Here is a 44,746-nt window from a genome sequence, read left to right on the forward strand (position 1 = left end):
GAATAGGGGAATAGGGGAATGGCGGGCCTCCGCTGCCGGCGAGGGCAATACGCTCGGTCTGCCGCACACTACTTCAGTGTGCTCGGCCTTGAAGGAACATGCCTCCGGGGAGGCGATGCGGTGCGCGCTTGTACGCGCAGGGCTGCACCAAAATGGGGCGGTGGATGCATGATTTGAAAAGAAGCGTTGTCGCCGCGCGCAAGATGGCGAACGAAAAAAAAAGATTTGGGCAAGACAATCCGGGGAACAGATGACTGAATGGCTCAAACGATGGTTTGGCCGGGCGCAGGCCACACCGCTGGCGGGGTGGCTGCTGGCGGCCGTGGTGGTGGTACTGGCGGCGATCAGTTGCACGCCGGCGGCAGAGGCGCTGTTCTCTCCGCTGGATCGTTTGTATTGGCATCTCGTCGCGACGCATGTCGACCGTGGCGAGCATCGCCAGGTGGCGGTGATCGCCATCGACCGCAAGACTGTCAGTGAGCTGGGTGCTGGCACGAGCTACGCACGGACATCTCACGCGCAGGTGTTGAATCGCCTCGGCGACGCGTCGAGCGTCGTGCTTGACCTGACGATGATGAGCCCGGGCACGGGTGATGCAGCGTTGGCTGAGGCGATGGCACGTCAGGGACGGGTCGTGATTCCCGCGCAGTTTACCGCCGGTGCGGGACACGCCGGGACGGTGCTGCCTACGCCGTTGCTCGCACACGCGGCCGCAGCCGTCGGACAGCGCAGCGTGGTGGTGGGCAGCGATCACCTGGTGCAGGGTATTGTGCCGTATGTCCGCTGCTGCGGCGACGGCGCCGAACTGCCGCACGTCGCCCTGCAGGCGATTCGCCTGGCCGGCGTGCCGCTGCCGCTCGGCGACGTGCGGCGCTTCGTGCAGGATCACGTTACGTCGATGGGGCATGTCGAACCCGGCACGCTCGCGCTGTTCCTGCCCACGCATTTCGATCTGGATCGCTATTCCTACGTCGACGTGCTGAAGGGGCGGATTCCGGCGTCGACCTGGCGTGGCCGGCTCGTGTTCGTCGGTGACGCGATGTCGGATCTGTCGGGCACCTTCAACCTGTCGTCGTCGCGCGCCGATCAGTTGAACCGGGTAGAAGTGGAGGCGATGATGACCGAGGCGCTGCTCGGCGGCCACGTGCTGCTGCGCGAACCTGTGGTGGTCCAATGGGTATCGAGCGCCATTCTGGCGCTGGGGATGCTGCTGATCTGCGTGCTGGTGCGGGGCTGGCTGATGTACGCCTGCTCATTCGCGTGGCTCGCAGCGTTCATTGCCGTCGAATCACTGCTGCTGTTGCGCTGGGCGTACTGGTTGCCGCTTGGACCGCCGCTCGCGGTATGTGGTGTCATCTTCGCTGTCTGCGGCTGGCGCCGGGCGGGCAGCCTGCGCGACTTCCTGCTCAAGGAATACGGTGTGCTGCGCAGCCTTGTCAGCGAACGGCTGATCGGCGCGCTGTCGACTGCGAAGCCGTCGGGCGCGGCGGACATCGCGCCGGCGGCGGACGAAGTCGCTCAGGCGATGCAGCAGATCCGCGAATGGCAGACGGCCTATGTCGGCATGATCGAGACGCTGCCGTATCCGATCTTCGTCGAGCAGCAGGGCAAGCTGTTGCTTTGCAATGAGAGCGGTCGGGCCATGCTCGACGCGATCGACGGGGCTGGCGACGCTCCGGCCGGGGTGGAGCAGGTGCTCGAGATGGCGCGCAGTGAAATTCTGGGGGCAAAGGCGAGCGGCCAGATCCATTCTGTCGAGCTGACGTGGAACGCGCGCGCGCACCTGATGATGGTGACGCCAATCGGAGACGGCGACAAACCGGGCGCATCTGCCAGCATGATCTGTCTCGTCGACATCCACAATATCAAGGCCGCGGTGGAAAGTGACCGCCTGACGCTGCGCCATATGGCGCACGACCTGCGCAATCCGCTTTCGACCGTGCTGTCTCTGCTCAATGAACGCAGCCATGCTGACGCGGGCGCCGATACCGAGTTCCTGTCCAACCTTCACAAGCTCGTCGACTACAGCCTGCGCATCGCGCAGAACTTCACGCAGCTGTCGCGGGCGGAACATCTCGACCCGAGCACCTACGTGCCGGTTGCGCTGAACGATCTGGCGACCGAAGCGGTCGATCAGGTCTGGCACAGCAGCGGTGAGAAGCGGATCCTGGTCGAGGGGCCGCATTACGCAGGCGACGACGTATTCGTGCTAGCCAATCGCGACATGCTGCTGCGCGCGCTCGTCAATCTGCTCGACAACGCGATCAAGTACTCGGATGAAGGCAGGAGGATCGATGTGTGGATTGAAGCCGATGCGCAGTGGGTGACGGTCAGCGTGAAGGATCAGGGTATCGGCATCCCCGAGGACGCGCTCGCGCACCTGTTCGAACCGTTCTTCCAGGTCGACGGCTCGTGTCATGATGCCAGCCGCGGCGTGGGGCTCGGCTTGCCGTTCGTCAAGGCGGTGGTTGGGCGTCATGGTGGCGCGGTGGCGGTGTCGTCGGTGCTGGGGCAGGGCAGCAGCTTCACGATTCGCATGCCGAGAACCACTCCCGTCATGCTCGAGGACGAATAGCGCGCAGCCGGCCCGATGTGCCGTCCGTCAAACGACAAAGCCCTCGCGCGGAGCGAGGGCTTTGTTGGCAATCTGTCGTGGGATTGCTGGGATTGCCAGTTGATTAGCCGGCCGGGAATCCGCCTGGGCGAATTCCGCGCCGGTCCTGACTACGGGGTTCAGTTACTTCTTGTGCACCTCCCACGCCTGCTCCCACGCCGTGCCCTTGCCGGGTTCGTACGCCCATGCGGCCATCGAGCACCAGTTGGTGTACGGGAACGGCTTGCAGCGATACAGCTTGCCATTGTTGGCGACGACATCACCCGCGTTGTACTTGGTGCCTTCCTTGTACTGCGCGTGTTCATTGCCGGCTTCCCCCCCTGTGCTGCCGCCGGCACCGTTGCCACCGCTGGCACCACCGCTGCCGCCGCTGGCACCGTTGCCACCGCTGCCGGCACTGTTTCCATCGTCACCGCGGAGTGTCCAGGCGTCGTTCCATGCGAAACCCTTGCCAGGTTCATACGCGCTCGGTGCGCCCGAGCACCAGCCGCTGTTCGGGAACGGCTTGCACTGGTACAGCTTGCCGAGGTTCGACACGGTGTCGCCCGGTTGGTACTGGGTGCCGGCCTTGTACGCCGGGTACTTGCCGCCACCCGTACCGCCACCCGTGCTGCCACCGCCCGCGCCGCCTTCACCGCCGCTGACTTGCTTTGCCTTTACGAGCACGGTGTGCGTGGCGGTCGACGAAAGCTTGCCGTCGCTAACCTTCACCGTGAACGTGAACGACTGATCCTTGCTTAGTTCCGGCGCGGTGAAGCTCAGCTTCGCGCCGGTCGCATTGGCAGTGATGCCCGACGGCACGGTCCAGGAGAACGTCAGCTTGGTGCCGTCCGGATCGGCCGATTTCTCGGCTGACAGCATCACGGCCTGGCCCGCCTCGGTGACCGTCGGGCCGGTCAGTTGCGCGACGGGAGGACGGTTCTCACCCGGCGGCGGTTCGACTGTGTCCTTCGCCTTGGCCGTCACGATCACCTCATCTGTGCCGGTCAGGCCGCCCGGATCCTTGACGGTCACGCGGAACTTGTATGCAGTATCCTGCTTGACCTCGGGCACATCGACGGTCGCCTTGGCGCTCGTCACGTTGCCGATCTTCAGCGGATCGCCCTGGATCTGTTCCCACTTGAACGTCAGATTGCCGCCTTCGGGGTCGCGCGACTTCGAAGCATCGAGCGAGACCGTCCGTGGTCCCGTTACCGTCATGCCGGTGCCGGCGTTTGCGATCGGCGGACGATTCGCGACGCTGCCGCCATTGTCGTCGTGGCCGAGCCCCTTGTGCATCGCGTTCAGGATGTCGCCGTTGTCCGCGTCGATTTCCCAGGAAAACAGGCCGCCCAGCTGGTGCGCTCGCACATACTCACCCTTTGCATTGACCGAGCGTGCATCGTCGAAGGTGACGAGGTCGCCGGTGCTCTTGTTGAACACGTAGGGCGCTTCGGCCGTCTGGTCATAGTGGTACTCGTAGCCGTTGATGCCGGTGTTGTTGGGCCCAACCATTGTCGAGGCGATCTTCTTGTAATCAAGGATGCCCTTTTCCCACTGGCCAGCGTGCGGGCCCTTTGCCTTGCCAGTGAACGGGTCGTTGTCCGTATAGCCCGATACGCCGGTCCAGCCGCGGCCATACATCGCCGCACCGATGACGAGCTTCTTCGGGTCGACACCCTGCGCGAGCAGTGCTTTGACCGAGTTGGCGGTCGTGTACGCGATGTCGGGGCGCGACTTCGGCGCGAACAGCGCGGTTTGATGGCCCAGATCCTCCATGCTCCACGCACCGTAGTAGTCGTAGGTCATGTCGAAGAGGTAGTTCATGTACTGCGTCGCGTTCTTGTAGTCGACCATGGCGACCTTGTCCGCAGGTGAGCCGATGGCAGACGTCAACTGATAGGTCTTGCCGGTGTCTTTCGACACGCGGTCGAGCATCTGGCGCAGTTCTTTCATCAGCGTCACGTACAGCTGGCCGTCCGTCGCCTTGTTGCCGAGTGACGGATTTGCGCCGTTGCCGCCCGGGAATTCCCAGTCGATATCCACGCCGTCGAAGAACTTCCAGGTACGCATCAACTGTTCGACGGAATCGACGAACACTTTGCGCTTGGCGGTGTCGTGCATGCCGTAGAACGGGTCGGACAGCGTCCAGCCCCCGATCGACGGCAGGATCTTCAGGTCAGGATTGCGCTTCTTCGCGGCCATCATCTGACCGAGCACGCCCTTGAGCGGTGACTTCGCCGTCTGACCGGGCAGCGTCTTGGCGATTTCGGCCCACGGATCGTGGATCGCGACGCTATAGTCGGGCAGCCCCTGGCAAGCCTTCAGCAACGACTGATACGGCAGACCGGACGGCCTGAGTGATTCATTGATGTTCGCGCCGCAGATCGGCACGAAGCCGTACAGAATGTGCGTCAGATTCTCGACGGGGACCTTGTCGACGGTGAAATCGCGCGCATAGATTGACCACGTCGTGTAGTACGACCCAACCACGGACCCCGACTTGTTCGCGAACGGCTTGTTGGTCTTGTCCGCGTTGTTCGGCAAGTCGTCGGCCAGCTCGGGTACGGTGTCGAACACCATCACGTCGAGCGGCGCGCTGTCGGTCGACGCACCGGTTGCATCGAACACGCGAACCTGCATCTTCTTGATGCCTGGCGTCTTCACGTTGGCCAGCACCTGGCCGCTCTGCGTGCCGCCCGGGGTGAGCTTGGTCTCGGATGACTGATCGACCACGCCGTCGACCACGGCGACCGCCTTCACTGCCGTCCCGTTGCTCCAGATATCGAAGGGCAGTGGTACTTCCACCTTCTTGTTCAGCTTGACGATGTCCTTGTAGGGGGCTGCGCCGCCTGCCTTCTGCAGATCGATTTCGACGAAGCCATGCGGCTGCGAGGTGATTTCGTAGGCTTTCAGACTAGGCGTGCCCGGTGCCGCGAAAGCGGCGTTGACCAAACACAGCGAGCTGGCTGCCGCAATCGCTGCATAGGCAACGGTGTGGGTCCGGCCTTGCGAATTGCGCCCGGTCTTTGCATCAGGATTGAGTTGATTGAATTTCAATTTGGTAGCCATCCTTGCGTTGAAAATGAGTGTCTGAAGAGACAGGTGCATTCTTTTCGGTTCATCGCCGGGCAGCAATCAATCTCAATGCAATCTAAATAAATCGGGGCATGGATTGGCGAAACCGCGCTACCTGGCGCTCGCACGGAGCGCTCTCGCGCCGATCCTTGAGAGATCGTTGAGGAAGATTCAGGAAGTCGAGTCGTTTGGGCACACTGCACTTCGCGTTTCGATCGAACCCTGAGGAATACGCGAATCCGGCGCTCAGCGGCATATCGTCGGACATGAACCAAGCCATTTGATTAACTCTTATTGAATCGGATCCAGATGAAAATACGGTCAGCGCAAAAGACGCTCCTCAAACTGTCGCCGCTGGTGGCATGTGCATCGATGTTCTTCGCGCAGCAGGCATTCGCGCACGGCTATATGTCCATGCCCGAATCGCGCAACATGCTGTGCAGCAGCAAGCACGATCCGGGCAAGGCGCCGGAAAACTTCTCCTGCGGCTCGATCCAGTGGGAGCCGCAGAGTATTGAAGGCAAACAGGGCTTCCCTAACGGCGGCCCGCAGGATGGGCAGATCGCGAGCGCAGGCATTTCGCAGTTCAGCCCGCTCGACGAGCAGACGGCCGACCGCTGGAAGATCAAGAATCTGAAGCCAGGCACCCACGACTTCAAGTGGACGTTTACCGCCGCTCACAAGACGAAGGACTTCAAGTACTACATCACCAAGCAGGGCTGGAATGCGAACAAGCCGCTCACACGCGACCAGTTCGATCTGATGCCGTTCTGCACGGTGGACGGCGGCATGAAGGTCGCGAATGAAGTCGGTTCGCACCGCTGCACGATTCCTTCGGATCGCAGCGGTTATCACGTGATCCTGTCAACGTGGCATGTCGGCGACACCGCGGGCATGTTCTACAACGTCGCCGATGTCAACGTCACGAAGGACGGCAGCGGCCCCACGGACCCGGGCAAGCCGGATTGGTCGGAAGTTGGCAGCATCCTGCCGACGACAGACCTGAGCGTCGGCGACAAGGTGAGTAACCGCGTCTTCAAGTCGACGGGCGAAGTGGCGGACATGAAGACGACGATCACCATCACGACGAAGGCGAACGGTACGAAGGATCAGTGGCCGATGCTGCTCGCGAAGGAAATCAACCGCCTGCGGGGCGCGAACTTGATGGCGGGCGTCCAGCATGATGGCCGGATCGAGCCGGGCCTCGGCAAGAATGACGTGTTCGCAAAGAAGGGCAGCAACATCACGCGAACGGAAACGTCGATCGAAGAGAAGCCGACGCCCGGCCTCGACGAGGATTTTACGATGTCCAACAACACGGAGTTCAAGATCCAGGGCGGCAAGGCGACCGCGAACTTCTTCCTGAAGCTCAACCACTCGAAGGAAACGGACGTGACCGTCAAGGTCTACGACAGCACCAACAAGATGGTTGGTGCGAAGTCGGCCGTGATGAAAATGCAAGGCGACGTCGCGGTCGACATCAGCGATGCGCGTGCGGGCAATCACATGGCCGTTGCGACGTCGAAGATCAAGGACGGCGGCACGCTCATGCAGCAGAACAGCGAGTTCAAGCTGACGGGCGATGCTGGCACAGGCGAGGGCGCGCTGTGCTATTCGGCCTGGAAGAAAGGCACGGCCTACACCGGCGGCGCGAAGGTCCAGCACAAGGGGCAGATGTATGAAGCACGCTGGTGGACCACGGACGAGCCGGGCATGCCACAGAGCACCGGAGCGGACTACACCGGCAAGGTATGGAAGAGCCTCGGCGCATGTAGCAAGTAAGGCTTGAACGAGAAGCTGACGCCGGCCGCACGTCCTCGGGCGTGCGGCCTTTTTCAGGGGAGTTGCATCGTGCTTTAAAACCTTTGTTGAGACTCTTTTGATGAAGATTGCCGCACGTGTCTCCCCCTTGGAAAATGACGTCATCGATCGACGTTTTCTCTTCGCTAAATATGCAGCTTCGAAGCGCCGGATTCATCTGTCGTCGATCGCACGGCACGCCGGAACCCAAGGACGTGGCAAGACGAACCGGAACCTTAATTGAGGGCATACAACGTGAATACGTACTATCTGAAACTGAAGCGCAGAGGCCAACGGGGCTTCACGCTGCTCGAACTGCTTGTGGTGCTGCTGATCATCGCGCTGCTGGCGGGCTACGTCGGCCCGAAGCTGTTTTCCCAGGTCGACAAAGCGAAAGTCCGCTCGACCGAAGCGCAGATGAAGACGCTCGCCGACGCGGTCACGCAATTCAGGCTCGACACGGGCCGCTATCCGAGTGCCGACGAAGGGCTTGACGCCCTCGCCGCCCAGCCGCAGAGCGCGGGCGGCTGGAACGGCCCGTATCTCGCGAAGGCGGTGCCGAAGGACGGCTGGGGACGCGCCTACCAATGGAATTTGCCCGGTCGCGACAGCGAAGCCGAAATCGTTTCGCTTGGGCGCGACGGTCGTGTGGGCGGGAGCGGCATCGATGCAGACCTCATATACGGTATGTAAGGCGGTGCGCGGGCTGGCGGTGGCGGCATTGGTCGCCGCGTGTGCATCCGGAGCGGCCGCCAAGGATTGCTGGACGAAGGCGGGCGAGCGGCACGGCATCGACCCTTTGCTGCTCGCCGCGATCGCTAAGGTGGAGTCCTCGATGAACCCCCGCGCACTCAACCGCAATCGCAACGGTACTTACGACATCGGCCTGATGCAGATCAACAGCTCGCACCTGCCACGTCTTCTCAGGGCGGGCGTCACGCACGAGCGCTTGATCGATGAGCCCTGCACGTCGATTGACACGGGCGCCGCGATTCTCGCGGACTTCATCGAACGGCACGGCTATACGTGGAACGCGGTGGGCGCGTACAACGCCGGTTCGGCGCCGGCGCGTCAGCCGGCGCGCAAGGTCTACGCGACCAAGGTCTGGCGCGAATACCAACGGTTGACGAGCAACCGCGAGGCCAGCACGGCGATGCTGGCCGGATGGCGGAGATAGCGATGGAAGAATTTCGAGTCCATTTGCTCGCGAACGGCAAGGTCGCCGAGCAGACGGTGGAGGGTGTGGACGAAACCGAAGTGCGCGCTCGGCTCACCGCGGCTGGCGGGGTGGTGCTTGGCATCCGGCGCAATGCGCGATTCGGGCGCGGCGCCCGTGCGCCGAAATTTGCGCTCGCATTGTTCCTGCAGGAACTGTCGACGTTGCTCGACGCTGGCCTCGTGCTGATCGAGGCGCTCGAAGCGCTGCGCGACAAGACGGATGCGAGCAAGAGCGCAAAGCATGTGATCGACCGGATCCTGGCCGTCATGTACGAAGGGCAACCGCTGTCGAAGGCGCTTGCGCGGCAGCCCGGTGTTTTTCCGCAGTTGCTCGTCGCGACCGTCGAGTCGTCGGAAGGCAGCGGCCAACTGCCCGTGGTGCTCAAGCGCTACCAGCAGTATGAGGTGCGTATCGAGCAGATCCGAAAACGGGTGACGGGTGCGCTGATTTATCCGGCGGTTGTGATCAGCGTCGGGCTGGGCATTTTGCTGTTCATGGCGTTCTTCGTGATTCCGCGCTTTTCCGCGGTGTTCGAGTCACTGAGCACACTGCCCGCGACGGCGCAGGCGATGCTCTGGTGGGCGAAGCTGCTGGATGAGAACGGGATGCTCGTCGGCGCGATGGTCGTGATGTCGATCGTCGGCGCGGTGATGGCGGTGCGCCTGCCCTCGACAAGACGGGCGGCGCAGCGGCTGATGTGGCGGATACCCAAGGTGCGCGATATCGGTGCGATCTTCGCGCTGACGCGGTTCTACCGGACCGTCGGCCTGCTGATCGCTGGCGGAACGCCGGTGATCGTCGCACTGGAACTGGCGGGCAAGATCCTGCCCGAGCATTTCCGCCCGCGGCTTGCCGCCGCGCTGACGGAGCTGCGCGCGGGGCGCCAGGTGGCGGCCGTGTTGTCGAATCATGCGCTGACGACGTCGGTGGCCGAGCGGCTGCTGCGCGTCGGCGAGCAGAGCGGCGATCTTGGCGGCATGTGCGAACACATCGCCCAGTTTCACGACAGCGCGCTCGATCGATCGATAGAAATGCTCAGCAAGGTGTTCGAGCCGGTGCTGATGCTTGCGGTGGGCGCGACGGTCGGCGCGGTGGTCCTGCTGCTTTACATGCCGATCTTCGAATTGGCCGGCAGTATCCGATAGCAGGCGGGCCTGCCGGCCTCATGCGATCCCGCTGCTCAACAGGAGAATACTGAATGAAACCGGAAAACATCCTTCAACGCTGGCAGGCGGAATCCGAAGCATCGGGTGTCGGGCACGTGGAGTATCTGAGCGGTCTGGTGACGGCAGAGCCATCGTCTCTCGGCGAAGTGGCTGCATGCCTCGGCATCAGCGCCGTCGATCCCGAAACGCTGCGTACCGCGCCGACGCGCTTCGACCTGCTGCCGTTGCACGACGCGCTCACCTTGCGCGTGCTGCCGGTGGAAATCGACGGTGAGCCGTCCATCGTCGTCGCCGATCCGTTCGCGCGCCACGTGCGGGACGAATTGCTCGCGCGTTTCGGCGCGCAGCCGGTCTGCGTCGCGATGAGCGTGCCGGGCGAAGTCGAACGCCTGCTCGCCGACGTCGAATCGAACGAGCGGCTAATGGATGGCATGACGATCGATGCGCAGGGCGACTCGCTCGCGCAGGCGATCGAGTCGATCTCGCTCGCGAGCATTGCCAAGGACGAGAGCCCGATCATCCGCCTCGTCAATACGACGCTCTACGACGCGCTGCAATGCCGCGCTAGCGACATTCACCTGGAGGCGGTGCCCGACGGCCTGTCGATCCGCTACCGGATCGACGGCGTGCTGCAGTCAATCCGCCACATTCCAGGGCTCGAGGCAGCGGCGCAGACGATGTCGCGGCTCAAGGTGCTGTCCACGCTCGATATCGCAGAAAAACGGGTGCCACAGGACGGCCGCTTCAAGGTTGTCTTGCAGGGCCGCGAGATCGACTTTCGCGTCTCGATCATTCCCGGAACCTATGGTGAGAACGCGGTGATGCGGGTGCTTGACAAGTCGCAGCGCGGGGACGATGTCAGCCTCGACGTGCTGGGCTTCGATGCGCACACGGCCCGCCGTGTGCGTACGCTCGCGCATCTCCCCTACGGGCTGATGCTCGTGACCGGGCCGACAGGCAGCGGCAAGTCGACAACGTTGTACGCGGTGCTATCCGAGGTCAACACGGGTGACGACAAGATCATCACGATCGAGGATCCCGTCGAATACGAGCTGAAGGGCGTGCTGCAGATTCCCGTCAACGAGCGAAAGGGACTCACGTTCGCGCGCGGGCTGCGCTCGATCCTTCGTCATGATCCGGACACCGTGATGGTCGGCGAGATCCGCGACGAGGAAACCGCATCGATCGCGGTGCAGTCGGCGCTCACCGGCCACCGCGTGCTGTCGACCGTTCACGCGAACGACGGGTTCAGCGTGATCGACCGCTTCATCTACATGGGTGTCGAGCCTTCGACGTTCCTCGAGGCGCTCAACGGCGTCGTCTCGCAGCGGCTCGTGCGGCGGATCTGCACGCGATGCGGTGGTGCGCAAGCGGGTGGCGCCGATCTCACCGATGCGCCGCTCGCGGAACTCAAGCAGGCCGTAGGGCCGGGCCCCGGCTGCGAAGCCTGCCGCGGTACTGGCTATCACGGCCGGATCGGCCTGGCGGAGGTGCTGACGCTCGATGCGCAGATCAAGGCCGCGCTCCTGGAGCGATCGATCGAAAAACGGGCGCGCGCGCTCGAGAATAGCGTCGACTATCAGTCGATCCGTGATGCAGGGCTAGCCGCGATTCGCGCGCGGCAGACTACGTTTCAGGAGGTGCAGCGTGCGATCGCCCTGGAATAACGCTGTCGTGGTGCTGGACGCCGGCACACTGCGTGTCTGGGCGGGGCCCGGCTGGCAACTGCGGCGAGACGGCGTGCCCCGCGTCGTGGTCGAGCACGGCGGCCGCCCGGCCGATGCGCTCGCCGCCGTGCTCGGCGATCTGCCGAGGGCGCGTCTGCCGATGCAGAACCGCCTGCAAATCATCGTCGGGTATCCGTGGACGCACTGCGTGGTGGTGCCCTGGCAGGACGGCGTGCTGTCCGCCTCGGCGTGGGACGCGTACGCGCGCTCGCTGTTCGCCGCGCGCGCGCAGCGCGGCGCGCTGCGCATCCGCATCGAGGACGCGCCCTACGGTCGCGCGCGTCTTGCGGTGGCGGCCTGCGAGGCAACGCTGGAGGCACTAGCGGACGTGAGCCGCGCTGCGGGCTGGCGGACCGTCAGCTGCCGCGATGCGTTGTCGGCGTCGCTGTGCATGCACGGTCGGCGGCTCGTCGGTGACGACTATCGGTTCGCGCTGCTGCAGCCGCGCGTTGGCACCTGCCTGTTCCGTCGCGCCGGAGAGTGGGCCGATGCGATCACGCTGCCGCGGCTCGGCGGCGGGCATATCGAGGAGTGGCTCACTGCCGCGGCACTGATGGGCGGGCAGCGCGCTACGGACGTGGTGTATGCGAGCACGTTCGGTGTGTCCATGCCGCTGCCGGACATGGCCGGGGTCACGTTGCTCGACGGCATGCCGGCGGAGTTGGCGGGGGCGGCGACGTCGGCGGAGGGCGGAGCATGAAAGGCCTGGGCGATGTGGATTTTGTGCGTGCGCGCGGCGGCTTGACATCCTGGGTGGCCATCGCGCTGTGCTGCGCGGCGTTGACGGGCGTCTTTGTCTCGAACGAATGGTCGAACGTCGACCAGATTCGCGACGAGGTCGAAAGCGCGGAGAGCCGCATCGAGCAGCGCCAGCGCACCGTCGAGCGGGAGCGGCTCCGGCAGAAGCAGATGACGCCGGAACAGCGGCGCATCGAGCGCATCCTGGCCGAGCAGCAGGGGAGCGCTACCGGTTCGGGGCTGCCGGTCATCGACTGGATCGAGCACGCCTGGACGCCGCAGATCGCCCTGCAGACACTGACGGTCGAGAAGGCCGGGCGCGAAGCGCGTATCGAGGGTGGCGCGGCGGATCTTTCGCATATCTACATCTTCGTCGAGCGCCTGAACGACCGTCATCCGGACCGCAAGATCGGCCTGCTGCAGCACCGCACCAAAGCGGAAGACGGCAAGAACATCTACCACTTCAGCCTGAGTCTGGAGCATCCATGAAAAATCTGAAAGCCATCGATATGGCAGGGCTCTGCGCACGGCTGCGCTGGGGCGCAGGCGTCGCGGCGCGGCGGCTTGGCACGCCGGGGATGCTGGCGGCCGCGCTGGGCGTCGGCATGCTTGGCATGCACGCCGGCTATCTGCAGCCTGAAAGGGCGCATCTAGAGGCGGAGCGCTCGGCGCGCGCGAAAGAGCTGGCCGCGCTGCCAAAGCTGCAGGCGCAGGCGCGCGGCACCGGCATGACGCTGCAGGAAGTGCAGCAATTGAGAAACAGCGAGCAGGCCTACTCCATATTCCAGATTCTCGCGCAGCATGGGCTGGAGCGAGAACAGGCGACGTATCGCCGCGAAATCGAAGCCAAGGGCAAGCTGCGGCGGCTCACGATCGGTATCGCGGCGAGCGGGAGCTACACGGGCTTGCGCGAGGCCATGCGGGCGATCGCGGATCAGCCGATGGTGCGCATCGAGAGCGTGTCGATCGAGCGCGACAAGATCGAGAACCCGCTCATCAGCATTGATATGCGGGTGAGCCTGCTGGGGCCGGACACATGAAGCGCGCACCGTTTTCTCCATGTCTCGCCGCGGCGCTCGCGTTCGCGGTGGCGTGCGCCGCCGGCCAGGGCGTCGCGCAGGAAGGCCAGGCAACCCCCGGCGAGATCGCCCAGCCGATCGTCGACGTGTTTCCGGCGCAGAGCTGGGCGTCGCTCGGCGCGGAGCCCGCGCCCGCCGCCGCGCCCGCGCCTGTCGAAGCGCCGGAGCCTGAAGCGCCGGCGCTCGATGCCCCGATTGAGCCCGAGCGGACTGTGCAGGCGCCCTTCGAGGTGACCGGAGAATGGCGCGAGAACAGCCGGCGCGTCGTCGTGCTGGAAGGGATGCAACAGGTCTTCCTGCTTTGCGAAGCGAGCTGCGACGTCCGCGACGCCGTGCTGCCAGGCCGCGAGATTGCAAACGGCTATCGCCTCAAGTCGCTGGGGCCGAAAGGCGCGGTGATCGTGGCCGAAGACAAGACGGAATTCGAGCTGCTCGCCCCGGGCCAGAATCCATGACCTCAATATCGACCGTGTGACGGACAACATCATGAAAAGTACCACCCGTATTTTGATTTTGCTCGCGGCGCTCGCCATGGCCGGATGCGCGAGTTTGCCTTTCAACGCCGCACCGGCCGCCGGCGCGGCGACGCCCGCCGATCGGCTGAGCGCGCTGCAGCAACAGAAGCAGACCGCGCCGGACGACATCCAGCTGACGACGAAAGTCGAGCTCAGCCGGCAGGACTACGTCCGCGCGGAACTCAAGGAGGCCGATCGGCAAGGCGCGCTGGGTAACTATACGGCCGCGATCGACCGCCTGAACAACGTGCTTGCCGAGGACGCGGGCAATTTCAAGGCGCGCCAGGAGCTTGCCCAGATCGAGCGCCGCCGGCAGGCGGCGATCGACCTGGAGCGCGCGCAGCGCCTCGGCAAGGAGCGGCCGCAGGAATCTCTCGACATCGTGCAGCGGATTCTGGCCGAGCAGCCAAATCACGCTCAGGCGAAACGCGTGCGCGACGAACTTCTGCGCTCGACGCAGGCGAGCCGGTCGGCGCGCCCCCAGTTGTCGGACGCGCTGCGCAAGCCAGTGTCGCTGAATTTCCGCGCGCAGCCGCTGGCGAATGTCTTCGAAGTGATTTCGCGCGTGTCTGGCGTGAACTTCGTGTTCGATCGCGACGTGCAGACCGATCAGCCCGCTACGCTGCTGGCGGAGCGCACGACGGCCGAGGACGCGATCAACCTGCTGCTGCGCACGAACCAGCTCGAGAAGAAGGTGCTCGACCAGCACACGCTGCTGATCTATCCGTCTCAGCCGGAGAAGGCGCGCAACTACCAGGAGTTTGCGATCCGCACCTTCTTCCTGTCCCATGCCGACGCGAAATCGGTGATGGGCGCGTTGCGCCAGATGATCAAGCCTAAGGATGTGTACGTCGATGAGCGGGTGAACGCGGTCGTCATTCGCGACACGCCCGAGACGATTCAGGTCGCGGAGCGCGTGGTGATGGGACTCGACATCCCCCAGTCCGAGGTGACGCTCGACGTGCAGGTGCTGGAAGTCAATATGAACGACAGCCTTGATCTCGGCGTCCAGTACCCCGGCAAGGTCCAGTTCAACGCGCTCAGTGGCGTCGACGGCGGGCTGCTGACGCTCGGCGACCTGATACGCATCAATCGGGATCGGATCGGCGTGTCGAGCGAATCGGGTGCGCTTGCGATGGCGATCGACATGCTGCAGAAGCAGGGCAAGACCACGACGCTCGCCAACCCGAAGATCCGCGTGCGAAACATGGAGAAGGCCAACATCAAGATTGGCGAGCGGGTGCCGATCGTCACAACGACGAACGCGAACGGCGTCGTGACCGAGTCGGTGAGCTACCAGGACGTCGGCCTGATGCTGAAAGTGGAGCCGCGCATCAGTCTCGACGACGAGGTGAGTGTCAAGGTCAACATGGAAGTCAGCAGCATCCTGTCGAAGGAAACGACGAAGACGGGACTCGTCGCCTACTCGCTTGGCACGCGCAATGCGGAAACGCTGATGACGGCCAAGAACGGTGAAACGCAGATTCTCGCCGGTCTCGTCAAGCGCAACGAGAGCGAGAACGTAGCGGGCCTGCCTGGGGTGTCGAAGCTGCCGGGGATTGGACGGCTGTTCGGCTCGAACGGCCGGAGCAACGAGCGCACGGAGATCGTGCTGCTGATTACGCCGCATATCGAGCGCAACCTCGACCTGCCGACGTCGGCCGTAACGACGTTCCTGTCAGGCACCGAGTCGCGCGTGACCACCGAGGCGCTGACACTCGACTCCATTTCCGTGGCACCGGCTCGGGAGACCCCCGCTCGGGAGACCCCCGCCAGCGGCCCGGATCTCGATGCGCCCATCGAGCCGCGGACGAGCGCCGGAGGCGGTGTGGTTGCCCAGCCTGGCACCGCTGCCGGCGCGGCGGAGCCGGCAGCGCAACCGGCGGCGAACCCGGCAGCCCGCGCTGCCGATGCGCCGGCGGGCAAGCCAGACGGGCGAGGGTTCGGGATGGTGCGCACGCGCGCCGGGAGCGCGATGCTACCGGGGTTCGAGCGCACAACCGCGGGTGGCCCGCCCGCAGACGCGGCAGCGAAGGCATACGACGTGCCGACCAGGAACATGGGGGCAGTGCCGGCCAAGCCGCAGCAAGGCGGCGTGATGGCGGCCGTGCGCGCGTGGATCGGCTCCGTTGTGTCGCTGGTCGCGGGAATGTCGGGCGACCGCAATGCTGCGCCGGCCCTGTATGCCGATTCGCTGCATGTGACGGCGCGCACGAGGGGGCTCGCATGACGGCTGCCACACGTGCCCGGTCGCACGGTTTCACGTTGATCGAGCTGCTTGTCGCGCTGTCGCTGCTGGCGCTCCTCGCGAGCGTCGCGATGCCGCTGACGGACCTTGTCAAGCGGCGCTCGGACGAAGCCGAACTGCGGCGTTCACTGATCGTGCTGCGTTCGGCGCTGGACGCCTACAAGCGGGCGGCCGACGCGGGGCATATCGAGCGCAGCATCGATGCAAGCGGCTATCCGCCGGATCTGCGCGCGCTGGTGGATGGCGTCGAGGACCGCAAATCGCCGAATGGCGCGCGGCTCTATTTTCTGCGCAAGATTCCTGTGGACCCGATGTGCGAGTGCAGTGGCAAGGCGCCCGAGGACATGTGGGAAACCCGCAGCTACGCGAGCGATCCTAAGTCTTTTTCGTCCGGAGCAGATGTCTTTGACATCCGCTCGACCAATCGAAAGGAGGGCCTCAATGGCATACAGTACAACCACTGGTAGGCGGCGAGCGGCCGGCTTCACGTTGGTCGAGTTGCTGGTGGTGATGGCAATCATCGCGGCGCTCACCGCGTTCGTCGCGCCCGGCTATCTGAAACAGACCGACCGGGCGAAGGAAACCGTGTTGCGCCACAACCTGAACACATTGCGGCAATCGATCGACGATTACCGGGCGGACCACGGCCGCAATCCCGATTCGCTTGACACGCTCGTTGAAAACCGCTACTTGCGCGAGGTGCCGCTCGATCCCTTGACCGGCAAGCGCGGCTCGTGGATTTCGCAAGCGGGTGAGATCGGCGGCATCGCCAACGTGAAGAGCGGCGCGAAGGGGCGCGCGCTCGATGGAAGCGTCTATGAGAACTGGTAACGTGCGCGGGAGGCTGCGCCAGCAGCGCGGCATCGCCTATCTCGGCGTGTTGTTGTTGCTGGCCGTGGTGGGGCTCGGGATGACCCAGGCGGCGCGTGTGTGGACGACGGTCCAGCAGCGGGACCGCGAGGCCCAGTTGCTGTTTGTCGGCGATCAGTTTCGTGCTGCGATCGAGGGCTACTACAATGCGGCGGGAGGCAGTCGCTATCCTGCGTCGCTCGAAGATTTGCTGGAGGATCGCCGCACCGTGCAGACGCAGCGGCATTTGCGGCGCGTGTTCGCTGATCCGATGACCGGCTCGGCGAATTGGGGCATCGTAAAATCCCCGGACGGCGGAGTAATGGGTGTGTTCAGCGAGGCTCAGGGTCGTCCGCTGAAGCGCCAGGGCTTTTCCGACGCGTACGACGGATTCACTGATAGCGGTGCCTACAGCGACTGGGCTTTTGTTTACTTGCCGGTCACCCGGCCCGACGGCACCGGCGGGCCCGGGGCGGGAGCCGGTCCGTCGGCGTCGGCGCATTGAAATAGGAAGAAATATGATTGTCGGAATACTCGAGGATATCGTGACCCAGGCGGGCATGGTGGAGGGCTGGCTGAGCAAGGCCGGCTACGACACCGAAGTGCGGCACGACGGGGACAGTTTCATGGAACTGGTGCGTTCCCAGCGTGTGGACGTGCTTCTGCTCGACTGGGACGTGCCGGGAAAATCAGGCATCGAGGTCATGCGGTGGGCGCGGGAGACGTTCGCCGACACGCTGCCCATTGTCATGATGACGCAGCACGACGGCGAAGACGATATCGTGTTCGGCCTCAACCAGGGCGCCGACGACTACCTGATCAAACCGCTGCGCGAGCGTGAACTGATTGCGCGCGTGAGCGCGCAGGCGCGCAAGTACTACCCGGAGACGCAGCGCGCGAAAACGGTTGAGATCGGCAAGTTCGCGCTCGATATCGGATCGCAGGTGGCGACGGTGGACGGTAAGCAGGTGGCGCTGTCGCAGCGCGAATTTGACCTGGCGTTGATGCTGTTCGAGAACGTCGGCCGGATCGTGTCGAAGGACGTGATGATCAAGCGGATCTGGGGCGGGGTAGACCGCAAGTACGACGCGACCCTCGCGACCTACGTGAGCAAGCTGCGCTCGAGCCTCGTGCTGAGGCCGAAGAATGGTCTTGTGGTGTCGACGGTCTATAACTACGGGTATCGGTTGGAGCGGGCCTGAACAGCCCAGGTTATCGACCGGTTCACGCCGGATCCGGAGGGGCAGGTGCCCTGCCATTTCGGGGTCGCTTTACCACCCCCATCATGCCCTGAGGGAGACCATCTCTATGACTCAATCGCAAGACCCACGCCTAGGCGCCTGCGTCTACCTGCTGCACCTGCTTCTGCAACGTGCCGAGCAGCAGAAGCCCGGCAGCCTTGATGAACTGCTCCGCGGCGTACAGGCTGATCGCGCCGGGCTGTCGCCTAATTTTGCTGGCCAGGACGAGACGCTGCGAGTCTTTGACGAAGCCCTGCGGATGCTTGGCCTTGCCAACGACCAGATGAAGGTCGTTGGTCACGCGGCAGCTAACGGCTCGTTGGCATGTGATGAATAGGGCCACCTGCGGGCGGCTTTTTTTGCCTCCGCGTCCTTGCCGATAACTGTTGTTGAACTAAACCGCTGACGCGGTAGGTGCAGTCGGCCGGGTTACGTTGCGGTCGTTCAAGGGCAGGTAAGAAGCGGCTTGCAGGTCCCGCTATTCAGCACGGGAGTGCAGGTCAAGCCGCAGCAGGATTGCCGACACGTTGCGAGTGGGTTTCCTTTAGTTCTGGTTAATTGCTATATAATTACATCAATTGAAATTCTCTGGGCGCGGTGCTGTGTATTGAACGCAGCTCGATTTCCGAAGTTCGAGAAATCTCCTCCAGCTGGCATCCAGGCGCCATCACTTATGGACATCCATCCACTCTCGTCCCATGCGGGACGGTCCCGCGAGTCCGCGCTTGGCAGCCATGGCGCTGCGCCAGCCGGGCCGAGTGCCACTGGCCCACAAGGATCGAGAGACTGCGCTGGACTAGTTGGCACGAGCTCCGAGTTCGACACTGCGGCGCGCAGCGGCCAGGATCGCGTCGACAAACACCGCCTTCAGGTTGTTGTGATCCATGGCGTCAATTCCGGCGGCCGTGGTGCCGCCCGGCGACGTCACTCTCTGGCGCAGCATAGTGACTGCCTCGCTGCTGCCCCGCGCCAGCGCCGAGGCGCCGAAAAACGTCTGGCGCGCGAGTGCGGCGCCTTGCCAGGCGGGCAGCCCCATTTTTTCCGCGGCCTGTTCCATGGCCTCGATAAAGTAGAAGACATAGGCGGGACCACTGCCGGACAGTGCGGTGATGGCATCCAGTTGGTCTTCATGCTCCACCCATGTCACCTGTCCGACAGCACTGGCAATGGTATCTGCGATCTTCCGGTCGGCTGACGACAGCGTCTTCGCCGATGCCATCCCGGTCATGCCTTGGCCAATGAGCGCGGGGGTGTTGGGCATCGCGCGTACCAGGCGCGGGCAGCCACCAAGCCAGTTTGCCAGCGCCGCCAGCCTGATGCCTGCTGCCACGCTGATCACAAGCGAATCGACAAGGCATCCATGTAAGGATTCACAGACTTCGCGCATGACCTGTGGCTTGACGGCAAGGACCACGACGTCGGTGTCGTTCAGCGTCCGATCCGCGGCGGGCAGCGTATGCAGACCGTACTCCCTGGTCAGGCGCTCCCGCAGGTCGTCTGCAGGATCAACCACAGTGATGTTCCTAGCGTCAGCGCCGTTGGCGAGAACCCCGGCAATGATGGCACTGGCCATATTGCCGCCACCGACGAAAACTACCTTGAGCTTGTTTAGCATTTCATCTCCAACCTCATTTGAATCACGTTTGCATCACCCGAGCGAATGGCAATCGCCTCCACGCGCGCCATGCCCTGCCGTACGCGTGAGCACCTAACATGACAGGATCGACAGTGGAACCAAAATCAATTCGCACCCGCAAGCAAGCAGGCACGGGCAGCGAAGACCCGCTCGCAAGCAAAGATAAACAGCAGGACAAACAGCCGGATCCCACCGATTCGGCGCTGTTTGTCGGCTCGACCGCTAAGACCTTCCGCGTACTGCATGCATTTGACGGACCGATTCGGCACATGACCTTGGCCGACATCGCGAAAGCCGCGCAGCTCGACCGCAGCGCGACGCAACGCATCGTCTACACACTGGAAACGCTGGGCTACCTGCGCCGCATCGCCGAGACCAAGACCTATGGCCTCACGCCGAAGCTCCTGCAGTTTTCCTTCAATTACGTGCGTGCCAACGAGTTGATCGATAAGGCGCTGCCTTACCTGCAGGATATCAACCGCACTGTCGGCGAGACGACCAACCTGCAGGAGCTGGATGGTCACGAGATCGTGTTCGTCGCACGCTTCCTGAGCCGGCATCTTGTCAATATGGACATTGCGGTGGGCAGCCGCCTGCCCGCGTTCTGCACCTCCTCCGGCACGGCGATCCTGTCGCGCCTGCCAGAGGACGAGTGCGACGCAATCCTGACGGCGGTCGAGCGCGTTGCCATTACGCCGTACACGGAGGTTCACCTCGGCAAACTGCGCCGACGCATCCAGCAGGCCGCAGAAAAAGGTTATGCGATCATTGCCAACGAGACGGTGATGGGCGATATCTCCGTGGCAGCCCCCATCCTGGATCACCGTGGCCGTCCCGTTGCCGCTATCAATATCTCGGTACCCACTTCCCGCTGGACACCCGATAAGGTGGAGTCCGAACTCGCCAAGCACGTGCAGGTAGCTGCGACCTCTGTCTCCAAATCCAAGTTCACCGAATACGGGCGGTAAGCCGCTGCCCGCGGCGGGGGCGCTCCCGGGCCACCGGCCGGGCATGCGCCGCCTTCGCGCTGCGTCAAGCGTATTCGTAGTCCTTCAGCAAGCGCTCGAACTGCTCGCGCAAGCGGGCGCTGGTCTGCGCCGCGGCCGGCAACAACGGCTCCAGCAGCTCGGGGGCGTCGACCCCGATCGCTTGCAGCACGGACTTCATCGGCCCCGGATTGGTTTCCGCAAAGACCAGATCGATAAACGGCATCAACTGGCGGTGCATCAGCAGGGCTTCCTGCAGATTCCCGCCACGCACGAGCTCCATGATGCGGCGCCAGGTCTTGGGCAGCATGGTAGCGGTGCTGAGCACGCCGCCGCGAGCACCAGCGGAGATGTGCAGCGGGAACAGGGTGTCTTCGCCGCTCAGGAGGGAGAAGCTCGCGTCGATGCCGGCCGCGGTCTTGAGGAAATGATAAAGATCCGGGTTGCACGCCTTCATGCCGATGATGCGCTCGTGCCTCGACAGTTCATGGATGACCGTGGGATCGATCGCGATTCGGGTGCGATACGGAATCTCATAGAGCAGGACTGGCAGCGGCGACTCGTCGGCAAACCGCATGAAGTAGTCGCGGATGCCTTGCTGCGTGGGATTCGTATAGTAAGGCGTCACCACCATCACGGCATCCACGCCAACGGCGGCGAAATCGCGCGCGGCATCCAGCCCGTCGCGCAGGCCCGGCGTTAGCACGCCGGCCACGACCGGCATCCTTCCGGCAACGTGCGTGGTGGTCACCTCCGCCATGTGCACGCGCTCGCGCTGCGACAATGAACCGAATTCGCCCGTGCCACCCAGCGGCACCACGCCGTCCGCGCCCTGGCGGATCAGGTAGTCGAGCAAGGCGCGGGTGGCGCCCTCGTGGACGGCGCCGTCGTGCTGGACCGGCGTGGGAATGGCGGCAAAAATGCCTTGCACTTGCTTGGAGTCAATCATCGTCTTGTAGGAGAGAGGCCGCACTGGCGACTGGTTATTCAATAAAAATAGATAGCTAGGAAGAATTGGCCCGCTTCAGTGGTCCGCGCTGCGCCTGCGCAGCCGGTCCGCGGCCATGATCACCACGGCAATAAAGACGAACAGCAGGCTAGACACCGCAGCGATCGTGGGCGAGACGCTCAGTATCACTTCGTCCCAGAATTGCTTGGGCAAGGTCGAATCCAGGCCGCCGGTCACGAACAGCGCGATGGTCAGTTCGTCGAACGACGTCACGAAGGCAAACAGGAACGACGACAGCAGACCCGCCCCGAGGATCGGGAACGTGACGTAACGCATCGTCTGCCAGGGGCGTGCGCCGAGGCTCTGCGCGGCCTGGTCCAGGCGCGTGTCGTAGTTCTTCAGAACGGCCATCATGGTCATCACCACATAGGGGATTGCCACGACGGTATGCCCGAGGATCAGACCGGCTGCGGAGCCAACGAGGTTGAGCCTGGAGAAGAAGTAAAAGATGCCAACCGCCGTGATCATCCGGGGCACGATGATGGGCAGCAGGATGAACGCCAGCAATGCAGCCTTCCACCGGATGTTCGAGCGCACCAGCAGGAATGCCGTGGGCGTGCCGATCAGCATGGCGAGAAATCCCGTGCCCGCCCCGACAATCAGGGAGCGCACCGTGGCTTGCATCCAGGTGGGAGATTCCCATACCTCGTTGTACCACTGCAGCGAGAATCCACGCGGCGGCCAGTCAAGGCCGCTGCCGCCAGTAAACGAGATCGGGATCATCAGCAGCGCAGGCAAGGTCAGGAAGGCAAGAATCAGGATCACCACCATCCACAGCATCTTGCTGCCGCCTTCTTCGGCACCCGCCGCCGCACGCAAACGGCGCGGCAGCAAACGGCCCAGGCTGTCGGACAATGTGGCCAGCACGCCCAGCAACTGGTAACCGGCGCGCCGCAGCGGGCCGCGGGTAGCGGAACTCCGGCCAGCCGGCGCGGAGCCGCTGCCGGCCAGGGTCGACAGGCCAACCAGCTTGTCATAGACCACGAACACAATCAGGGCGGCAACCAGCAACAGCATCGAGATGGCACCAGCAAAGCCCCAGTTCATGGTTTGCTGGACCTGGTCGATGATGAGTTGCGTGATCATGGTTTCGCGGCGGCCGCCCAGCAGGGCCGGGGTGATGAAGAAGCCAAGCGACGTCACGAAGACCATAATGCCCGCCGCCGCCACGCCCGGCATGGACAGGGGGAAATAGACCAGCCAGAACGCCGTGCCGGGCCGTGCGCCCAGGGTCAGCGCTGCGCGCGGCAGGCGCCGGTCGATGTTCTCCATCACGGAGATCATCGTCAGGATGGCCAGCGGCATCATGGCGTGCACCATGCCGACCATCACGGCACCGAAGTTGTAGAGCAGATCAGCGGGCGCGTCGGTCACGCCGGCGGCTTTCAGCAACTGGTTGAGTACACCGTTGCGGCCCAGCAGCACGATCCAGGAGAACATGCGGACCAGGAAGCTGGTCCAGAACGGCAACAGGATCCAGAAAAGCAGCGAGCTCTTCGCCCGTGCGCCCGCTGCCGATGTCAGGTAGGCCACCGGATAAGCGCCGACGATCGCCAGCAAGGTGGTCCAGCCGGCAATTTTCAGGGTGATCCACAGTACGTCGAGATAGACGGACGAATGGAACAGGCGTGCGTACAGTTCGAGCGAAAGACGGCCATCCACCGACACGCTCATCCAGATCAGCTGCCCGACCGGGAACACCAGCATGATCAGCAGGAACAGGACGGTAGGCGCGCCGAGGAGGAAATCGCGGTGCCAGGCCGGCCGGCGCTTGGCAGCCGGCGTCGCGGCCGCGCTCATGACTTGAGTGACCATGGCTTACTCCGGAATCGCAACGGCATCTTCGGCCTGCCAGCTCACCGTGAGCGTGTCGCCGGGATGGTGGCGGCCAAGGCCGCCGCGGGTCAGTTCGGCCACTACCAGTGGCTGCTCGCCCGGCAGGACGAGGTAGGACTTGGTCACGCCGCCCGTTACCACGATATCCGTCAGCCGCGCCGACAGCGTATTGGGCGCGCCCTGCGTACCGGAAACATGGAGGTTCTGCGGACGGATCATCACCTTGGCCCGGTCTCCGGGCCGGAAAGTGGCGCCGTTGGCCAGTACCTGGCCGCGCGCGGGCAGCCCAATGAAGCTGACATCCAGCAAGCTGCCGTTTACTGCATCCACCGTGGCCGGGAGCAGGTTGGACTCGCCGAGGAAATCGGCCACGAAGGTGGTGTGGGGACGGAAGTAAAGATCCGCCGGGCTGCCGAGCTGCTCGATCTTGCCGCCATTCATCAGGCAGATACGATCGGACATCGTCATGGCCTCCTCCTGGTCGTGCGTCACGTACACGATGGTGGTGCCGAGTTCGCGGTGGATACGCTTGATTTCAAGCTGCATCTGGTCCCGCAGCTTCTTGTCGAGCGCGCCCAGCGGCTCGTCCATCAGGATGATTGAAGGACGGTAGACCATGCAGCGCGCCAGCGCGATCCGCTGTTGCTGGCCACCCGAGAGTTCCTTGGGCAGGCGATGCGCCACGTGCGGCAGGTGCACGAGATCGAGCACGCGGCTGACCTCCCGCTCCGCCTGCCGTGCCGGCATTTTGCGCATCTTCAGCGGAAAGCCGATGTTCTCGGCAATCGTCATGTGCGGGAACAGCGCATAGTTCTGGAACACCATGCCGATGTCCCGCTCATAGGGCGCCCCGAAGGTAACGTCAGCACCGTTGATGCGAATGCTGCCGGCATCCGGTTGCGACAAACCGGCGATCAGGCTCAGCAGCGTCGTCTTGCCCGACCCTGAGGGCCCGAGCAGCGTCAGGAACTCGCCTTCCGGCACCGAGAGATCGGTGGGCGCGAGCGCGATGAAATCGCCATAACGCTTGGATAGCTGCTTGGTCTGCAGTTTCTGCAGCTTAGTCTGTGTCTGTGTCTGTGTCTGTGTCTGTGTCTGTGTCATTTGTGGCATCACGCCCACCTTTTCTTGATATTGCCGAGGTCAAAGCGCGCGCTTCACTTCAGGATCCAGGCATTGAACTTCTCGAGCACAGCCCCCTGGTTCTTGACCCAGTAGCTGGCATCGATTTTTACGCCACGCTTGATGTTGTCGGGATACGTGGGCAGCGTCACGGCATGCTTGGCATCGATGTACTTGAAGGCGTCCGGATGCGTGACGCCGGCTGCCAGGTATTGCGTGAGCTGCGCCTGGCGCTTGGGGTCAGAGGCAAACTTGATGAACTCGCGGCAGGCCGCTGCGTTGGGCGAACCTTTCAGGATGGTCCAGCTGTCGACGCCCCAGAGGTGCTGGTCCCAGCAGATCCCTACCGGCGCGCCGGCATCCATGGCGGCCTGGGCGCGGGAGATCCATGTGGCGACCAAGTCCACTTCGCCGGATTTGAGCATCTGCTCGACCTGCGCACCGCCACTCCACCAGACCGCGACATTTGACTTCACCTTGTCGAGGCTATGCAGCGCGCGATCCACGTCGCAGGGATATACCGACCCGTTCGCGACACCGTCCGCCATCAGTGCCTCCTCGATTGTGTCGAACGGATGCTTGCGCAGCGCGCGGCGGCCGGGGAAGTCCTGCACGTTCCACATGTCTTTCCATTGCGTGGGCGCCTTGCGTCCCTTGAACGCCTCGGTACGGTAGGCCAGTACGGTCGTGTACACGTTGGTACCAACACCGAACGGCGACATGTATTGCGCGGGGATGCCAGCCACGACAGGATCGGCGCCCAGCCCATGTTTTTCGAGGTAGTCCTTGCCGTCGGTGGTCAGCACCTCGATTGCGGGCTGGCTGATCGAAGCCATGTCCCAGCTGTAATTCTTGGCATCCACCATGGTGCGGATCTGCGCGGTGGGCTCTGCGTTGGAGGGCACACCGACAACCTGGATGCCGGTAGCCTTGGTGAACGGCTTGTAGAACACCTCGCCATACGCCTTGGCAAAGACACCGCCCGAGTCGCGCACTACGATGCGCTGCGAGGCCGCCTTGGCTGATGTCCAGATGGCCGGCATGGCAAGTGCGGCAGTGCTGGCGGTCAGCAATTTGAAGGCGTCGCGACGCGAAGGATTGCTTGGCTTGTCGGCGTTGCTCATGGCTGTACTCCTACTGGGATGGGGGTCGTGAGAGAAAAGGGGGGAACGGTGCCGTGAAGATCAGGGAATCAGCTTGCCCGGGTTGAACAGGCCGAGCGGATCGAACGCACGCTTGACCGTACGCATCATGTCGAGCTCGACGTCGCTTTTGTAGTGGCGCATTTCCGCCAGCAGGGTCCGGCCCACGCCATGCTCCGCGCTGAAGGTGCCGTTCAATTCGGCGGCGACGTCGTGCCCGGCGCGGCGCACCGCGGCGGCGGTGCTCGCCTGGTCAGGCAGGGCCTGCCAGGTGTCAAATGCAAAGAACGGGATGAAATGAATATTGCCGTCGCCAAGATGGCCCACTACCACCACGCGCGCATCGAAGTTCGCTTCAATCGCGCGGGTAGCTTGCTCGATAAACGCAGGCACCTTCGACACGGGCACGGCGGTATCCAACGTCAGGCCAATACCAGCCTTCTTGTTGCCCTCCGACACGCTATGCCGCAGCTTCCACATGGCTTCGCGCTGGGTGGAGTTGGCGGCGATCGCCGCGTCGGTGATCAGTCCCAGTTCCAGGCCCTTCTCCAGCGTGGCCTCGAGCGCGTCTTGCAACCGTGCGTCGTCGCAAGTATCACTTAGCTCGACGAGCAAATGCCACGGGTGCGCTTGCGCCAGCGGGGCATGCTGGCCCGGGACGTGCTCCAGCACGATGTCGAGCTGGCTCGCATTCATCAGTTCGAAGGCAGATAGCTGTGCGCCACATGCGGCCTGGAACAGGCCCAGCAGCTTCAGAGCTGCATCAACGTCGACAGGCGCGACCCAGGACATGGCATGCGCACCAGGCAGCGGGTGCAGCTTCAGCGTGGCCGCGGTGATGATGCCCAGGGTGCCTTCCGCGCCGATGAACATCTGCTTGAGATCAAGCCCCGTGTTGTCCTTGCGCAGCGTGCGCAGGCCGCGCCAGATGCGTCCGTCCGGCAGTACGACTTCCAGCCCGAGCACATTCTCGCGGGTATTGCCGTAACGAAGGACGCCGGTGCCGCCGGCATTGGTGGCAATGTTGCCACCGATCTGGCAGGAACCTTCCGCCCCCAGGCTGATAGGGAAGAACCGGCCCGCCTCGATCGCAGCGGCCTGGATTTCCGCGAGCACGCAACCGGCCTCCACCTCCATGGAGTTATCGGCCGGATCGATGCGCACAATGCGACGCATGCGCGAGAGATTGATGATGACGCAGTTGCCCTGCTCGTACGGTACCGCGCCGCCGCTCAGGCTGGTATTGCCACCCTGGGGCAGGACCGCCACGCCAGCGGCAACACAGGCCTTCACCAGTTCGGAAACCTGCTCCGTATCACGTGGTAGCGCAACGCAAAGCGCCTTGCCCGTATAGCGGCCGCGCCAGTCGCTGACATAACCGGCTAGATCGCCGCTCTCAGTGAGCAGCCCCGTCGCACCAACGATCTTGCCCAAGGTATCCAGCAACAGCTTCATCATGAGTTTTTCCGTTGACTGTCAGCCCGCGACAGCGCGGGTCGGTAGGCAGAGAATAGTTCCTTGATGTGTGTATCGCAATCTAAGTAATCGATATGCAATTAATGTAGGGTATTTACTTAAACGCAAACAGACGTGCACCATCGGCGACAAAGCTCGCGCCGTCTTGGTGCATGAGTATCGAAGCCGGTGCGGCGTTTCCATGAGGATTTCGCGGCGTCCAAAGCCTTGACGACTTCCCGCGGGGCGCTGAGTAGCCTGCACAATTGACCCGGAGGCGGAGTGGAGTGCGGGCGCGCGCGAGCGTTATTAAGGGATGACGGGGATTTGCGATTACGCTCTGCCGCCGATTATGCCCAGCTCGTCGACCAACGATCGCAGGCGCGCTGGAATGCCGGCGATGAGGCTGCGCATAATCAGAGCGCTGTAGGAAGGCGAGCACGCTGTCGGAAGGCTTGAAACGGAACGTAGCTGCCTCGGCCGGCGCCAGTTTCTCAAGAGCCCGTCCCTTGGCGGCCAGATCGGCATCGATGTAGACGTGAGTTATTTCGATGCTCTCGTTCCCGAGACTTCCATTGAAGTCCGCGGGTCTTTGAAAAAAGGGGCCTCGGCCCCTTTTTCATTCCAACGGCCGCAACGGCACTATGTTTCCAGGGCCGAGGCGATGGCATTCGTCCATACGCCAATAGCAAAAGCGCCAGGGTCCACATGCCCGAGCGCGCGTTCTCCGATGTAGGACGAGCGGCCTTTCAGCGGCATCATGTTGCGCGTCGCTTCCGCGCCGCCCAAGGCTGCCTTCACTACCTGAGCCGCGGCATGCAATGCGCTCTGACCTTCCTCCTGCGAGCGCAACGCGAGGGCCGCAGGCAGCAGGGCATCGAGCATCGTCCTGTCACCGGCTCCAGCGCCACCGAGCTTGACCATGCCGTCGCAGCCTGCCTGCAGCGCTTCGGCCCAGGCGGAAATCGAGGTGAGGCTTGTGCTGGTCGAAAGGGCAACGCCGGCACGCAGGACAAAGACCGCGTACAACGGGCCGGAAGTTCCCCCCAGGACCCGACGCAGGATGCCCGATATCTGCTGCAGGGCAATGGCTGGCCGATCCAGGGCGAGGGTATCGAGTGCGTCGTCGATCGCGCGTGCGCCTCGGGCGAGACTGATGCCGATGTCGCCATCGCCGACGACAGAGTCCAACTCGGTCAGGATCTCCTCGTTTTGCTGCAGGGCTTGGGTGACGGACTGCAGGACGCGCCTGAACACCTGGGCGTTGGCCGCAGGCCAGGTAGCGCCCTGGGTTGCAATTTGTTCCGCCGCTTTATCGCAAGACTGCCTGGACACTTTAGCCGCGGGAACGGTCATGCCATGCCAGGCGGTGGCGCTGGCGGGGGCGTCGAGGCGCGCCAGCATCGAATCGTCGACCCGCATGAGGGAGATCGAACAGCCGGCCATTTCCAACGCGGTAAGAAAGGTGCCGACCATCGCAGCCTCCACCTTGATACCGTGCGCAGCACATCCCAGCAGGACCTGGCGCGTGACAATGTCCAATTCTTGCGCTGGCGTAGCGCCGAGGTTATTGACCATCAGCGCTACACGATCGCCGGCCTTCAATCGGCCTTGCTCGATGATCCGTTCCAAAAGAACGTTGACCATGTCGTCCGCCCGCTGGATAGGGCCACGACGCACACCGCTCTCGCCGTGAATGCCGAGCCCATATTCGACTTCGTTGTCTTCCATCTTGAAGCCCGGCTTTCCGGCGGCAGGCACCGTACAGGCGCTTAGCCCCAGCCCCATGCTGAACAAGCCGGCGGCTGCCTGTTGCGCCTCGGCCCTGACTTCCATGAGCGATAGACCGGCTTCGGCCGCGGCACCTGCGACCTTATGAATGAAGACCGTGCCGGCAATGCCGCGGCGGCCCACCAGGCCACCGTTGTCGTTCAGGGCAACATCATCGCCCACCACCAGCATCTCGACCTTCACGCCGAGCGTCCTGGCAATCTCTGCTGCCAGTCCGAAGTTAAGGCGATCGCCTGTGTAGTTCTTCACGATCAAAAGCACGCCAGCCGGGCCAGCGACAGTCATGATGGCGTTGAGAACGGCGTCCACGCTGGGCGAGGTGAATACCGGCCCGGCAACGGCAGCAGTCAGCATGCCGCTGCCTACGTAACCCCCGTGGGCAGGTTCGTGGCCGGCGCCGCCGCCCGAAATGATGCTCACCTTGTTGGCAGCAGCGAGCGTCCGGAAGTCTTTACGAACGACAGTGTTCTCGCCTTCCAGCAGCGTCAGCCGGTGGTCGGCCAACACAACGCCCTCAAGCATTTCGTCGACCACTGAAAGCGGGTCATTGATCAGTTTCTTCATCGTGATGTTCCCTTTCGCCTGAATCCGTCGCCAGGGTGGCTGGCTGGGCACCGCCAAGGCATTCGTCCGGCGACGCTGCCTGCCACGGTGACAATTTCTTATAGTAAGCGGAATCAACTGGCCGAGGCTGAATGTGCAGCTACGCGCGTCGAGGGGTATCGGAGAAATACCGCGCATCAATATTCGGCGTGCTTGCGATTCAGATAAGTATACGCTAATGTATTGTCATGATTGAAAACGACATCTTCAAGGCGCTGGCCGACCCGACCCGCCGCACGATCTTCGAGAAGCTGGCGGCTGGCAGCATGAACGCAAGTGCCTTGCGGCAAGGCATGGAGATCAGCCAGTCGGCCATGTCCCAGCACCTTTCGGTTCTGCGCAACGCAAGGCTGGTGCGTGAAGAGCGGCAAGGCCGTTTCGTGAATTACGAGGTCAACCCGGAGGGCTTGGCGCTCATCGCCGGCTGGCTGGCGAAGTATCGCGCCTACTGGCCGGCGCGCGTCGACACGTTGAAGGCTTTGCTGAAGGACATGGACCAATGAACGACATGCAAACCGAAGGGCAGATGACGGACCTGGTGCTCGAATACGAACTCGACGCGCCGCCTGAGAAAGTCTGGCGGGCAATCAGCATCCCCGCGTTTCGCGAGAAATGGCTGCCCCAGGGAGCATTGGCGGATGCCGAGCCGGTTTCTTCGACGCCGGACGAGGAAATTCGCTACAGGATGCGGGACGAAGCGCCGCCTTTCCTCGAAAGCACAGTGACGTTTCGGCTCAGGCCCAATGCCGTTGACGGCACCGTGCTTAGCATCATCCACGTGCTGGAAGACGCTCGGCTAGAGCGCCACGCGCAGACGGCCGCGAACGACGGCTGGCCCTACCTCATGCGCGCCGCCTGACGCCTCGCGCCAACAACCGCAAATCTGGAATACAGGAGTTCGCCAATGCGCGAAATGATGCAACTCGTCCCTACGGTCGTTGAGCAATCCAGCCGGGGAGAACGGTCCTTCGACATCTACTCGCGGCTTCTGCGCGAGCGGATTGTCTTCCTGAACGGTGAGGTCAACGATGCGGTATCCGCATTGGTCTGTGCACAGCTCCTGTTCCTGGAAGCCGAGAATCCAGCGAAGCCCATCCATCTCTACATCAATTCGCCCGGCGGGGTCATTACAAGCGGCCTTGCCATGTACGACACCATGCGATACATCAAAGCGCCGGTGCATACGCTGTGCATGGGAACCGCGCGTTCCATGGGCTCGTTTCTGCTGATGGCGGGTGAGCCCGGCGAAAGGGCGGCGCTCCCCAATGCGAGTCTGCACGTCCATCAGCCGCTGGGCGGCTTTCAGGGGCAGGCGTCGGATTTCCTCATTCATGCCGAGGAGATGCAGCGGACCAAGCAGCGTGTCACCCGGCTCTATGCCGAACATTGCGGGCGCACCTACGAGGAGGTCGAGCGCACCCTTGACAGAGACCGGTACATGACATCGGAACAAGCGCTGGAATGGGGGCTGATCGACCGCGTCCTCACGCAACGGGAGCCGACATTGCTGCGGTGAACGAGCGAGCCGAGCTTCCTGGCGCCGGCCAGGAGAACTCTGATCTTGATGGGGGAAGGCGACAGGCGTGATTGCGGCCTGTAAACTGGCGGCGCGATGCGTGGGTATCGCTTGACGACCATTTGCGTGATCCTGGGCTGGCGCGCTTCTTCGCGTACTCCTTCGCGCGCGCAGGTGCGAGGCAGCCCGGCCGCGCGACAATGGCGCTGCGGGGAACGCATCAGCCAGACACTCAACGGAGAGTAGACATCGAAGACATCGCGTTTGGCATCGGCCTGCTTGTGGGGGGCATCTCCGCGGCCGTCGGGAGCGTGCGGCTGCGCTCTGCAATATGGCGCGTGGTATTGCCAGCCAGCATGGCAATCGCTGCATTTGCCGCGGCGACCATCTGGGGGCGGCCGTACTCGGGCCTTCTGGTTTTATTCATCAGCGTGGCCACCGGCAGTGGCTATCTGATTGGCATGCTGGCAACGCTTTTCACGCGGCGCAGGCTTGCGAAGCGCCGCCAATCGCCGCCAATCGCCACGGGCAAAGACTAGATAGACGACCAAGCAGACAGATCAAGCCATGCCAAGCGTTTCATTCTCCATCCGTTTTCTATTTGCCTGCTGTCTTCTGGTCGCGACATCCAATCACGTGCGGGCAGGTTTTCAACATGGCTTTCTCTGGGACTACGGCTATGGGAATGGCGCGTACTGGGCCAGCCGGGTGTTCTGGGGAGCGCTGACGATTGTCGATCCCTTGGCGGCACTGCTTCTTTTCATCAAACCAAGGGCGGGCATTGCTCTTACCGCGGCAATCATCATTGTCGACGTCGTTCACAACACGTTTTACGTCGCATTGAATCGGCAATGGCTCGAGCCGTTCTATCTTTCGCAGGTGGCGTTCCTTCTGGCGGTGCTGTTCCTCGCGCCTGTGGCGTGGCATCGTACGGCTCGCCGGGACGAACTAAGCCGATATTGACCCGCCGTCCTCCAAACTGCGCTAGCGTGGCCTGCCGCGAGCGCTCGGCTTGGTGCTCCCTGCGCGAGGCGCGTCTTTACCCGCCGTGACACTGCCGCCGTTCATCTGCTCCATCCACGACAAGGCGTCGACGTACGACAAGAACTGGTGGAGATATTCAGGCGATAGTTCGCGCATCAGGGAAAGCGAGCGATGCACGAGGCGGCTCGAATTGAGCGGGCCGGCGTTATCGGGCACTTGCTCCAGCGACTGCCGCAACCGTCGATCGGTGCTGACCCTGGACCAGGTTTCCCGGAAGTAGTCGAGCACCTCCATGTCCGGTAAGGATGCACGCCGGGGCACGCCTGCGATCGCTGAGGGGACGCCGCGATCCGACGGCGTCCGGATGGCGATGTAGTTGACCAGTCCGGCAAGCGGCCCGCGAGGAGGAGCGCCTGGCAATGCTGTGCCGCCGACATTGCCGTTCTTGCTGTCTTTGCAACCGGCACTTTCAAGATCACCGGCATAGGCCTCGAGTAGTTTGGCCAGCCTGGCGTCCAGGATGTGTCGCGCATTGCCGCTGTGGGCGGCCGCGCGCCGGGCCAGCGCCTCGATGAGTCGAAAGCGGACAGGATTCAGGCGATCGGCACCACGTGCGCGCCAAGCGTCGAGCGTGGCAAGGGCGTCGCGGATGTTGCCACCAATCTCGTCACCAATCTCGCCGCCTATTTCGCCACTAATCACGCGGCTTCCCCGTTTCGTTGGACGGCCTTGGGATTGGCGCGATTTCCACGCGCCGGTTCTTGGCCCGTCCCTCGTCGTTGGCGTTCGAGGTCACGGGCTGCTCGGCGCCGAAGGCGGCCGCAAACACGGAGGAGGGCGGGACGCCTTCATCGATCAACGCGCGGGTTACCGTCAACGCGCGCTGGGCCGACAGCTCCCAGTTGTCGGCAAAGCGGCGGTTGGCCTCGCGCACCTGGCGGTCGTCGGTGAATCCGCTCACCATCAGGATCTCCTCGCGGGCCTGGAGGTAAGCGGACAGCGGCGCGGCCAGGCTCTTCAACACCTCCCGGCCTTCGGGCTGCAATTGATCGGAGTTGAGGGCAAACAACACGCTGCCCTTGATGCCGATGCGCCCGTTGACCAGCGTCACCCGGCCCGCAGCCAGCGGGCCAGCCAGCGCTTGCTCAAGGGCCTCGCGGCGATGCTTCTCCACCTGCCGCTGCTTGACCTCCTCCTCCAGCCTGGTCGAGAGTTCCAGTTGCACGCCGATGACGCTCACCAGGATCAGCACAAAGGCGCCCAGCAGTACCGACATCAGGTCGCCGAAGACGGCCCAGATTGGCACGGTCGGCTCCACGCCGGCGTCGATCTCCTCGCTCATGCCGCTTCGGCGCTGGCGGGCGCCCGCTGTCCTGCGAGATGTTGCAGGTTTTCGACGATCTGCTTCTGCGACAGCATGCTCAGGTCGATGACTTCCCTGGCCTGTGCGACGTAATAGGCAAGCTGTTCGTCGCTACGCGCGACGGACTTGTCCAGCGCGGCTTCGATGCGCTGCAGGTGAGCCACCAGCTTGTCGTTCGACTCGCCGAACAGCTGCACCGCCATGCCGAAGGCTTCGCCCAGGCTTGCCACCTCGACAGCGCTGCCGGTGACCTGCGCGGCGACAGCCTCCAGCTTTCCGGCTTCAGCCTCGACCTTGTCGGTGAAGCGGGTGCCAACACGATCCAGCAGATCCGCCGTCGTGCCCACCAGCGCGTCGACGGCCGTGCGCTGCTCGGTGGAGGCATGGTTCACGGCATCGAGCAGGGTTTCCAGCGTTTGCAGCAAGCGGCCGCGCTCCTCCAGCATCGCGTTGTCGCGGACCATGCTGTCCGATAGCTTCTGGCGCAGTTCGCCAATGACGTCGGCGGCCGCCTTGGGGGCTTCCGAAGCGGCTTGTACGAGCCGGGCGATCTCGGCGATGGTGTTGCTGGCGTGCGCCTGCGTCTGGGCCGAGATGTCGCGCGCGGTTTGCGCCAGCGTGTCGCAGACTTCCTGCTGCCGGCTGGCGTTGTGCGTGCCCGCCTGCTCCCACTCCTGGCGCAGCGTTGCGGCCATCGTGCCGAGCGTATCGGTCCAGGCCGCCAGCCGCTGCTGGTCCCGGGCAGCCAGTTCCGCTTGCAGGTCCGCATGCGACTGGCCCACGGTGCGCACCAGCGACGCCGAGTGCTGCTCGAACGTGGCCGCGGCCGCCGCCAGGGCGTGCTGGTTGTCGCCCGCCAGTTTTTCGCTGACGCGTTCGTGCCGGGATAGCGCGTTGTGCCACGCTTCCGACATGCCGCTTGTCGCGGTTTCCAGGCGGACGGAGACGCTTTCGAGCAGCTTGGGGGCCGCCGAAGCGGCTTGCACGAGCCGGTCGATCTCGGCGACGGTGTTGCTGGCGTGCGCCTGCGTCTGGGCCGAGATGTCGCGCGCGGTTTGCGCCAGCGTGTCGCAGACTTCCTGCTGCCGGCTGACGTTTTGCGTGCCTGCCTGCTCCCACTCCTGGCGCAGCGTTGCGGCCATCGTGCCGAGCGTATCGGTCCAGGCCGCCAGCCGCTGCTGGTCTCGCGCAGCCAGTTCCGCTTGCAGGTCCGCATGCGACTGGCCTACCGTGCGTACCAGCGACGCCGAGTGCTGCTCGAACGTGGCCGCGGCCGCCGCCAGGGCGTGTTGGTTGTCGCCCGCCAGTTTTTCGCTGACGCGTTCGTGCTGGGAGAGCGCGTTGTTCCACGCTTCCGACATGCCGCTTGTCGCGGTTTCCAGGCGGACGGAGACGCTTTCGAGCAGCTTTGGGGCCGCCGAAGCGGCTTGCACGAGCCGGTCGATCTCGGCGAGGGTGTTGCTGGCGTGTGCTTGCGTCTGGGCGGAAATGTCGCGCACGTTCTGCGCCAGCGCGTCACAGATTTCCTGCTGCCGGCTTGCAGTGTGCGCGCCCGTCAGTTCCCACTCCTTGCGCAGCGTCGCTGCCAGCGTGCCGAGCGTATCGGCCCAGGCCGCCAGCCGCTGCTGGTCCCGCGCTGCCAGTTCCGCTTGCAGGTCCGCATGCGACTGGCCTACCGTGCGAACGAGTGCCGTCGATTGCTGCGCCAGGCTCGCCGCGGCCGCTGCCAGAGCGTCTTGATTGTCGCCCGCCATTTTCTGGCTGACGCGTTCGTGCTGGGAGAGCGCGTTGTTCCAGGCTGCCGACAGGCTGCCGGTCGTGGCTTCCAGGCGGGTGGAGACGCCCTCCAGCAGGCCAGCGGAGCGTTGCTCGAAGGTGTCGGTGAACCGGGAGAGCGAGGTGCGCAGGTCCTGGGTAAGCGCTTCGCTCGATCGCTGGTGCCCCGCCAGCGCATCGTTCCAGATGCCGGCCACGGTGGTGGTGGTCGCCTCGAACCCGGTCGACAGGCCATCCAGCTGCCGCTGCACGGCCTGCGTGACGGTGTCTTGCAGCGCGGCTGTCCCGCGCGCGAGGCTCGCCATGGTGGCCTCCACTGCCGGCTGGAGCGCCGCACCGGCGGCGCGGGCGCTATCGGCAACGCTCTCCTTCAAGGATTGCTCCACGGAGGACGCCAGGCGGGTGTACGCGGCCTCGGCCTTGCCGTGGAAAGCGTCCTGGCTGGCGAGCTGGCGCTCGTGCAAGGCCACGCTTTGCTGTTCCATGGCCGCCATCATGGCCTGCAGCCGATCGACCAAGGTGGGCATCACCTCGGCCTGCCGCTGCAGGAGCTTGAAGGTTTCCTCGCGCTGGTGGGACAGCGAGTAGACGCGCAATGTCGTTGCGATCCTGGTGTCGAGCATCTGCACCGCTTGTGTCCGCTCGCGGCGGCACAATGTCGAAAGCAGCCCCAGCATCGCGGAGGTGGCCACGCCCGCGACCGAAGTGCCGAATGCAAATCCCAGGCCCTTGACCGGCGCGGCCAGCGAGGCGCGGATGGCCTGCAAGTCCGTCGCGCTTTCCAGCGCCATGCCGGTGCCTTTCAGGGTGGCCACCATGCCCAGGAACGTACCCAGCATGCCCAGCAACACCAGCAAGCCCACCAGATACGGCGTGAGCGACGGCCCCGGCAAGCCCACGCGCTCACCTTCGATGCGCAGGCGCGTCGCATTGCGCAGGCTCGCAGGCAACAGCGCCAGCCAGGCATCCAGGCTGGCCGGCGGCTCGGACAGGCCAGCTATGGCCCGCGCCAAGGTGGACGTGGCCTGGTGATAGCGCCGCAGCTCGAGTGCGCCTGCCACATAGCAGGCGCCGATCAGCATGGTGACAGCCAGCGCCAGGGTGTTCGAGCCGGCGTAGCCGACACCGATCCAGCACACCGCGGCCAGACCGGCCAGAAAAACAGCGAAATTAAGATATCTGGACATGGCGTCCTGTTAGCTGGAGCGAAGAGCGGCAAGCAGCCCTTCGACCGGTTGAAAACGAATATCCAGTTCGGCAAGCAGTACGCTGCGCATATCCCTGCGGAACACGTCCAGCCATGCGCCGGACGTGACCGCCGCGGGCTCGCCCGAGGCCTGGGCGTCGGCCAGCATTGCCTGCTCGGCCTGGCGCAAGCGCACGAAGTGACCTTCCAGCAATGCGGGCACGCCACCAAGCAGGCTGCGCTCGCGCGCACCCAGTGCCTCCTCCATGACGGCATCCACCGCTGCGAGCTGCGACAGGGCGGGCGTCCTGGCGGCCAGCATCGCCCGCAGGCGGCCGCGCAAGCTGCCGATATCGGTCTCCATCGCCTGCTGCATCGAGAGATAACGCTGACGATAAGTCGCGTAATCGACCGCTGCATCCATGGAATCTCCCTGGGCAGGCGCTTGCGGTTGCCCGCGCCGCTTGGCGGAGGCAACTGCGCCATCGCCTGCGATGGCATTCGCCAGCGCGGTTCGCACACGGTCGCAAGCAAGCGCCTCGGCGCTGCCGAAGGCGCGCGCGCCGGGGGCTACCGACGGCGGGTTGCCGTTCAGGGCCGTGGACAGTGCGATGGCGTCGGCCCAGCCGAGCCACTGGCTCAGTCGGTCCGAGAGCGATTGTCTGGGTTCGGGAACATCGACGTGCGCAAGGCGCGCAAGCAAGCGAATGAGCGTCGGGCCGCTGCAACCTGTGTGCTGTGGAGCTTGCACCATACCGGCTGAATCAAAAACCCTGCAGTTTACACGCCAGCGAGGGGTGGACCTACCGCATTTCGCTTTGAATTGCGAATACCCACGCAGAGTCACATCGGAATCACATACCGCGAGATATTTCGGCCGGAACAGAGATGGAAACTTTCGCGATTAAGGGGTTGCCGAGCAGGGTCGATTAGTCCATAATGCAGTCCATTGATTCGGCGGGGAACTCAAAAAATTCCTTAAAAATCAATGGGTTAGAGTGATTTTTGGTGGTAAGAATAAAGCGGTAAGGTAGTAAAGCAACGCGTAATCGTTGCCCATGTGGCTCAGTGGTAGAGCACTCCCTTGGTAAGGGAGAGGTCGGCAGTTCGATCCTGCCCATGGGCACCATGTCTTTTCCCCAGGTCCCCAGGTTCGCGTTCTTCGCGCGGACTCATCAAGCTAGCTGGCGCCGACAAGCTGTTCCTCCCGGCCCACGCCACTTTCGCCAATGCGGAATCACCGCACCGGCTGCCTTCAAGTATCAAGCTTCTCGTTCCTCGTTTCAGGTTTCAGCTTCCCCCGAACATAAAGCTCGACACGGTGATGCCGCCGGCGAAGTCGTCTTCGTGGTAGACGCGCGTGGCAATGTCGTCTTCGGCTGCGCCCACGGCGACCATCAATGGCAACAAGTGCTCTTCTCGCGGATGGGCCTGCCGGGCGGCGGGCGCGCTTTCCCAGCCCGTTAGCGCGGCAGTGCGCTGCGCTGGGGTGGTTGTCGTCAGCGCTTGCTGGAGCCAGGCATCGAATGCGGCCGATGGCGCTTTCCCAGCGGGGCCGAATGCGCGCAGGTTGTGGTAGCTCAGCCCGCTGCCCACGATGAGGATGCCTTCGTGGCGCAGCGGCGCCAACGCTCGCCCGAGTGCGAGATGCGTTTGCGGATCGAGCCCGCGCTTGAGCGAGAGCTGCACGGTCGGCATATCGGCTTCGGGATAGATGGCGGCCATCGGCGCAAACATGCCATGGTCGAAGCCGCGCAGCGGATCGAGCCGCGCGGCCAGGCCAGCGTTCTCTAGCAAGCCTTGCACGCGCGCGGCGAGCTGCGGTGCGCCCGGTGCCGCGTACTGAATCTGGTAGGTGTAATCCGGGAAACCGTAGTAGTCATAGATCATGGGCGGCTTCGGGTTGGCCATGACCGTGAATTCCGGCTCTTCCCAGTGCGCTGAAATCATCAGGACGGCCTTGGGCGCAATGCCCGTGCGTTGCACCAATCGGGGCATCTGCTGCAGCGCGGCCTTGAGCTTGTCATAGCGGCCGCCCATCTGGTCTTCCATCCAGGGCCAGGGCCCGCCGCCGTGCGAGATGAAGAATGTAGGGAGTGCAGGCGTTGTCATCCGGGCTTCTCCTGTTGACGTGGTGTCAGTGTGGGCGGCGCTGCCCGGCGGCATAGCCGAGCAGGCCGGACAAATCGGATGCGGCGCGCTTGACCTCGCGCTCCACGCGTTCGCGAAGATCGGGGTCGCGCTCGAAACGAATGTCCGGGCCGGCCACGCTGATGGCAGCCACGGTGGCGCCGCTGGCGTCGAACACGGGTGCCGCGCAAGAGTCGATGCCGGGCTCGAACGCAGAGAAGCTCCAGGCGCAGCCGCGCTCGCGGTCGGCAGCGAGGATGTCGCCCAGGCGGGCATACGTGGCCGGGCTTTGCCCGGTGACGGTCGCGAGCGGTTCCTCGCCGAGCCGCTCGCGCAACGTATCTTCCGGCAGGCCGGCAATCAGCATGCGGCCGGGCGTGGTGAGGTGCGCCGGCACCCGGCTGCCAACCTGGATATTGCTGACCAGCGAGGTCTGCGGCATATCGCGCAGCAGGTAGAGCACGTCGCCGCCATCCAGCACGCCGAGATAGGCGGAGAGCCGCAGCGATTCGCTCAGGGTGGCCAGCACGCGCCGCGCAAAGACGGTGAGATCCTTGCCTGCCAGCACCTTTGCGCCCAGCTTGAGCAGAGCGAAGCCCGCCTGGTGGCCGCCCTGCGGCAGCCGCTCCACCATGCCTTCGTGCTCCAGCGTGGCGAGCAGGCGCATCACGGTGACGCGGTTCACGTCGATGCGCCGGCCGACTTCGCTCAGGTTGGTGGTGGAGCCGCCTTCGGCGATAAAGCGCAGCAACCGCATGGCGCGGATCACCGGGCTGACCAGTTGCGTCTTGTCTTCGTCGCCGCCGGGATCGGCGGCATCGCTTGCGTCGGGCACGGGCTGGTTCAGCTTGGGGTTCTTGCTCATCGGTTCCGTGGAAGGGTGGGCGGCGAGGTCAGCCTGCGGACTTGGTGCTTAGCCCAGGGCTACCTGCCAGGCGTTGTAATCGTACACCCAGTCCGCGTTGCCACCCTCCTTGAGCCAGGCGTTGCTGCGCGAGCCGATCTGGATGCGGCTGGTGCGCTCAAAGCGCGCGGCCCGGTAGCGTGCGAGCGCATTGGGGACGTCGTCGCCATTGGCTTGGGCCAGGCAGCGCGCCAGTACCACGCCATCCTCGATGGCCATGCCGGCACCTTGCGCCATGAAGGGCATCATCGGGTGGCAGGCGTCGCCCATCAGCACGACATTGCCGGCTGACCAGGCGGGCAGCGGGTCGCGTACGTAGAGCGCGGAGATCAGCACGTCGTCACAGGCATCAAGCAGCGCGCGTGCTTCGGCATGGAAGCCAGCGTAGGCTGCGCGCACGTCTTCCACACGGCCCGGCGTGGTCCAGGACTCGTTGCGCCAGGCTTCCTGCGCCACCGTGGCGAAGATAAAGATCTCGCGGCCACGGTTGAGGGGGAAGGTGACGATCTGCGAGGTCGCCTCCGGGCCCCACCACTTGGTGAAGGCCTGCAGGTTCGGCACGCCGGCAAGGCGCTCGGCGGGCACCACGGCGCGGTAAGCCACCACGCCGGTGAAGACCGGATGCTCGGGCCCGAACAGCGCGGTGCGCACGGCCGAGTGGATGCCGTCGGCACCGATCAGCACATCCACATCTTCCTGCGTGCCATCGGCGAAATGCAGCGTGGCGCCCGCCGCATGCCGCTCGATCCGCGTCGCCTTCTTGCCCAGCTTGACGCAAGCCGCCGGCAGGGCGGCTTCCAGCGCGCTCATCAGGTCGCCGCGGTGCATGGTGAGCTGCGGCGCGCCGTAGCGGATCTCCGCCTCGTCGGACATGGCCAGCCGCGAGGTCTCCTCGCCAGTGTTCCATACCCGGCTGATGCGGTGGCTAGGCCGAGCGGCGGTCTCGCGCAATGCCTCGCCCACGCCCAGGCCATCCAGCGCGCGTACGGCATTGGGCGTGAGATTGATGTCCGCGCCGACCCGCGCGAAGCGCGAGGCCTGCTCGAACACCACCACGTCCTTCCCGAGCTTGCGCAGCGCAATCGCCGCGGCGAGTCCGCCGATGCCGGCGCCGTTGATGCCAATCTTTTGTGAAGCCATGGTGCTTGTTCCTCTGGGGTCGCCTTGGTGTGGGCCCGGGTGTGCGCCTCGCTGCTCAGCGGTTGCGCTTGCCGGTGTGAATGTTCAAATATGAACGTAGTGTTCATAAAAGAATATAAAGACGGGGAGTGGATGTCAATCCGAGGGTTTACGCGGGGAGAACGAAACAAGAGGCCGCATTGCGGCCTCAGGGGGAAGGGGAGTGGGGGAGAGGGCGATGCTGAGGCCCCAGGGCATCGAGCCGGGTTTGCCGTTGTTCGCCGCCGGTCAGAGTACAAGCGCGGGCCGGTGCCCGGCTTGTTCGTGGAGTTGGACCTCCCGAGTCGGCTAGTGTTGACGCTTAGAGTTTGGCAACAGCCATCAACTCCGCGACCGTAACCTCAAGCGCAGTCGCAATTCTCAAAAGATGCATCATCCCCAGGTTTTGCCCTCCCCGCTCCACCGAGCTCATATAGGAGCGGTCGATGCCGGCCCGATGGGCAAGCTCTTCCTGGGAAAGGTCACGCCGAAGGCGGACCTCTCTGATCGCGGATCCCAACTAAACAAGAGGGGCGGCACCACCGTGCCTTGGGGAAGCTATTGGCATTTAGCAGCTTGGCGGGCAACTGGCGGTTGAGTATCTGGAGATCGAGGCAATCGCTGCCCCCTCGGCCGGAAACCGAAGCCGGCAGCTTACTGCTGAGCACCGATCACTCACGCAATTCGTCATCTCGGTCTTCCATCGTTTTCCTTGCCTCTTTCCGCTCAGAATTCACGCAATACCCAACCACTGATAAACGCAAAATACTCGCGCAGCCAGGCGTTGTAGCGCAAGTAGAGCGGCGTTGGCGCTCCTGCGCCAGTCACTGCCTGGAACCCAGCCTTATGCGCGATTCGCTTTGCGCGCACCAGATGAAAATCACTGGTCACCAGCACCAGCGGGTCTGCGGCGCTCACGCCCTGTTGCGCAAGCAACCGGTGGCTGAAGAGCAGGTTTTCCTCCGTGCTGGTGCTCTGGTCCTCCCGGATCAGGCGCTCCGCTGCCAGCCCGTGCGCGATCAGGTAGTCCGCCATGATGTCCGCCTCACTGCACCGCAGCCCGAAATCCTGGCCGCCGCTCACCACGACCCGCGCGGCCGGCCATTGCCGCGCCAGCGCCAGCCCTTTGTCCAGCCGTGCGGCCAGGGTGGGCGACGCGGCGCAATGTGGCGTGCCGGAGCCCAGTATGAGGATGGTGTTTGCCGTCGGTCCCGTGGCCGGGAAGTTCGCGTTGCTGGCGCTGATGAAATAGAAGAACATCCCTAGCGTCACCAGCCACACGGCAAACGCTGTGCGGCCCAGCGCCCAGATCCATCGGCGCCGTGGGCTGGCCGCGCGCCATCGCGCTACCCTGTCCCAGCGCCATGACAGCGCAAGAAAGGCCGCGCCGATCGCCAGAGGGAGGACGACCCCGAAGTTGAACAGCCCCATCAGCATCAGGGCGATGGCATCGGCCACCAGCAGTGCGCCAAGCAGGGCAAGGCAGGCGCGCCGCCAGAATGCGCCAGTCTTCAAGTCATGCATTGTTGTTCGGACCCATATCGATAGTCAGTCTGTTTAAGCGTGTTTAAGCGTGTTTAGGCAGGTTTCAGCGTGATGCAAGGCCAGGCGCTGGCTGCCTGGCCATGCGGCCTTCAGATCAATCGATAATGACGGGCGCGTCACCTGCGTCCAGGCAAACAGAGAGTTGCGAGCCTGCTTTGCTGAAGGCGCAATGCGGTAGCGGCGCGCGCAGCGCCTTGGCGAGGGGGATGACGATAAAGATCAGGATCAATGAGCCGGCAACCACGGACCGCACCACCATCCTTGTGCTTGATATCGGACGGCGGCGCCGTGCGCGGGCCGCTCTGACATGCAGGAATACCCCGCCAATCAGCAGCGCTACGCCGACCAGCATCGCTGCGGCAATCTCTTCCCGCTCTGGCGACAGCAACAGGTTGCCATCGTGCGTTGCGGGATAGTGCAACAGCCACCAGGCGCCCGCGCCGGTTTGCACGATCCCGGCCATGCGCCAGGCTGCGCGGTGCCCGTCCAGACGAAACGCCGTTGCCAGGAGCAAACCCGCGATCGCCGCGATCCAGGCGCCGGCATACATCATTTGATTGAAACTACCGCCAAACAGGGTGCCGCCCACGTCCAGTGGCCGCAGCCCGTGGAAGTCGATCCGGCCAAGACACGTCAGGATGCCCAGAAGGGCAATCCAGCTCAGCGCAGTGCCCAGCCATAGCCACAGCTTGGGCACAGGGTGCGTCATTGGTGCATTGCCGGCGTCCGGCCCACGCATCATCGAGCCTGGCTCTCGCCCAGCGAACGCAGGAGGGCCGGCACCTTGGCGCTGCTGGTGGCCTGCACGCGGGTGATGAGGTCGTAATCCACCCGGCGCATGCCGTAAGTCTCGGCGATATCGCGCTGCAGGCGGTGCCAGAGGTGGCAGGTCATCTGCGCGTCGGCCATGGCCCGGTGGGCGCGCCCGGCCTTCGGCAGGCGCAGCATATCCACCAGCGTCGACAACCTGTGGTTTTGCGCATGCGGGTAGACGCGCCGCGAAACGAGCATCGTGCAGGCAAAGGTCTGATCGGCCGGCATGCCCAGCAGCGAGAGCTCGGCTTGCCAGAACCGGCGGTCGAACCCCGCGTTGTGGGCCACCACGGGATGCTTGCCGACGAACTGGGCCACCTCCCGCATTACCTTCGACGCCGCGGGTGCCGACGCAATCATGTCGTTGGTGATGCCGGTAAGGTGCACGACGTCCGAGGGAATGCGTCTGCCCGCGTTCATCAGGCTTTGATACTGGTCGACGACTTCCCCGTCGCGCAGCAGCATGACTGCGATTTCCGTGGCCCGGTCGCCTTGACGCGGTGACAGTCCTGTCGTTTCAAAATCCAGAACCGCAACGGTCTGCATGTGTTCTTTTCCTGTTTCCTGTTGTTAGTGAATCGCCCGCCCGGCGTGGCGGGTCAGGACGACTGCGTCCGCGCTGCCGGTGCGGGCTGCATCGCCCGCCGCCGCGCGCGCGCCGCCAGGCCGCTGCCCAATGCCCAGCGCAACGTGGGCGCCAGCACGCGCATCCCGGCCAGCGAGACCGGACGGCGGATCGCGGTGCTGCCATGCAGCCCGAGCTCGCGCTGCGCCCAGCGCGGCAATAGCGCAATGCCAGCGTCGCCCATGACCCGCACCGCCGGCACCAGCAGCGGGCTGGCCACCGGCATGGCCATGACCAGCCGCACCACTTCGCGGGTGCGATCGCTCACCACCAGTTGAGGGCGCATGCGCTCCAGGTAGCCGGCGATGGCGTCGGCGCTGCGTGGCACGCTGGTGGCACCCAGGCGCTCGGCGATCTGTGCCACCTCCGCGTAGTAGCGGTCCTGCTCGGTGACCGAGAGCGGGCCGACGTAGCGCAGGTAGGCGGTGAGAAAGCTCGACACCTCGGCCACATGCACCCAGGTCAGCAACGCCGGATCGTCGGCCGCGTAGGGGCGGCCATCTGGTGCCGTGCCCTTGATCGCCGCGTGGATGCGCCTGACCCGGTCAATCAGCGCCAGCGCATCGGCGCGGTTGCCGTAGGTGGTGCCGGCGATGAACTGCGCGGTGCGGCCCAGGCGGCCCTGCATATCGGTGCGAAAGGTGGAATGATCCCACACTCCGGCCAACGCCAGCGGATGCATGGTCTGCATCAGCAGGGCGCTGACGCCGCCGGCCAGCATCGCGGGGAAATCCGCGTGCACGCGCCAGCAGACCGCGTCCGGCCCGAACAGGCCGGGATCCCCGGGCGGGTTGTCGTAGTCGAGGCTGAGGCCGGAGTTGCTGCGGGTCAGGCCCCGCACCTGCGCGCCGGCCCGGGCGCGCAGGCGGTCGAGCAGCCGCCGGGGGAGGGGGACGGCCCGGGGCGTGGAGGG

General features: G+C 64.1%; 42 protein-coding genes and 1 tRNA gene. 22 read left to right on the forward strand and 21 right to left on the reverse strand.

Annotated features, from left to right (window positions below):
- Positions 1-250: 250 nt before the first annotated feature.
- A complete protein-coding gene (locus A9975_RS28750; RefSeq protein WP_183035699.1) occupies positions 251-2,575 on the forward strand; it encodes an ATP-binding protein in 2,325 nt (774 codons plus the stop codon).
- 162 nt (positions 2,576-2,737) lie between these two features.
- Here the strand turns inward: A9975_RS28750 and A9975_RS28755 are convergent, their stop codons facing one another.
- The gene (locus A9975_RS28755) at positions 2,738-5,704 is read right to left on the reverse strand and encodes a glycosyl hydrolase family 18 protein (RefSeq protein ID WP_304523947.1); all 2,967 of its coding nucleotides are present in this window, start codon (positions 5,702-5,704) and stop codon (positions 2,738-2,740) included.
- Between the two features lie 276 nt (positions 5,705-5,980).
- Between A9975_RS28755 and gbpA the strand changes: the two genes are divergently transcribed.
- The 14 genes from gbpA (at position 5,981) to A9975_RS28825 (ending at position 18,214) form a co-directional block, all read left to right on the forward strand.
- Complete coding sequence (gene gbpA / locus A9975_RS28760) at positions 5,981-7,453, forward strand: N-acetylglucosamine-binding protein GbpA (RefSeq protein ID WP_183035700.1); 1,473 nt, start codon at positions 5,981-5,983, stop codon at positions 7,451-7,453.
- Between the two features lie 273 nt (positions 7,454-7,726).
- Positions 7,727-8,164: a type II secretion system major pseudopilin GspG gene (gene gspG, locus A9975_RS28765; RefSeq protein WP_183035701.1), complete on the forward strand. Its 438-nt coding sequence runs from the start codon at positions 7,727-7,729 to the stop codon at positions 8,162-8,164.
- Positions 8,139-8,648 (forward strand): transglycosylase SLT domain-containing protein, encoded by a 510-nt coding sequence (locus A9975_RS28770; RefSeq protein ID WP_183035702.1) that lies wholly within the window; start codon positions 8,139-8,141, stop codon positions 8,646-8,648. The genes gspG and A9975_RS28770 overlap by 26 nt, the downstream gene beginning before the upstream one ends.
- Positions 8,649-8,650: 2 nt before the next feature.
- Positions 8,651-9,835: a type II secretion system F family protein gene (locus A9975_RS28775; RefSeq protein WP_183035703.1), complete on the forward strand. Its 1,185-nt coding sequence runs from the start codon at positions 8,651-8,653 to the stop codon at positions 9,833-9,835.
- A 53-nt stretch (positions 9,836-9,888) separates the two neighbouring features.
- Positions 9,889-11,523: a GspE/PulE family protein gene (locus A9975_RS28780; protein WP_183035704.1), complete on the forward strand. Its 1,635-nt coding sequence runs from the start codon at positions 9,889-9,891 to the stop codon at positions 11,521-11,523.
- Between the two features lie 7 nt (positions 11,524-11,530).
- Positions 11,531-12,283, forward strand: a complete 753-nt coding sequence (locus tag A9975_RS28785; RefSeq protein WP_183035705.1) for a hypothetical protein — start codon at positions 11,531-11,533, stop codon at positions 12,281-12,283.
- Positions 12,280-12,810 (forward strand): hypothetical protein, encoded by a 531-nt coding sequence (locus tag A9975_RS28790; protein ID WP_183035706.1) that lies wholly within the window; start codon positions 12,280-12,282, stop codon positions 12,808-12,810. The genes A9975_RS28785 and A9975_RS28790 overlap by 4 nt, the downstream gene beginning before the upstream one ends.
- On the forward strand, positions 12,807-13,361 hold the full coding sequence (locus A9975_RS28795; RefSeq protein ID WP_183035707.1) for a hypothetical protein: 555 nt from the start codon (positions 12,807-12,809) through the stop codon (positions 13,359-13,361). The genes A9975_RS28790 and A9975_RS28795 overlap by 4 nt, the downstream gene beginning before the upstream one ends.
- A complete protein-coding gene (locus tag A9975_RS28800) occupies positions 13,358-13,855 on the forward strand; it encodes a hypothetical protein (protein WP_183035708.1) in 498 nt (165 codons plus the stop codon). The genes A9975_RS28795 and A9975_RS28800 overlap by 4 nt, the downstream gene beginning before the upstream one ends.
- Before the next feature lie 31 nt (positions 13,856-13,886).
- Positions 13,887-16,145 (forward strand): secretin N-terminal domain-containing protein, encoded by a 2,259-nt coding sequence (locus A9975_RS28805; RefSeq protein ID WP_183035709.1) that lies wholly within the window; start codon positions 13,887-13,889, stop codon positions 16,143-16,145.
- Positions 16,142-16,630: a prepilin-type N-terminal cleavage/methylation domain-containing protein gene (locus A9975_RS28810; protein WP_183035710.1), complete on the forward strand. Its 489-nt coding sequence runs from the start codon at positions 16,142-16,144 to the stop codon at positions 16,628-16,630. Before A9975_RS28805 ends, A9975_RS28810 begins: the two co-directional genes overlap by 4 nt.
- Complete coding sequence (locus A9975_RS28815; RefSeq protein ID WP_183035711.1) at positions 16,605-16,994, forward strand: type II secretion system protein; 390 nt, start codon at positions 16,605-16,607, stop codon at positions 16,992-16,994. The genes A9975_RS28810 and A9975_RS28815 overlap by 26 nt, the downstream gene beginning before the upstream one ends.
- Positions 16,981-17,517: a type II secretion system protein gene (locus A9975_RS28820; RefSeq protein WP_183035712.1), complete on the forward strand. Its 537-nt coding sequence runs from the start codon at positions 16,981-16,983 to the stop codon at positions 17,515-17,517. Before A9975_RS28815 ends, A9975_RS28820 begins: the two co-directional genes overlap by 14 nt.
- 13 nt (positions 17,518-17,530) lie before the next feature.
- Entirely contained in the window at positions 17,531-18,214 is a 684-nt protein-coding gene (locus A9975_RS28825; RefSeq protein WP_183035713.1) for a response regulator transcription factor, read from the forward strand.
- Between the two features lie 130 nt (positions 18,215-18,344).
- On the opposite strand, the gene A9975_RS28830 is transcribed toward A9975_RS28825, so the two are convergent.
- Positions 18,345-18,554, reverse strand: a complete 210-nt coding sequence (locus tag A9975_RS28830; protein WP_183035714.1) for a hypothetical protein — start codon at positions 18,552-18,554, stop codon at positions 18,345-18,347.
- Positions 18,555-19,049: 495 nt separating this feature from the next.
- Positions 19,050-19,868 carry a pyrroline-5-carboxylate reductase gene (proC, locus tag A9975_RS28835; RefSeq protein WP_183035715.1) on the reverse strand — a complete coding sequence of 273 codons (819 nt, stop codon included), beginning with the start codon at positions 19,866-19,868 and terminating at the stop codon, positions 19,050-19,052.
- A 98-nt stretch (positions 19,869-19,966) separates the two neighbouring features.
- On the opposite strand from proC, the gene A9975_RS28840 reads away from it, so the two are divergent.
- Complete coding sequence (locus tag A9975_RS28840; protein WP_220810931.1) at positions 19,967-20,857, forward strand: IclR family transcriptional regulator; 891 nt, start codon at positions 19,967-19,969, stop codon at positions 20,855-20,857.
- A gap of 64 nt (positions 20,858-20,921) precedes the next feature.
- Here A9975_RS28840 and dapA read toward each other — a convergent pair whose 3' ends face one another.
- The 6 genes from dapA to dhaL form a co-directional block, all read right to left on the reverse strand.
- The gene (gene dapA, locus A9975_RS28845; protein ID WP_183035716.1) at positions 20,922-21,824 is read right to left on the reverse strand and encodes a 4-hydroxy-tetrahydrodipicolinate synthase; all 903 of its coding nucleotides are present in this window, start codon (positions 21,822-21,824) and stop codon (positions 20,922-20,924) included.
- 75 nt (positions 21,825-21,899) lie between these two features.
- Positions 21,900-23,684 (reverse strand): ABC transporter permease subunit, encoded by a 1,785-nt coding sequence (locus A9975_RS28850; RefSeq protein WP_183035736.1) that lies wholly within the window; start codon positions 23,682-23,684, stop codon positions 21,900-21,902.
- A gap of 18 nt (positions 23,685-23,702) precedes the next feature.
- Positions 23,703-24,824, reverse strand: coding sequence for an ABC transporter ATP-binding protein (locus A9975_RS28855; RefSeq protein WP_183035717.1), 1,122 nt, complete (start codon positions 24,822-24,824; stop codon positions 23,703-23,705).
- A 53-nt stretch (positions 24,825-24,877) separates the two neighbouring features.
- Positions 24,878-25,966: an ABC transporter substrate-binding protein gene (locus A9975_RS28860; RefSeq protein WP_183035718.1), complete on the reverse strand. Its 1,089-nt coding sequence runs from the start codon at positions 25,964-25,966 to the stop codon at positions 24,878-24,880.
- Between the two features lie 60 nt (positions 25,967-26,026).
- On the reverse strand, positions 26,027-27,439 hold the full coding sequence (locus tag A9975_RS28865; RefSeq protein ID WP_183035737.1) for an FAD-binding oxidoreductase: 1,413 nt from the start codon (positions 27,437-27,439) through the stop codon (positions 26,027-26,029).
- A gap of 642 nt (positions 27,440-28,081) precedes the next feature.
- Positions 28,082-29,794 (reverse strand): dihydroxyacetone kinase subunit DhaL, encoded by a 1,713-nt coding sequence (dhaL, locus tag A9975_RS28870; protein ID WP_183035719.1) that lies wholly within the window; start codon positions 29,792-29,794, stop codon positions 28,082-28,084.
- A 227-nt stretch (positions 29,795-30,021) separates the two neighbouring features.
- Between dhaL and A9975_RS28875 the strand changes: the two genes are divergently transcribed.
- The 5 genes from A9975_RS28875 to A9975_RS28895 all read left to right on the forward strand — a co-directional run bounded on the left by A9975_RS28875 (position 30,022) and on the right by A9975_RS28895 (position 32,312).
- Positions 30,022-30,336 carry a metalloregulator ArsR/SmtB family transcription factor gene (locus A9975_RS28875; RefSeq protein ID WP_183035720.1) on the forward strand — a complete coding sequence of 105 codons (315 nt, stop codon included), beginning with the start codon at positions 30,022-30,024 and terminating at the stop codon, positions 30,334-30,336.
- Complete coding sequence (locus A9975_RS28880; protein ID WP_183035721.1) at positions 30,333-30,692, forward strand: SRPBCC domain-containing protein; 360 nt, start codon at positions 30,333-30,335, stop codon at positions 30,690-30,692. The genes A9975_RS28875 and A9975_RS28880 overlap by 4 nt, the downstream gene beginning before the upstream one ends.
- Before the next feature lie 45 nt (positions 30,693-30,737).
- On the forward strand, positions 30,738-31,349 hold the full coding sequence (locus A9975_RS28885; protein WP_183035722.1) for an ATP-dependent Clp protease proteolytic subunit: 612 nt from the start codon (positions 30,738-30,740) through the stop codon (positions 31,347-31,349).
- Positions 31,350-31,420: 71 nt separating this feature from the next.
- Complete coding sequence (locus tag A9975_RS28890) at positions 31,421-31,888, forward strand: hypothetical protein (protein WP_183035723.1); 468 nt, start codon at positions 31,421-31,423, stop codon at positions 31,886-31,888.
- 28 nt (positions 31,889-31,916) lie between these two features.
- A complete protein-coding gene (locus tag A9975_RS28895; protein ID WP_183035724.1) occupies positions 31,917-32,312 on the forward strand; it encodes a hypothetical protein in 396 nt (131 codons plus the stop codon).
- A gap of 21 nt (positions 32,313-32,333) precedes the next feature.
- Here the strand turns inward: A9975_RS28895 and A9975_RS28900 are convergent, their stop codons facing one another.
- Genes A9975_RS28900 through A9975_RS28915 form a run of 4 tightly spaced genes read right to left on the reverse strand, consistent with a single transcriptional unit; the run spans position 32,334 to position 37,412 of the window.
- Complete coding sequence (locus A9975_RS28900; RefSeq protein WP_370565718.1) at positions 32,334-33,035, reverse strand: DUF2894 domain-containing protein; 702 nt, start codon at positions 33,033-33,035, stop codon at positions 32,334-32,336.
- Positions 33,028-33,675: an OmpA family protein gene (locus A9975_RS28905; RefSeq protein ID WP_183035725.1), complete on the reverse strand. Its 648-nt coding sequence runs from the start codon at positions 33,673-33,675 to the stop codon at positions 33,028-33,030. The genes A9975_RS28900 and A9975_RS28905 overlap by 8 nt, the downstream gene beginning before the upstream one ends.
- The gene (locus A9975_RS28910) at positions 33,672-36,659 is read right to left on the reverse strand and encodes a DUF802 domain-containing protein (RefSeq protein ID WP_183035726.1); all 2,988 of its coding nucleotides are present in this window, start codon (positions 36,657-36,659) and stop codon (positions 33,672-33,674) included. The genes A9975_RS28905 and A9975_RS28910 overlap by 4 nt, the downstream gene beginning before the upstream one ends.
- Before the next feature lie 9 nt (positions 36,660-36,668).
- On the reverse strand, positions 36,669-37,412 hold the full coding sequence (locus A9975_RS28915) for a DUF3348 domain-containing protein (RefSeq protein WP_183035727.1): 744 nt from the start codon (positions 37,410-37,412) through the stop codon (positions 36,669-36,671).
- 300 nt (positions 37,413-37,712) lie between these two features.
- Here A9975_RS28915 and A9975_RS28920 point away from each other — a divergent pair.
- A tRNA-Thr gene (locus A9975_RS28920) sits at positions 37,713-37,787 on the forward strand.
- Between the two features lie 161 nt (positions 37,788-37,948).
- Here A9975_RS28920 and A9975_RS28925 read toward each other — a convergent pair.
- From A9975_RS28925 to A9975_RS28960, 8 genes are all read right to left on the reverse strand, one after another.
- Positions 37,949-38,770 (reverse strand): class III extradiol ring-cleavage dioxygenase, encoded by an 822-nt coding sequence (locus A9975_RS28925; protein ID WP_183035728.1) that lies wholly within the window; start codon positions 38,768-38,770, stop codon positions 37,949-37,951.
- A 25-nt stretch (positions 38,771-38,795) separates the two neighbouring features.
- Positions 38,796-39,653, reverse strand: coding sequence for an IclR family transcriptional regulator (locus A9975_RS28930; RefSeq protein ID WP_183035729.1), 858 nt, complete (start codon positions 39,651-39,653; stop codon positions 38,796-38,798).
- Positions 39,654-39,701: 48 nt separating this feature from the next.
- On the reverse strand, positions 39,702-40,832 hold the full coding sequence (locus A9975_RS28935; RefSeq protein ID WP_183035730.1) for an FAD-dependent monooxygenase: 1,131 nt from the start codon (positions 40,830-40,832) through the stop codon (positions 39,702-39,704).
- Between the two features lie 340 nt (positions 40,833-41,172).
- The gene (locus tag A9975_RS28940; protein ID WP_255503835.1) at positions 41,173-41,370 is read right to left on the reverse strand and encodes a helix-turn-helix domain-containing protein; all 198 of its coding nucleotides are present in this window, start codon (positions 41,368-41,370) and stop codon (positions 41,173-41,175) included.
- Between the two features lie 206 nt (positions 41,371-41,576).
- Complete coding sequence (locus tag A9975_RS28945; RefSeq protein WP_183035731.1) at positions 41,577-42,374, reverse strand: YdcF family protein; 798 nt, start codon at positions 42,372-42,374, stop codon at positions 41,577-41,579.
- 115 nt (positions 42,375-42,489) lie between these two features.
- Complete coding sequence (locus A9975_RS28950) at positions 42,490-42,984, reverse strand: hypothetical protein (protein WP_183035732.1); 495 nt, start codon at positions 42,982-42,984, stop codon at positions 42,490-42,492.
- Between the two features lie 149 nt (positions 42,985-43,133).
- The gene (locus tag A9975_RS28955) at positions 43,134-43,754 is read right to left on the reverse strand and encodes a PolC-type DNA polymerase III (RefSeq protein ID WP_183035733.1); all 621 of its coding nucleotides are present in this window, start codon (positions 43,752-43,754) and stop codon (positions 43,134-43,136) included.
- Positions 43,755-43,807: 53 nt separating this feature from the next.
- A partial coding sequence (locus A9975_RS28960; protein ID WP_370565723.1) for an oxygenase MpaB family protein occupies positions 43,808-44,746 on the reverse strand: 939 nt, incomplete at its 5' end.

Source organism: Cupriavidus sp. UME77, assembly GCF_014170355.1.
Taxonomy (GTDB): Bacteria; Pseudomonadota; Gammaproteobacteria; order Burkholderiales; family Burkholderiaceae; genus Cupriavidus; species Cupriavidus basilensis.

Excerpts from the sequence above, each read along its gene's own strand:
- A9975_RS28825 (WP_183035713.1), top strand. The coding sequence starts at position 17,531 with ATGATTGTCGGAATACTCGAGGATATCGTGACCCAGGCGGGCATGGTG.
- A9975_RS28955 (WP_183035733.1), bottom strand. The coding sequence starts at position 43,754 with ATGCAGACCGTTGCGGTTCTGGATTTTGAAACGACAGGACTGTCACCG.
- A9975_RS28875 (WP_183035720.1), top strand. The coding sequence starts at position 30,022 with ATGATTGAAAACGACATCTTCAAGGCGCTGGCCGACCCGACCCGCCGC.
- A9975_RS28895 (WP_183035724.1), top strand. The coding sequence starts at position 31,917 with ATGCCAAGCGTTTCATTCTCCATCCGTTTTCTATTTGCCTGCTGTCTT.
- proC (WP_183035715.1), bottom strand. The coding sequence starts at position 19,868 with ATGCTAAACAAGCTCAAGGTAGTTTTCGTCGGTGGCGGCAATATGGCC.
- dapA (WP_183035716.1), bottom strand. The coding sequence starts at position 21,824 with ATGATTGACTCCAAGCAAGTGCAAGGCATTTTTGCCGCCATTCCCACG.
- gbpA (WP_183035700.1), top strand. The coding sequence starts at position 5,981 with ATGAAAATACGGTCAGCGCAAAAGACGCTCCTCAAACTGTCGCCGCTG.
- A9975_RS28810 (WP_183035710.1), top strand. The coding sequence starts at position 16,142 with ATGACGGCTGCCACACGTGCCCGGTCGCACGGTTTCACGTTGATCGAG.
- A9975_RS28820 (WP_183035712.1), top strand. The coding sequence starts at position 16,981 with ATGAGAACTGGTAACGTGCGCGGGAGGCTGCGCCAGCAGCGCGGCATC.
- A9975_RS28910 (WP_183035726.1), bottom strand. The coding sequence starts at position 36,659 with ATGTCCAGATATCTTAATTTCGCTGTTTTTCTGGCCGGTCTGGCCGCG.
- A9975_RS28905 (WP_183035725.1), bottom strand. The coding sequence starts at position 33,675 with ATGAGCGAGGAGATCGACGCCGGCGTGGAGCCGACCGTGCCAATCTGG.
- A9975_RS28855 (WP_183035717.1), bottom strand. The coding sequence starts at position 24,824 with ATGACACAGACACAGACACAGACACAGACACAGACACAGACTAAGCTG.
- A9975_RS28780 (WP_183035704.1), top strand. The coding sequence starts at position 9,889 with ATGAAACCGGAAAACATCCTTCAACGCTGGCAGGCGGAATCCGAAGCA.
- A9975_RS28800 (WP_183035708.1), top strand. The coding sequence starts at position 13,358 with ATGAAGCGCGCACCGTTTTCTCCATGTCTCGCCGCGGCGCTCGCGTTC.
- A9975_RS28750 (WP_183035699.1), top strand. The coding sequence starts at position 251 with ATGACTGAATGGCTCAAACGATGGTTTGGCCGGGCGCAGGCCACACCG.
- A9975_RS28815 (WP_183035711.1), top strand. The coding sequence starts at position 16,605 with ATGGCATACAGTACAACCACTGGTAGGCGGCGAGCGGCCGGCTTCACG.
- A9975_RS28805 (WP_183035709.1), top strand. The coding sequence starts at position 13,887 with ATGAAAAGTACCACCCGTATTTTGATTTTGCTCGCGGCGCTCGCCATG.
- A9975_RS28885 (WP_183035722.1), top strand. The coding sequence starts at position 30,738 with ATGCGCGAAATGATGCAACTCGTCCCTACGGTCGTTGAGCAATCCAGC.
- A9975_RS28775 (WP_183035703.1), top strand. The coding sequence starts at position 8,651 with ATGGAAGAATTTCGAGTCCATTTGCTCGCGAACGGCAAGGTCGCCGAG.
- A9975_RS28925 (WP_183035728.1), bottom strand. The coding sequence starts at position 38,770 with ATGACAACGCCTGCACTCCCTACATTCTTCATCTCGCACGGCGGCGGG.
- A9975_RS28790 (WP_183035706.1), top strand. The coding sequence starts at position 12,280 with ATGAAAGGCCTGGGCGATGTGGATTTTGTGCGTGCGCGCGGCGGCTTG.
- A9975_RS28755 (WP_304523947.1), bottom strand. The coding sequence starts at position 5,704 with ATGCACCTGTCTCTTCAGACACTCATTTTCAACGCAAGGATGGCTACC.
- A9975_RS28930 (WP_183035729.1), bottom strand. The coding sequence starts at position 39,653 with ATGAGCAAGAACCCCAAGCTGAACCAGCCCGTGCCCGACGCAAGCGAT.
- A9975_RS28865 (WP_183035737.1), bottom strand. The coding sequence starts at position 27,439 with ATGAAGCTGTTGCTGGATACCTTGGGCAAGATCGTTGGTGCGACGGGG.
- A9975_RS28915 (WP_183035727.1), bottom strand. The coding sequence starts at position 37,412 with ATGGTGCAAGCTCCACAGCACACAGGTTGCAGCGGCCCGACGCTCATT.
- A9975_RS28945 (WP_183035731.1), bottom strand. The coding sequence starts at position 42,374 with ATGCATGACTTGAAGACTGGCGCATTCTGGCGGCGCGCCTGCCTTGCC.
- A9975_RS28880 (WP_183035721.1), top strand. The coding sequence starts at position 30,333 with ATGAACGACATGCAAACCGAAGGGCAGATGACGGACCTGGTGCTCGAA.
- A9975_RS28935 (WP_183035730.1), bottom strand. The coding sequence starts at position 40,832 with ATGGCTTCACAAAAGATTGGCATCAACGGCGCCGGCATCGGCGGACTC.
- A9975_RS28770 (WP_183035702.1), top strand. The coding sequence starts at position 8,139 with ATGCAGACCTCATATACGGTATGTAAGGCGGTGCGCGGGCTGGCGGTG.
- A9975_RS28850 (WP_183035736.1), bottom strand. The coding sequence starts at position 23,684 with ATGAGCGCGGCCGCGACGCCGGCTGCCAAGCGCCGGCCGGCCTGGCAC.
- A9975_RS28840 (WP_220810931.1), top strand. The coding sequence starts at position 19,967 with ATGACAGGATCGACAGTGGAACCAAAATCAATTCGCACCCGCAAGCAA.
- A9975_RS28795 (WP_183035707.1), top strand. The coding sequence starts at position 12,807 with ATGAAAAATCTGAAAGCCATCGATATGGCAGGGCTCTGCGCACGGCTG.
- dhaL (WP_183035719.1), bottom strand. The coding sequence starts at position 29,794 with ATGAAGAAACTGATCAATGACCCGCTTTCAGTGGTCGACGAAATGCTT.
- A9975_RS28860 (WP_183035718.1), bottom strand. The coding sequence starts at position 25,966 with ATGAGCAACGCCGACAAGCCAAGCAATCCTTCGCGTCGCGACGCCTTC.